This window comes from Pseudomonas agarici (genome assembly GCF_001543125.1).
Classification (GTDB): domain Bacteria; phylum Pseudomonadota; class Gammaproteobacteria; order Pseudomonadales; family Pseudomonadaceae; genus Aquipseudomonas; species Aquipseudomonas agarici.
The window spans coordinates 3,084,068-3,141,738 of the sequence record NZ_CP014135.1 but is presented as its reverse complement, the minus strand read 5'-3'; the positions used below and the strand labels follow the sequence as shown (position 1 = coordinate 3,141,738).

Annotated in this window: 49 protein-coding genes and 4 pseudogenes (2 of these 53 running past the window's edge); 6 read left to right on the top strand and 47 right to left on the bottom strand. The window is 55.2% G+C overall.

Annotated features, from left to right (window positions below; all coding sequences use genetic code 11):
* The 24 genes and pseudogenes from AWM79_RS13710 to AWM79_RS13595 form a co-directional block, all read right to left on the bottom strand.
* On the bottom strand, nt 1–156 hold the 5' portion of the coding sequence (locus AWM79_RS13710; protein WP_017132278.1) for an ABC transporter ATP-binding protein. It extends 810 nt beyond the left edge of the window; the window shows 156 of its 966 coding nt (coding positions 1–156); the start codon lies at nt 154–156; the stop codon falls past the left edge of the window.
* Nucleotides 153–1,004: an ABC transporter permease gene (locus AWM79_RS13705; protein ID WP_060783076.1), complete on the bottom strand. Its 852-nt coding sequence runs from the start codon at nt 1,002–1,004 to the stop codon at nt 153–155. The genes AWM79_RS13710 and AWM79_RS13705 overlap by 4 nt, the downstream gene beginning before the upstream one ends.
* Before the next feature lies 1 nt (nt 1,005).
* Entirely contained in the window at nt 1,006–2,034 is a 1,029-nt protein-coding gene (locus AWM79_RS13700) for an ABC transporter permease (RefSeq protein ID WP_026013208.1), read from the bottom strand.
* On the bottom strand, nt 2,031–3,626 hold the full coding sequence (locus AWM79_RS13695) for an ABC transporter substrate-binding protein (protein ID WP_017132275.1): 1,596 nt from the start codon (nt 3,624–3,626) through the stop codon (nt 2,031–2,033). Before AWM79_RS13695 ends, AWM79_RS13700 begins: the two co-directional genes overlap by 4 nt.
* A 35-nt stretch (nt 3,627–3,661) precedes the next feature.
* Nucleotides 3,662–4,447: a 2OG-Fe(II)-dependent halogenase WelO5 family protein gene (locus AWM79_RS13690; protein ID WP_017132274.1), complete on the bottom strand. Its 786-nt coding sequence runs from the start codon at nt 4,445–4,447 to the stop codon at nt 3,662–3,664.
* Nucleotides 4,448–4,489: 42 nt separating this feature from the next.
* Nucleotides 4,490–5,737, bottom strand: a complete 1,248-nt coding sequence (locus AWM79_RS13685) for an MFS transporter (protein ID WP_060783075.1) — start codon at nt 5,735–5,737, stop codon at nt 4,490–4,492.
* Nucleotides 5,734–6,981, bottom strand: coding sequence for an ATP-grasp domain-containing protein (locus AWM79_RS13680; protein WP_060783074.1), 1,248 nt, complete (start codon nt 6,979–6,981; stop codon nt 5,734–5,736). Before AWM79_RS13680 ends, AWM79_RS13685 begins: the two co-directional genes overlap by 4 nt.
* Before the next feature lie 86 nt (nt 6,982–7,067).
* The gene (locus AWM79_RS13675; RefSeq protein WP_017132270.1) at nt 7,068–7,841 is read right to left on the bottom strand and encodes an iron-containing redox enzyme family protein; all 774 of its coding nucleotides are present in this window, start codon (nt 7,839–7,841) and stop codon (nt 7,068–7,070) included.
* A gap of 48 nt (nt 7,842–7,889) precedes the next feature.
* Nucleotides 7,890–8,303, bottom strand: a complete 414-nt coding sequence (locus tag AWM79_RS13670; RefSeq protein WP_060783073.1) for a DUF2000 domain-containing protein — start codon at nt 8,301–8,303, stop codon at nt 7,890–7,892.
* Between the two features lie 164 nt (nt 8,304–8,467).
* A pseudogene (locus AWM79_RS13665) lies at nt 8,468–8,725 on the bottom strand (transposase); the annotation flags it as partial.
* Between the two features lie 28 nt (nt 8,726–8,753).
* The gene (locus tag AWM79_RS13660; protein ID WP_017132267.1) at nt 8,754–10,292 is read right to left on the bottom strand and encodes an IS3 family transposase; all 1,539 of its coding nucleotides are present in this window, start codon (nt 10,290–10,292) and stop codon (nt 8,754–8,756) included.
* 78 nt (nt 10,293–10,370) lie between these two features.
* Entirely contained in the window at nt 10,371–10,679 is a 309-nt protein-coding gene (locus AWM79_RS13655; RefSeq protein WP_017132266.1) for a hypothetical protein, read from the bottom strand.
* Nucleotides 10,680–10,699: 20 nt separating this feature from the next.
* Nucleotides 10,700–11,239 (bottom strand): hypothetical protein, encoded by a 540-nt coding sequence (locus tag AWM79_RS13650; RefSeq protein ID WP_017132265.1) that lies wholly within the window; start codon nt 11,237–11,239, stop codon nt 10,700–10,702.
* A 356-nt stretch (nt 11,240–11,595) separates the two neighbouring features.
* Nucleotides 11,596–12,675: pseudogene (locus AWM79_RS13645) on the bottom strand (RHS repeat domain-containing protein); the annotation flags it as partial.
* A 320-nt stretch (nt 12,676–12,995) separates the two neighbouring features.
* Complete coding sequence (locus tag AWM79_RS13640; protein WP_060783071.1) at nt 12,996–13,535, bottom strand: imm11 family protein; 540 nt, start codon at nt 13,533–13,535, stop codon at nt 12,996–12,998.
* 3 nt (nt 13,536–13,538) lie between these two features.
* Nucleotides 13,539–16,328 (bottom strand): annotated as a pseudogene (locus AWM79_RS13635) (RHS repeat-associated core domain-containing protein); the annotation flags it as partial.
* A 212-nt stretch (nt 16,329–16,540) separates the two neighbouring features.
* Complete coding sequence (locus tag AWM79_RS13630; RefSeq protein ID WP_017132262.1) at nt 16,541–16,984, bottom strand: DUF6386 family protein; 444 nt, start codon at nt 16,982–16,984, stop codon at nt 16,541–16,543.
* Nucleotides 16,985–17,073: 89 nt separating this feature from the next.
* A complete protein-coding gene (locus AWM79_RS13625) occupies nt 17,074–17,673 on the bottom strand; it encodes a hypothetical protein (protein WP_060783070.1) in 600 nt (199 codons plus the stop codon).
* Between the two features lie 2 nt (nt 17,674–17,675).
* Complete coding sequence (locus AWM79_RS13620) at nt 17,676–21,875, bottom strand: RHS repeat-associated core domain-containing protein (RefSeq protein WP_060783069.1); 4,200 nt, start codon at nt 21,873–21,875, stop codon at nt 17,676–17,678.
* 5 nt (nt 21,876–21,880) lie between these two features.
* Entirely contained in the window at nt 21,881–22,348 is a 468-nt protein-coding gene (locus AWM79_RS13615) for a DcrB-related protein (RefSeq protein WP_017132259.1), read from the bottom strand.
* Nucleotides 22,349–22,386: 38 nt separating this feature from the next.
* On the bottom strand, nt 22,387–22,971 hold the full coding sequence (locus AWM79_RS13610; RefSeq protein ID WP_060783068.1) for a hypothetical protein: 585 nt from the start codon (nt 22,969–22,971) through the stop codon (nt 22,387–22,389).
* A gap of 12 nt (nt 22,972–22,983) precedes the next feature.
* Nucleotides 22,984–24,840, bottom strand: coding sequence for a type VI secretion system Vgr family protein (locus AWM79_RS13605; RefSeq protein WP_060783067.1), 1,857 nt, complete (start codon nt 24,838–24,840; stop codon nt 22,984–22,986).
* A 34-nt stretch (nt 24,841–24,874) separates the two neighbouring features.
* Nucleotides 24,875–25,579 (bottom strand): hypothetical protein, encoded by a 705-nt coding sequence (locus AWM79_RS13600; RefSeq protein ID WP_060783066.1) that lies wholly within the window; start codon nt 25,577–25,579, stop codon nt 24,875–24,877.
* A gap of 2 nt (nt 25,580–25,581) precedes the next feature.
* Complete coding sequence (locus tag AWM79_RS13595) at nt 25,582–26,601, bottom strand: hypothetical protein (protein WP_244159557.1); 1,020 nt, start codon at nt 26,599–26,601, stop codon at nt 25,582–25,584.
* Between the two features lie 553 nt (nt 26,602–27,154).
* Here AWM79_RS13595 and AWM79_RS13590 point away from each other — a divergent pair.
* A complete protein-coding gene (locus tag AWM79_RS13590) occupies nt 27,155–28,651 on the top strand; it encodes a Fic family protein (RefSeq protein ID WP_060783987.1) in 1,497 nt (498 codons plus the stop codon).
* 284 nt (nt 28,652–28,935) lie between these two features.
* Here the strand turns inward: AWM79_RS13590 and glmS are convergent, their stop codons facing one another.
* The 22 genes from glmS to rpmH all read right to left on the bottom strand — a co-directional run bounded on the left by glmS (nt 28,936) and on the right by rpmH (nt 49,631).
* Entirely contained in the window at nt 28,936–30,771 is a 1,836-nt protein-coding gene (glmS, locus tag AWM79_RS13585; protein ID WP_060783064.1) for a glutamine--fructose-6-phosphate transaminase (isomerizing), read from the bottom strand.
* Between the two features lie 10 nt (nt 30,772–30,781).
* Nucleotides 30,782–31,549 carry a DeoR/GlpR family DNA-binding transcription regulator gene (locus AWM79_RS13580; protein ID WP_017132252.1) on the bottom strand — a complete coding sequence of 256 codons (768 nt, stop codon included), beginning with the start codon at nt 31,547–31,549 and terminating at the stop codon, nt 30,782–30,784.
* Nucleotides 31,550–31,646: 97 nt separating this feature from the next.
* Nucleotides 31,647–33,014 (bottom strand): bifunctional UDP-N-acetylglucosamine diphosphorylase/glucosamine-1-phosphate N-acetyltransferase GlmU, encoded by a 1,368-nt coding sequence (gene glmU, locus AWM79_RS13575; protein WP_026013206.1) that lies wholly within the window; start codon nt 33,012–33,014, stop codon nt 31,647–31,649.
* Nucleotides 33,015–33,128: 114 nt separating this feature from the next.
* Nucleotides 33,129–33,554, bottom strand: coding sequence for a F0F1 ATP synthase subunit epsilon (locus tag AWM79_RS13570; RefSeq protein WP_017132250.1), 426 nt, complete (start codon nt 33,552–33,554; stop codon nt 33,129–33,131).
* Nucleotides 33,555–33,599: 45 nt separating this feature from the next.
* Nucleotides 33,600–34,976: a F0F1 ATP synthase subunit beta gene (atpD, locus tag AWM79_RS13565; RefSeq protein WP_017132249.1), complete on the bottom strand. Its 1,377-nt coding sequence runs from the start codon at nt 34,974–34,976 to the stop codon at nt 33,600–33,602.
* A gap of 27 nt (nt 34,977–35,003) precedes the next feature.
* Nucleotides 35,004–35,864, bottom strand: coding sequence for a F0F1 ATP synthase subunit gamma (gene atpG / locus AWM79_RS13560; RefSeq protein ID WP_017132248.1), 861 nt, complete (start codon nt 35,862–35,864; stop codon nt 35,004–35,006).
* Nucleotides 35,865–35,914: 50 nt separating this feature from the next.
* Nucleotides 35,915–37,459 (bottom strand): F0F1 ATP synthase subunit alpha, encoded by a 1,545-nt coding sequence (gene atpA, locus AWM79_RS13555; protein ID WP_017132247.1) that lies wholly within the window; start codon nt 37,457–37,459, stop codon nt 35,915–35,917.
* Nucleotides 37,460–37,480: 21 nt separating this feature from the next.
* Nucleotides 37,481–38,017, bottom strand: a complete 537-nt coding sequence (locus tag AWM79_RS13550; protein ID WP_060783063.1) for a F0F1 ATP synthase subunit delta — start codon at nt 38,015–38,017, stop codon at nt 37,481–37,483.
* 12 nt (nt 38,018–38,029) lie between these two features.
* Nucleotides 38,030–38,500, bottom strand: a complete 471-nt coding sequence (locus tag AWM79_RS13545; protein ID WP_017132245.1) for a F0F1 ATP synthase subunit B — start codon at nt 38,498–38,500, stop codon at nt 38,030–38,032.
* A 57-nt stretch (nt 38,501–38,557) separates the two neighbouring features.
* A complete protein-coding gene (gene atpE, locus AWM79_RS13540) occupies nt 38,558–38,815 on the bottom strand; it encodes a F0F1 ATP synthase subunit C (RefSeq protein ID WP_002555987.1) in 258 nt (85 codons plus the stop codon).
* A gap of 133 nt (nt 38,816–38,948) precedes the next feature.
* A complete protein-coding gene (gene atpB, locus AWM79_RS13535; protein ID WP_017132244.1) occupies nt 38,949–39,818 on the bottom strand; it encodes a F0F1 ATP synthase subunit A in 870 nt (289 codons plus the stop codon).
* A gap of 16 nt (nt 39,819–39,834) precedes the next feature.
* Entirely contained in the window at nt 39,835–40,242 is a 408-nt protein-coding gene (locus AWM79_RS13530; protein WP_017132243.1) for a F0F1 ATP synthase subunit I, read from the bottom strand.
* Between the two features lie 148 nt (nt 40,243–40,390).
* Nucleotides 40,391–41,263, bottom strand: a complete 873-nt coding sequence (locus AWM79_RS13525; protein ID WP_017132242.1) for a ParB/RepB/Spo0J family partition protein — start codon at nt 41,261–41,263, stop codon at nt 40,391–40,393.
* A gap of 9 nt (nt 41,264–41,272) precedes the next feature.
* A complete protein-coding gene (locus AWM79_RS13520) occupies nt 41,273–42,067 on the bottom strand; it encodes a ParA family protein (protein ID WP_060783062.1) in 795 nt (264 codons plus the stop codon).
* Nucleotides 42,068–42,085: 18 nt separating this feature from the next.
* Nucleotides 42,086–42,730 (bottom strand): 16S rRNA (guanine(527)-N(7))-methyltransferase RsmG, encoded by a 645-nt coding sequence (rsmG, locus tag AWM79_RS13515; protein WP_017132240.1) that lies wholly within the window; start codon nt 42,728–42,730, stop codon nt 42,086–42,088.
* Nucleotides 42,727–44,619 (bottom strand): tRNA uridine-5-carboxymethylaminomethyl(34) synthesis enzyme MnmG, encoded by a 1,893-nt coding sequence (gene mnmG / locus AWM79_RS13510; RefSeq protein ID WP_017132239.1) that lies wholly within the window; start codon nt 44,617–44,619, stop codon nt 42,727–42,729. The genes rsmG and mnmG overlap by 4 nt, the downstream gene beginning before the upstream one ends.
* Nucleotides 44,620–45,157: 538 nt before the next feature.
* On the bottom strand, nt 45,158–45,604 hold the full coding sequence (locus AWM79_RS13505; protein WP_017132238.1) for an MEKHLA domain-containing protein: 447 nt from the start codon (nt 45,602–45,604) through the stop codon (nt 45,158–45,160).
* A gap of 107 nt (nt 45,605–45,711) precedes the next feature.
* The gene (gene mnmE, locus AWM79_RS13500) at nt 45,712–47,082 is read right to left on the bottom strand and encodes a tRNA uridine-5-carboxymethylaminomethyl(34) synthesis GTPase MnmE (RefSeq protein WP_017132237.1); all 1,371 of its coding nucleotides are present in this window, start codon (nt 47,080–47,082) and stop codon (nt 45,712–45,714) included.
* A gap of 76 nt (nt 47,083–47,158) precedes the next feature.
* Nucleotides 47,159–48,838 (bottom strand): membrane protein insertase YidC, encoded by a 1,680-nt coding sequence (gene yidC, locus AWM79_RS13495; RefSeq protein WP_017132236.1) that lies wholly within the window; start codon nt 48,836–48,838, stop codon nt 47,159–47,161.
* Between the two features lie 2 nt (nt 48,839–48,840).
* On the bottom strand, nt 48,841–49,086 hold the full coding sequence (gene yidD / locus AWM79_RS13490) for a membrane protein insertion efficiency factor YidD (RefSeq protein ID WP_039792602.1): 246 nt from the start codon (nt 49,084–49,086) through the stop codon (nt 48,841–48,843).
* The gene (rnpA, locus tag AWM79_RS13485) at nt 49,079–49,480 is read right to left on the bottom strand and encodes a ribonuclease P protein component (protein WP_017132235.1); all 402 of its coding nucleotides are present in this window, start codon (nt 49,478–49,480) and stop codon (nt 49,079–49,081) included. Before rnpA ends, yidD begins: the two co-directional genes overlap by 8 nt.
* Before the next feature lie 16 nt (nt 49,481–49,496).
* Nucleotides 49,497–49,631 carry a 50S ribosomal protein L34 gene (gene rpmH, locus AWM79_RS25400; RefSeq protein WP_003213577.1) on the bottom strand — a complete coding sequence of 45 codons (135 nt, stop codon included), beginning with the start codon at nt 49,629–49,631 and terminating at the stop codon, nt 49,497–49,499.
* A gap of 564 nt (nt 49,632–50,195) precedes the next feature.
* Here rpmH and dnaA point away from each other — a divergent pair.
* From dnaA to AWM79_RS24400, 5 genes and pseudogenes are all read left to right on the top strand, one after another.
* Complete coding sequence (dnaA, locus tag AWM79_RS13480; RefSeq protein ID WP_026013205.1) at nt 50,196–51,713, top strand: chromosomal replication initiator protein DnaA; 1,518 nt, start codon at nt 50,196–50,198, stop codon at nt 51,711–51,713.
* A 38-nt stretch (nt 51,714–51,751) separates the two neighbouring features.
* On the top strand, nt 51,752–52,855 hold the full coding sequence (gene dnaN / locus AWM79_RS13475; protein ID WP_017132233.1) for a DNA polymerase III subunit beta: 1,104 nt from the start codon (nt 51,752–51,754) through the stop codon (nt 52,853–52,855).
* A gap of 38 nt (nt 52,856–52,893) precedes the next feature.
* The gene (gene recF / locus AWM79_RS13470) at nt 52,894–53,997 is read left to right on the top strand and encodes a DNA replication/repair protein RecF (protein ID WP_060783061.1); all 1,104 of its coding nucleotides are present in this window, start codon (nt 52,894–52,896) and stop codon (nt 53,995–53,997) included.
* A 4-nt stretch (nt 53,998–54,001) separates the two neighbouring features.
* On the top strand, nt 54,002–56,419 hold the full coding sequence (gyrB, locus tag AWM79_RS13465; protein WP_017132231.1) for a DNA topoisomerase (ATP-hydrolyzing) subunit B: 2,418 nt from the start codon (nt 54,002–54,004) through the stop codon (nt 56,417–56,419).
* A gap of 160 nt (nt 56,420–56,579) precedes the next feature.
* Nucleotides 56,580–57,336, top strand: a pseudogene (locus AWM79_RS24400) (transposase family protein); the annotation flags it as partial.
* 35 nt (nt 57,337–57,371) lie between these two features.
* Here the strand turns inward: AWM79_RS24400 and AWM79_RS13455 are convergent.
* A protein-coding gene (locus AWM79_RS13455) for a LysR family transcriptional regulator (RefSeq protein ID WP_060783060.1) crosses the window boundary here: on the bottom strand, nt 57,372–57,671 show its 3' portion. 588 nt of this gene lie beyond the right edge of the window; 300 of the gene's 888 nt are visible here — the last part of the coding sequence; the start codon falls outside the window, past its right edge; its stop codon occupies nt 57,372–57,374.

Genomic DNA, 57,671 nt, shown 5'->3' with positions numbered 1-57,671 from the left:
TAGTGCGAGATTGGTCAGGCTTTTGCCGCATCCGGACTCACCTACAATGCCCAGGGTCTCGCCTGCGGCGACGGTGAAACTGAGATCGCGAACCACGTTGCGCATCTGACCTGCCAGTGGCAGGCGAATGCAAAGCTTCTCCACCGAAACGATCATCGTCTGCCCCCCAACCGAGGATCAAGGAGATCCTGCAATGCATCGCCAAGCAGGTTGAAACTGATCACAGTCAGGAAGATACACAGCCCAGGGAATAACATTAGTTGAGGTTCGGAAGCAATGAAGGCGCGCGAGTCGGCCAACATTGCGCCCCACTCTGCGGTGGGCGGCTGTGCACCAAGCCCCAGGAAACCGAGGGCGGCAATCTCCAAGATCGCGTCGCTGAACCCCAGTGAGGCCTGGACGATTATCGCCCCCCAACAGTTGGGCAACACCTCACTCCAGATAATTCGTTGCGTCGATGCGCCACAAGTTCGTGCGGCCGAGATGTACTGCTTCTGCATTTCCGCAAGCGCTACCGCACGAACGATCCTTACGAAACGAGGCATGGAGACAAGGGCCACGGCGAACATCGCATTAACTAGCCCAGGTCCAAGTACCGCAACTATTACGATTGCTAGCAAGATGCTAGGCAACGACATAATCACATCGACGAGGCGCGTAATAGCCCGATCAACCGCACCGCCAAAGCAGGCGGCGTAGAGACCAAGCAGCGCACCGACAGTGCAGGAAATAAATACCACCACTACGCCGATAGCCAACGAACTGCGCGCACCATAGACCAGCCGTGCAAGCTGATCGCGCCCCAGGTCGTCGGTACCTAGAACGCCGCCATTGCCGCCCAGCCAGTTCGGGGCTGAAAGTAGGTCGTCGCTCATCTCATAGGGTTCTAGCCCAAACAGAACCGGACCGAACAGGCAGAACGCAATAATCATTAAGATCGTCAGCAGACCAAGGGATCCAGAACTATTTAGAGAAAAGGGAAACAATGGCAAGACATTGCGCATCTCAGCTCCTCATTTTCGGATTGGCCATGCGATAGAGCCGGTCAACTGCCCGGTTTGTCACGATCACTAACACCCCTATTAACAGGATGCAGCCTTGGATTACTGGATAATCACGGGCGTTAACGCTACTGACAACGTAGTTGCCGATACCTGGCCACCCGAAGATAGACTCGGTAAGAATGGCGCCCGCTATGGCAGCACTGACGAAGAACAGACCGCCTACTGTGATGATCGGCAGCAAAGCATTCTTCAACGCATGCTTCCAGATAACCTGCCGCTCGGCCAATCCCTTGGCGCGCGCGGTTCGGATATAGTCTTCGCCGAGAACGTAAAGCATGCTGCTGCGAGTGATCCTAGCGAACACCGCCAACGGTACCGCCGCCATGGTTAAAGACGGCAAAATGAGGTGATGCAACGCGCTGAAGAACGCAGCCAGGCCATAGGCCCGAAAAACATCGGGGAATACAGTGTCGATTAACAGGAAGCCGCTCCTAACGGGAACCTCATACTCGATTCCAAGACGACCGGATACAGGGGTCCAGCCTAGCAAGACTGAAACCAATAGGATGAGCACCAAGCCCAGCCAGAAAATCGGCATCGAATAGCCGACCAGAGAAACCATTGTTACCAATCGATCAAACCAAGTGTCGTGCTTGACAGCGGCGAGTACTCCCGCTGGCACACCGACTATGAGAGCAACCGCTATCGCTGCGAAACCCAGTTCCATAGTCGCTGGCCACCTCGATAAGATTTCGGAAAGCACCGTGCGACCGCTGACCACGGATGTGCCCAAGTCGCCAAGCAACGCGTTCCCCATGAAGTGCAAATACTGCAGCGGCAGCGCCTCATCGAGTCCGAGGCGCTCGACCATCTGTCTGTACTGAGCTTGGTCTGCGCCGCGTTCGCCAATCATCAGTAGGACCGGATCACCGGGCGCAAAGCGGATCACGAAGAAAGCGATTAGGCTGATGCCGAATAGAGTGGGTAACACTCCGAATAGCCCTTGGGCACGAGCCATCCACCACCTCATTGATCACGCAACGACAGCAGGGAGAAGTAATCCATGTCAAATGGATTCATCTTATATCCTGCCAGCTTCGGACTTAGCACCCTGTACACCTTCGAGTGTGCGATAGGGATTACCGGTACGTCCTGGCTCAATAGTCCTAACGCCCGCTGATAGAGGCTAGCGCGCAACACTTGGTCCGACTCGACACGTGCCTGGCTGATCAACCGATCAAACTCTGCTGAGCAGTAGCGCGAGTTGTTTGAACCGCGGGTGACCGAATCACAACTTAACAGGGTATAGAGGAAGTTGTCGGGATCGCCATTATCTCCGGACCAGCCTAACTGGACCATCTGGTGCTCACCGCGTTTCACCTTGTCCAGATAGGTACCCCAATCGAAGGTCGCAAGCTCCACCCGGATACCCACACGGGCTAGGTCTGCCTGCATCATCTCTCCCATTTTGCGCCCATTAGGATTGTAAGGACGGCTAACGGGCAAGGTCCATAGCGTGGTCTTGAACCCATCGGGATAGCCAGCTTCGGCCAATAGCTTACGCGCCAAAGCGGAATCATAATTATAAGTGGAGACGTTGCGGGTATATGACCATAGGCTGGACGGATAGGGATTAATAGCAACTTCACCGGTCCCTTGATAAACAGCATTGATGTAGTTCTGTTTATTCAGCGCATGGGCAATTGCACGCCTCACCTTTACATCGTTAAACGGCGCCTTTTCTACATTCATCGCCAGGTAGCCGACATTCATTCCCTCAGCCTCATCGAGAACTAGGCGTTTGTCCTTGCGTATTGCGTCAAGGTCGGCCGGTGCCGGCGAAACAGCGATTTGACAGTCACCAGTCTTCATCTTCTGAAGACGAACACTAGGATCGGGAGTGATCGCAAACACCAGATTTTCGATCTTAGCTGGCACTCCCCAATAGCCAGGGTGCGAGGCGAAACGCAGGACACTGTCCTTCTGGTAACTACGATAAAGATAAGGACCTGTGCCGATCGGCAACTGGTCTATCTTATCAGGTGTACCGTGCGCCATTAACTGCTCACCGTACTCAGCAGAGAGAATCGACATGAATGGCATAGCCATGTCTGCCAGGAAAGGCGCCTCCGGCTGGTTAAGAACAATTCGTAGACGATGCTCGTCAAGCTTTTCAACCCGAGCAATCAACTTATCCATACCCATGCCCTGAAAGTACTGATAACTTCCGCCGCCAACGCGGTGGTAGGGATGGCTGGAGTCGAATTGGCGGTTGATCGAGAAAAGCACGTCGTCTGCCGTCAGCTCCCGCGTCGGCGTGAAATAATCCGTCTTCTGAAACTTAACCCCGCGGCGCAGGGTGAATTCATAGACCTTGCGATCCTCGGAAATGGTCCAGCTTTCCGCTAGCGAGGGGACGACATTGGTAGTGCCAGATTCGAAATCGACGAGACGATCGTAGATAGTGGTAGCAGTCGCGTTGCGCGCTGTACCAGACAGAGTGCGCTGCGGGTTTAGTGCCTCTGGACTGCCCTCAGAACAGTAAACCAGCGTCTGCGCGGCTAGCGCTGGCAGTGAAAGCAATCCTGCTATACCGAGGGCCATACGCCTGAATAATCTCATTTTCTTGCCTCCATTACTCGAACCGTAAGAAGCCTTCACGACCACAACCCCAATGAACCATCTGCCTTTATGCCGATGAAGGATGTCTGTGAGACACGATGACCACCACTGCTGTTGCCTAGGATTTCGTGGAAGTTCTGGGTGTTGAAAATAATCAGGTCGCCCACTGTAGGTATAAGGCTTATGCGGTCCTTGCCCTCCAGCACCTCGTAAGGAAAGTAGTAGTCCCCAGCAACCTTCATCGGCTCGTTCTGAGACGTATGAATGGTGTCGTAAATGACGAGCTCGCCTCCGCTGTCCAACTGCGAATAATAGAGATTCCAGGTCATCTGCCGGCTAATCTCAGTCACCGCCCAAGGCTTTAGTATGTGAGTAGGGGCATGATCGACGTGAAGTTTCCCGTGCCCGCGAAAGCTACGGAAAGCACCAGCAAAGTAGCGACCGAAACCGGGCTCTTCGAATATCGCAGCCGGGCGGCCACTTCTTTGAGTGAGCGTCTCGGTGACCATCTTGACCGGATCAATGCTCAGTTTCTCGTAGATGTTGTCGATCACCAATTGGGCTTGTTGCTTTTTTCCAAAATAGACGTCTTTCTGATCGTTCGCCCACTGGTTATGGCAAAGCCCAATGTGATTAACGGGAATCTCTTTAAGGTGGTCGTAGGTGTCAAAACTTAAGGCCACAAGACTCCTCGCGACTTCCTTGCACAATTCAACGGGTAGAAATTCTTTGACAATGATTCCTGGGATCTTAAAATCGAGAAGAAGGTTCATGTTCTCCTCATTCAGCTCGCACAACTCAGACGTAATCCAGTTACCCATTTTTGACGTTCCTTCTTGGTTGTTCGGTTAGAACATTCTGTATTAGTCCTGGACAGGAACAGCTGCAACACTCTGTTCTGGTCGCAGTAAAAGTACGACACACGATAAATAAGCGAACATCAGCAACGCGATGAGGTAAAAATAATTATTACCGAAGAAATCCAATACCAAGCCAAGCAGCGTCGAAAGGAGACTGGCAAACAAGCAACCTAAAGCGAATGAGATGCCGAAGACAGAACCCAGTCGGCTGGCAGGGGCGAAGGCTACGGTACCGGCATAGCCCATCATCCAGAGAAATTCGAAGACCACGATCATCAACGAAAAGCATACTGCGCTAAGTAACGGAGTAGGTGCGCTAACAACGCCGATGTATAACGCAGCAGCGAGCGCTGAGCAGCCTACTGCCAACATCCTAGAGTTGTAAAAAGAGCACTCAAAGAGCCTGAACCTTTTACAAAATAGACTGAATGACCACGAGCCGATTACAATGCCGATGCTTGCCAGCACGTACGATACGGATACTGCTGATACATCAAATCCAAAACGAGACACAGGGAAAATCGGCTGCAGTACGCTGTAGGTACCCTGGAAGAAAGTTGCTGTCAAAGGCATCAATGCAGCGCAAAGGAGTAGACGAGGATCATTGGACAGAGCTTGACGATACTCCCGAAAACGAGCGGCCAAAGAACTATTAGAAACAGCATCTGCCCTGACTAGTTCGGATATTGAGCGAGTTAGCCATATAAGCCCGGCGGAAAGCACGAAAGTAAACGCATCGATCAGCACAACTATTTTGAGGTCGATATAGCTAGCGAAAAAAACTCCCGCCATTGCCGCTAGACCGATGCCTACATGATAGCTGGACTGCAGAAAGGACGCATAGTGAGTTGCCTTTTCTTTAGGAAAAAAAACTCGCGTTGCGATAGTTTTGTTGATGCGGTTAATTTGGTCTACCACGCCACGGATCAGCAGAACCAACACAATAGCCAAATAGTTTTGCCCATCAGCGATGAAAAATATTGGGAGTGTCAGCGCGGCTGATAGCAGATCGAGGAGATACCAGCGTACCCGTGGATCAAGCCCGTGCTCCCAATCACTCCGGAAGAGCACTACCAGGAAGGCAGGCAGCCATTGCAGCGACACGAATAGCGAGGTCAACAGGGCTGAACCAGTCTGTTTATAGACGGCCAGCGCTAAGACGATGTGCAACAGTACCGAACCAGCCGAAGACAATGTAAACGCCGCGCTGCCTAGTAGCAGATTGAGGCGCCCCCGATTGAGCCCGATCATGCCGTTTCCTGCTGTTTTATGGCGGTGCGCTGAGAGGCGAAGTCGATCACTTGGGCCGCGTTGCTCTTGGCCTCTTGCTGATCACGGCCGACGCACATGACCTGCAAGATCCAGCTGTAGTTGGAATGCGTACCGTCGATGCTGTCACCCACCTCATGGTGCAGCCAGACCTCGCGTACAGATGGGAAATTGTGTTTTATCGACTCAACCGAAGGCAGGCTAGCTATCACACCCTCTAATTCACTGACTAGGCATTTCCAAGCCGCGCCTTGGTGCGGCTCATAAAGTGGGCGCTGAGATATCAGACTACCTAAACAGAGTTCGATGCAGTCGCCAACGATTGAGTGGCCGCTGGCTAAGTCCAGCATGATGGAGTGTCCGCTGCCGCCGACTCGAGTGTTCACTTCGACCAAATGGGGGCCGTCGGCGGTGACTATAATCTCGATGTGACTCGGCCCGAAGTTATAACCGATTGCGTCCAGCGCCGAGCACGCTTTAGATTGAATCTCGCGCAAATTTTCGTTAAGTAAAGGGAAGGATGCACCTATCTCAACGCTGCCGTGCACGACATCACGGTCAGATATGCCAACTAATTGATGCTCGCCCGCTGACGTCGTAAGCATCTCCACACTCACCAAGTCACCAGAAAGAAACTCCTCGCCAACAAAGGCCGTGGAAATCCAGTCTTCGGAAATCGTGCTAAGTCGAGCGACTACTGACTCAATATCGGACTTACTGGCGCATAATATCGCGCCAATGCTGGAGTGCCCTTGTACCGGCTTTAGGAAGCAGGGAAATGTCATGGACTCACCAAGCAAGCGTAACTCTTCGACTGTTTCGATACGCACTGCCTTGACGCTATCCACACCTCTCTCTTGCAGAACTTGGCGAAATCGGTGCTTGTCCTGCGCTATAGCAATAGCTTCTGGATCGGCCCCGCGAAGACCAAGATGTGCGCACAACTTGGCTGTGACTGCAGTACGTATCTCTGCAAAGGTCAACAAAGCATCAATTTGGCCTATCTGTTTCTCAATAGCAGCGCGTACTTGTTCGAAGTCGTTGGAGTCGTCTACTGAGACTATCGCATCCGCCAAATCAAGCTTGTATAGAACAGACGCAGGGAACCACTTCCGAAAGCGCTCGACACTATCCGTCACTAATACAGAGCGGTAGCCCGCCTCGTTGCAGTAGCGAATAGCATCCAATCCGCTGAAGTTTGTTTCGATGAAAACGACGGTCTTCATATTGGAGATCTCCGGCGTGAGAGCGGTCAATCAACCGGATTAAGTATCCGGTTGATTGATGCATTACAGCGGGTGTAGGGACGAGGTCAGGCGCAGGAACGCGAATTCGCTTCGAGATTTACCAAGCACGCGCACTGATCCCAGAAACGATGCCAGAAATCGATGCCTTGGTCGAAAGACACGCGAAACTCTTCGCGAGCTCTTTCGGTCTTGCAAAAGCGCAGGAAGTTCGCAATAGAGTGACGGATGTGCTCCGCCTCATCGGCACGGTGTATCTTGAAAAACGGCGTAGCGGCCAACGCTAACTCGCTCGCCTCGTCATAGCAAAGGCTCTGAAACAAAGCCTCAATATTCTCTTCTGCGAAGATCTCAAAACTCAGCAGAAGACCGACAATTCCGTACTGGCTCTTTGTGCCAACCAGCGTCTCGTCCAATACCTTGAGAATCTCCTTGATCGAAGATGGAGACGAACTTGACGCGAGCCTTATGCCTGCCTTATCTAAGGCTTCCAAGAACAACTTCGAATGAATATAGTTCTTGTCATTACCACCCAGCTCATCATAGGCGATCTGGATCAGATGATGCTGCCGCTCAGGGTCGTCAGTCTGCGCCACCGCTTTAGTGATAAAGGTCGGCACATATCGAGTGAAATCGTACCAAGCGGCAGCCATTGTCTCTGCCGCCATAAGCGAGCGATGGACATTCAATATCGCTTGAATATTGGTAAACACATTGCGCTTTTCTGCTTCTGTCATGAAGTACTTGGTCCAGAAAATCACTTCCGGATGATCATGCGCATAGGTGCTCTCCGGAATTAAGTAACGCGGATGGGCCACTATATCATTATGGTTCTCATTCATATTGCATCTCCGTTGCAGATAGTAGGCTGATGACGTAGAGCATTTAGCTCAGCGTAGAAGGCCCAGGTTGCCAGTAAGTTTTGTTACCAACTTCTTGTTACCGATGATCCCAAGTCCTTGGTACTGAATTGCGTCATCTGGCCCATGTGCTAGGACTTCGGTATACTCCTCGTAAGAGCGAGTTGTACGAGTTGCACTGATGAGATCAACGACCATTAGCTCCGGCTCTAACTCGCGCAGCTGTTCCCGCATTTCCTTGAGTAGCTCTGGCGAGCCTTTTAGGATCGGCAATGCGATCGTAGTGATGCCACCGTGTACATGTCCCTGCCAGTCAATAAGGCTTCCGCCCACCATCTGCGGGTAAAGCTTTCCAAAGCTGGCAGCGATAACTGCGGCAGTATTAGCGATGACCCCAAGTGGCAACGTTTCGTCGATGATAATGACGCACTTTTTATCGAGCATGCATTTTCCTCACGAAATCGTATCGATTTTTATCGTCGGGATCGTATTTGAGCCGCCGACAGTTCAGAACTCTACAGGGGAAAGCGCCGCAGATTAATGGGGTATTATTTAAAGATACTTTTGATTTTTACTTATACGTACATGTACCAATGAGCCGGGCGGATCCTGGATTTTTGGGCAATCCGGGTTTCCAGCTCCCGGATTTTCTGCTGCTCGGGCGTCAGGGCTTTGCTCTGAGGGGTTACGCCATTACGTTCCTGCTGAAGCTGATGGACCCAGCGACGCAGCGCAGACTCGACAACGCCCAGCGAGCGGGAGGCGTCAATGTGGCTATAGCCTTGATCGAGCACGAGACCTGCGGCCTCGCGGTTGAATTCAGCGAAAAAGGTACGGCTGTTATCGCTGATGCAGAATTGACCCATCGGGGATGCAGACAAAAACTTGGACTAGTTATGCCGCGAAGCCCAGGCTCTCATGATACTCAACGGGACTGAGAGCGCCGAGGGAAATCTTAATGCGTTTCTCGTTGTACCAGCGGATGTATGAGTCAAGGGCTTGAATGAACTGCTCGATGCTCGTTGACTGCCAGTTGCGAGGATAGAACAGCTCCGTTTTCAGCCGGCCGAAGAAGCCTTCACAAGCCGCGTTATCAGGTGAGCAGCCCTTGCGCGACATCGACCGAATCAGCTTCGCATCAGCGATGCGAGATAACCAGCCGGGCCAGCGGTAGTGCGCGCCACGATCGGAGTGAACCACAGGCCGTTTATCGATGCCGGCCACCGTTTCGACAGCGGCATCCAGCATCGTGTTCACGAGCTCGGCGTCGGGACGCGTGCCGATCGACCAACTGATAACCTTCCCATCGAAGCAGTCGATGACTGGAGACAGGTACACCTTGCCGGCCGGGATCTGGAACTCCGAGATGTCAGTCAGCCATTTCTCATTCGGAGCAACAGCTGTGAAGTCCCGGTTGACGAGATCTTCCGGCGCGGGACTGATCTCCCCGAGGTAGGAACCGTATCGACGCCGTTTTGGCTTGGCGACGACCAGGCACTCCTGCTTCATCAAACGCTGCACCACCTTCTCTGACAAACGCACGCGCTGCCGGCTCAGCGAAGCCCTCATCCGTCGGTAGCCATAGCAGCGATGATTGCGCTCGAAGATGTCTGCCATGGCACGACGCACTTCGGTGTATTTTTCCGCCACCTGCATTCGGGCTCGATGGTAGAAATAGGAACTTCGGGCCAAGCCCAGCGCTTCAAGCAACTCTGACAAGGAGTATGTCTGCCTCAGGGCATCAGCCAGCAATGTCTTCTCCCGGTTGGTCAGTATCTGCTGGTGGATGCCCGTATCTTTTTTTATGAGTTCATTCGCCTTCATCAACAGGTCGTGTTCAAGCTGCAGACGGCGCACGTCGAGCCTGAGAGATTCGAGTTGTCGTTCCAACTCTTCTCGCTCCGATGACGATGGGGCGTCTAGTCGGCGTTTCATGGATGCAGATACCTCTGGGCCGAGTAGCTGGTTTTTCCAGTTGTACAAGGTCGGCCTACATACGCCTAGTTTTTCAGCCAGGGCTTTCGCACTTTCTTTTCGCGTGCACAGCGCGATGACCGCTGCATGCTTCATCGCTGGCGGGCGGGCCAACCCGTCAGATCGGCCAACGACACGCGTATGCAACTCGGGGTGCAATTCGTAAATCCAGGCACGCAACGAATCCCGTGCCGGGTAGCCCAGCGCCGTGACGGTAGCGGCGATGCTGCGACCGTGTTCGAGATAGTACTCGACAGCCTTTTCCCTTTGGGCCAATGAGTACTTCGACTTCGAGGTCTTGTAGCCACGCGCCAGGTCGAGGCATCGCTCATACTCTGCATGCCAGCTCTTTAAAGAGTTCTTCGTCGGGTAGCCCAGCTGACGAATCGTCACCCCGATGCGTTTACCCACTTTTATGTAGAGTTCGACCGCTCGGATGCGGTCTTCGTATGAATACATGAACTACCTCCAGGTAGTCCAAGTTTTCCGCCGCATCCCCAGCTTAGCTATTTAATCAAAAATACACAACTCACCCGACTACCAATCACCACGCCACTCCTCAGCAAACTCACTTTCTCGAGTCAAACCTACCAATTCGCCCAGTCGATAAATAACATCCAACAATGACTCCCGCTCCACTGTTTCAATGTCTTCCTCGAAAGAGTTTAGCCTGACTATGCAGCGTTTAAACATGGGGAGTGCGCCTTTGCCGAAGCTTGAGCATGGCAAAGCTTCAAGATTTCGTACCAACTCCGATATTACCGGCCTAATCCTCTTCAGGACCTCCTCGTCCCCATCCAGCAGATCTAGCTGTCGATGTAAAGCAGCTGCGTCTATAGCGTCCATGGGAAATCTCCTTGAAATGCTCAACGTGACGGTTGCGGCGGTTTGATATCAGAAAACAGAAACACCTTGGTCTCATCCCAGTTAACACCAGTTTCATAATAAACCTTTAATCTGTTTAAAACTCTTTCAGGGCTTCCAGCCATCCCACATGACTCATAGTCATAAATTAACTGTAAATCCTTATCTATTGTTAGCGAGGACTGCACCGTCTCAGCACCAATATTAGTATATCCATCAGCAAGGTCAATCAAGTTGGCTCCATTATTGCCGGACGCACCAAAAACCGGAGACAACATCCGCCTTCTTATTGGACGACTGTTAACTACAACATCACTAGACATCTGCCCCGAAAATATACCTTTGAGGTTTTTTGTAGATACAAAAATACAAAAAATTATTTTCTCTTTGTTTAAATCTACCTCGCCCCAATTTTCATTACTTCTGAACACATCAAAGAACTCCATCAGATAATTTATTCTCATCTGCGCAAGCGTGAACAAATTGTCGCCGACCTTAACACTGAGAACCTGGTTCTCTTCCCACTTTAAACTTTTCAACATGCTACTCCTTTGGTACCACTAGATTTAGCCCCACCTGCTCTATTCTCATCAGCCGCGGCAAGGTATCTATCTCTATTGGGATTGTTCTTGCCTACTGGGTTCTGCTTATTCGAAGTGCCTTCCAAGCCATTCTTATCTTCAAATATCCGTTGTTCTAGGCCACGAGCAGTATCTTTTCCAGACTGCCCATCCCCAACGAAGATTGGAACCGGGTCATAATCAAAATGTGCAGTGCTGGAATATATATATTCCAATACATCTTGAGCAGCATGTCCTAAACCTGGCTTGCTCGCATAGCCGATGTAAGGCTTACCATTTTTTATCCCCTCGTAGGTAATGTGGGTAGCGTTCGCAGGATTACCGGCCCACCCTAGTGGATCGAGCCACCCCAAAGGATTTACGGCATATTGGTACAGGTTGGCACCGCCGAGAATACTTATCGGATCCTGCGTAATAAACCGCCCAACCTGCGGATCGTAATACCGAAAAGTATTGTAGTGCAGCCCCGTTTCGTCGTCGAAGTACTGCCCCTGAAACCTCAGGTTCTGCTCAACCTCGTTCACCGCCAGCGTTTCGATGGAACCCCACGCCTTGTACGTCGCCTGCCAGACGATCTGGCCCTCGACATCGGTCATTTCCAACGGCGTACCAATCTGGTCAGTATGGAAGTAGTAAAGCTTCTGCTCTTCCCCTTCGCTTTGATCAACGCGGGCCAACGGCGCATAGCTGCCCGGCTCGTAGATGTACAGGCTGCTTTGTTGCGGGCTTTCCTCGCGCAGCATCCTCAGGCCTTGCCAGAGGAAATTCTTGTGCTCGGTTTTGCCGTCTTTTATTGAGGTCTTGCCGATCCGTCGACCAAGGCCGTCGTAGCGATACGTGCCGATACTTTCAAGCTTGCTGTTAACCAGCGTCTCGGCTTTGACCAGGCGGTTTTCGCAGTCGTAACTGAAGGTCTGCAGGGTGGTCAGGCCGATGCGTTTCTCGATCAGGTTGCCCCATGGGTCGTAGCTGTATTCCTGATCGCGCCATTGCTTGATGCGGTTGTCTTTGACGTGGTCGAACTGGCTGGTGTTGAAGTTCAAACGGTTGGCTGCGGCGTCGTAGCGAAATTCTTCGCTGTCGACGAGTTGGCCGGTGTCGCGGCTGTGCAGTTGGCCGTTGGCTTCATATTCATATTTGATTTCGCCGCGCAGTTTGTCGAGGGTGCGGGTCAGTTCGCCGGCCGGGTCGTATTGGTAGCGGCGATGGATCGGGTTGTAGGCGTGTTCCACCAGCAGGCTGGTGTTGATGCCGGGGTTGTGCACTCCGGAGAGTTTGTCCATCTGCAGGTTGGAGGCGAACTGCCACGTCTTGCGGTCCATGGCGTCGTAACCAAAACAACTGGTGAGCTTGCCCTGGGTGCGATAGACCTCGCGGTGCAGGTCGTCGCGTTCCATGTCGCTGATTAACTGCCCGTCGAGGTTCAACTGGTGCAGGTGACCGCTGCAGTAATACAGGTGATTGAGGTGCTGGCCTGTAGGCAGCGTCAGCGTGGTCAGGTTGCTGAGCGGATCGTAGTCGCAGGCCTGGGCGCGGTTCGTTAAGCTCCGCGGCTATAAATTGCTCGCATACCGAGCAAAGACAAAATGGCAAGGTGGTTGAGCCAAAAATTGGCAACCACCGCACCCTCTAAATTATTAAAGAACGCTGGCTTACGTTAATGCTGCCAGTATTAAGGATTGGCTGATGCGAAAAATCTTAAGCGCCTCCAACATCCTTAAATACCACACTCCACCTCCCGAAACTTGAGTCCTTTGAGTCCTTTGGATTCAACAGAATCTTTAAACAACTGATTAACAAACAAGCTCTGCGGGCTTTCAGCGATACGAAATATAGCTTCAGTGCAATCTGCAGAGAGTTTCAGAACCGGTTTGTAAACAACGTATCCGTTTGGCCCCTTATCGTAATCAGATTTTTCGTAGTCAAAAGCATTTTTCAAAACTGTTGACACGAAAATTGCAACATCATCAGTACGAGGGCTAGATATTCTCAAGCACGGAAGGTCCTGTAAAAAAATCAGTTCATCATAAGCCCTCTTCGACAAAATCAGAACGGGCCTAAAATACGTATAAAAATCTGACGAGGCTTTCTTTTTTTTATCATCAGAATTGTATACAACAGAATACAATTCGCTTTCAGGATCTAAGCTAGCTTCTCTAAAAGCAAGTTCCGTGGCAAATTCCTGCAAGCTTTCAACTTGCTCGCCATCAACCAAAGTTTTGTATTTGTCATCTTGAGTTATAGTATAGATTTTCATATCTCACCCAAATAGCCCGGACCATTGGGCGTCACGAAGACTGGCCAGCAATGTACTCCGAACTTTATCAATAGTTTTCAATACCATCGGTTTCCCACCAGCCTTGTCGGCGTTTACTATCAGCTCGTTCACACTTTCAAAGTATGAGTTTGGATGCTTACCGTTGTGCAATATACCGGGAAGAGCAGGATCAATATTATTTCGATTGGGTAAGAAAACCCCGTTAACTGCATCATCCACATTGATATCATGCTTCGCTAGTACCTTCCTTGCAGGGTTTGCGAGTTTAGATGTATCCCCGACTATATGGTGAGCGGCTGAATTTGCGGGACGAGGGGTTCCGGCTTTTGTCATATTACTGCTTAAAGCCTTTGAACAGAGGCCTAGTGGGTCGACCCAACCGACAGCACTAGGAGCATATCTATAAAGATTATCCCCGCCCGCCAATCCAATCGGATCCTGCGTAATAAACCGCCCAACCTGCGGATCGTAATACCGAAACGTATTGTAGTGCAGCCCCGTTTCGTCGTCGAAATACTGCCCCTGGAACCGCAGGTTCTGCTCAACCTCGTTCACCGCCAGCGTTTCGATTGAACCCCACGCCTTGTACGTCGCCTGCCAGACGATCTGGCCCTCGACGTCGGTCATTTCCAACGGCGTACCAATCTGGTCGGTGTGGAAGTAGTAGAGCTTTTGCTCCTGGCCTTCGCTTTGATCAACGCGGGCTAACGGCGCATAGCTGCCGGGTTCGTAGATGTACAGGCTGCTTTGTTGTGGGCTTTCCTCGCGGAGCATCCTCAGGCCCTGCCAGAGGAAGTTTTTGTGCTGGGTGTTGCCGTCGACTGTTGAGGTCTTGCCGACCCGTCGACCCAAGCTGTCGTAGCGATACGTGCCGACACTTCCAAGCTTGCTGTTAACCAGCGTCTCCGCTTTGACGAGGCGGTTTTCACAGTCGTAGCTGAAGGTCTGCAGCGTGGTCAGGCCGATGCGCTTTTCGACCAGATTGCCCCACGCATCGTAGCTGTATTCCTGATCGCGCCACTGTTTGATGCGGTTGTCTTTGACGTGGTCGAACTGACTGGTGCTGAAGTTCAGGCGGTTGGCCGCAGCGTCGTAGCGGAACTCTTCGCTGTCGACCAGTTGGCCGGTGTCGCGGCTGTGCAACTGGCCGTTGGCTTCGTATTCGTATTTAATTTCGCCGCGCAGTTTGTCGAGGGTGCGGGTCAGTTCGCCGGCCGGGTCGTATTGATAACGGCGGTGGATCGGGTTGTAGGCGTGCTCGACCAACAGACTGGTGTTAATGCCGGTGTTGTGCACCCCGGACAGTTTGTCGGCAGGCAGGTTGGAGGCGAACTGCCAAGCCTTGCGGCCCATGGCGTCGTAGCCAAAACAACTGGTGAGCTTGCCCTGGGTGCGATAGACCTCGCGGTGCAGGTCGTCGCGTTCCATGTCACTGATCAACTGGCCGTCGAGGTTCAGTTGGTGCAGGTGGCCGCTGCCGTAGTACAGGTGATTCAGGTGCTGGCCTGTAGGCAGCGTCAGTGTGGCCAGGTTGCTGAGCGGATCGTATTCGTAGGCCAGGGCGCCCTGGGCCGTCGTCTCTTTGATCAGGCGGCCCAGGAGGTCGTATTCGAAGTTGAGTGTTTCTTCGCTGATGCCAAGAGTCTTGCCGATTGAGCTCGGCAAACGCTCGATGCTGAGCAGCCGATCAGCCTCGTCATAAGCGTAATCCTGACGGGCGTCGCTGTTGACCTTGGCCAGCAGGCGGCCGATGGTGTCGCGTTCAAATTCCGTCGTGCGTTTTGGCCGTTCGGCCCGTTCGCCGTAGCCGGTTTCCTCAACCTGGGTCAGATGACCGCCCACGTTGTAGGCGAAACGTCGGGTCAGGTTGTCGATGCGTTGTTCTTCGATCAACCGATCCGAAGCGTCGTAGCTGAACCGGTAGGCGGCGTTGTTTTCGTTGACCAGTGCGGTCAGGCGAATGGCCTTGTCGTATTCGTAGCTGATCCGCTGCCCTTTCGCATCCTGACGGCTGGCGGGCAAGCCTCTTGCGGTTCTCAACAGCCGGGTGGTCTGGCCTTTGCCGTCGGTGTGCGTCAGCACTTGGCCGAGGGCGTTGTAGGTAAAGCTCTCCGCCGTGCCGTCCGGATGGTCGATGCGCAGCACTTCGCCGTCGGGTTTGCGCTCAAGCCTCGTGGTTTGATTCAGGGCATCGGTGACGGCCACCAGATGGTGGCGCTCGTCGTAGCGGTAATACGTGCTTTTGCCCGAGCAGTCCTGAAAGCGCTCGACCTGAGCCAGGGTGTTCCACCACAGGTACTTGGACTTGTAGTCGGCATCGATGATGGTGTGGGGCAGGCCGTCGTCGCTGTTGAGGTATTCGGTTTTTTGGCCGAGGGCATCGATTTCGGCGATGAGGTTGCCCTTGTCGTCGTACTGAACCTTCCAGACGCTGCCGTCGGGATAGGTCACCTGTGTCACCAGCGTGGTGAGGTGATGATGCTTGTAGCTGATCTTGCGCCCGAGTGGGTCAGTCTCTTCGATCAGGCGTGCGTATTCGTCGTATTTCAGCGTCAGCCTGTTGCCGTCCGGCAGCGTGATGCCGGTCATGTTGCCGTTGTCGTCGAGATCGATGACGTAATGCTCACCGCCAAAATCGCGGCTTGAGGTCACGCGATGATCTTCGTTGTAATGGACCTCCAGCTCGCGGCCCAGCACGTCCGTGGTCCAGGTGGTGCGGGCCTTCAGGTCGTAACGGAAATGGTAATGCTCGCCGTCGCTGGTCCAGTGCTCGTCGCCGAAGTAGAAGAAGATGTTGTCCAGTTCTATAGAAGGTAGTGCTAAGTCAGATTACCTTAACCTCCTGGAATGGCGACTAGGGAAACCTGCTCTAGATATAAAATGGCAGGTAGCTGAGACAAGGTTGGCAGCAACCTGCAAGCTTATTTTTAAAGAGCTACTTTTGTTAAACCTATTAGAGGGAAAAACTTGCTAGCACACCTAAATTATAACTTTATTGCCTCTGTTAGAGAATTCTTCCTAGTATCAGACCTCTCAAACGAGAACTCTACCGCATCGTTGGTTTTCTTGTACTTAACCTGATAAGTTCCTGGCTCAAAATCCAGCATTGCTCCTTGAATTGCATCTGAGCCATCAGGCTGTAAATCTCCTCCGGTCGTATCCTCACCGGCGCCGATAAAAACTTGGCCTGACGGAAAATAAATATTTAGCAGGCCATCTTCCCCATTCAAGCTGTCGGATATCCTGATATTAAACTTTCCATCCTCCCCCAACCCGAAGAAAGCAATATTCCCCTCATTCACTTCGTAAATTTCATCTTCTACAATACTCCACCAGTCTGAAGTGTCGGAAATCCTATGCTTGATTGCTTGCAGATCAAAAACTGCGATAGTCGCGGTATCAGTAACAACAGAAAACCCTGCAATCATCAGCACACCTCGACTTATAAAGCTACAATAAAACTCGCGCAGCTTAATTTGATACGACCATTAATATTAAAGTCAACCCGACAGCATCCTTAAGGGTATATATCGACGTCCTTCCCTTCCGCCGTAAAAAAAAGCCTATCTACTGCCCCATCGAAATCATACTCAGCCTTTATTATCACGCCTGCCAAGCTGTTACTTGCCAACGTAACAATTTCACGCACTTTATTGGTACTCAAACTGTATCTATACGCCCAATATTCCATATCAGCATCAACGCGACAACCCCGTAACACCTCACCCCCGACCAGCTCAATAGCTTTTAGCCAAGTTATTTCACCATATTTGTTTTTACGAAGCGAATAAACTCTGTCGTCAGAAAATCTAAACAGTTCAACCTCATGCAAAGTAGCATTCGCATTATAGACCTCAATTTTTAACACCCTACTATCTAACAGGTAATTCTTAGTGGCATTTTTTTTATTTTTCGGCTCATTACTTGAAGTCTTAGCGGGCTTAACCCCTGACATTTCAAGCTCAAGCGGCACAATAGTAAATGAAGGCCCGCTCGCCCATAATACTTGATCGGGCTGAAGTTCATCCATAAAACCAATTAGAAAATCTTCATCTTGAATTTTTTGTAGCAGTTCATTTTTCAGATCTTTTAGATCTTTTAGATCAGAACAAACCATAATCACAACACCTTAAAATTAATGCCTTCAGCCAAAGATTTCTTGATATCCCCCAAACTACTCAAGAAATCACTTCTTGTGTTTTGCTCCGACAACGTATCAAACACATGTTGCTTATACACATTACTATGAACGCCTGCTCCCTTATGGGGGGTGGCAGTCGTGCCAGGGACTCTCGCCGCTTCAGTATTAGGCAACCAGATCCCGTTACGCTTGTCATTAATATCGATGTCAAGCTCTTTCATCTTGTCACGAAGAGCTATCATTCTCGGATCTTTCGAGTTAGACATAATAATGTGATGAGCATCGTACTGCCCACCTCCGACAGGGCTTTGACCCAGATTCCCCCGCAGCACCTTAGCGTCAGAGCCACAAGAGAGTCCTAAGGGATCAATCCACCCAATGGAGCTTGGTGCATACCTATAAAGATTATCCCCACCCGCCAACCCAATCGGATCCTGCGTAATAAACCGCCCAACCTGCGGATCGTAATACCTGAACGTATTGTAGTGCAGCCCCGTTTCGTCGTCGAAATACTGCCCCTGGAACCGCAGGTTCTGCTCAACCTCGTTCACCGCCAGCGTTTCGATGGAACCCCACGCCTTGTACGTCGCTTGCCAGACGATCTGGCCCTCGACGTCGGTCATTTCCAACGGCGTACCAATCTGGTCAGTATGGAAGTAGTAAAGCTTCTGCTGTTCCCCTTCGCTTTGATCAACGCGGGCCAACGGTGCGTAGCTACCGGGCTCATAAATGTACAAGCTGCTCTGCCCCGGCGTCTGTTCGCGCAGCATCCGCAGGCCTTGCCAGAGGAAGTTTTTGTGCTGGGCCTGACCGTTAACGGTTGAGGTCTTACCAACCCGTCGGCCAAGGCTGTCGTAGCGATACGTGCCAGTGCTTTCTAGCCTGCTGTTAACCATCGTTTCAGCTTTGACGAGGCGGTTTTCGCAGTCGTAGCTGAAGGTCTGCAACGTGGTCAGGCCGATACGCTTTTCAACCAGATTGCCCCACGGGTCATAGCTGTATTCCTGATCGCGCCATTGCTTGATGCGATTGTCTTTGACGTGGTCGAACTGGCTGGTGCTGAAGTTCAGGCGGTTGGCCGCGGCGTCGTAGCGGAACTCTTCGCTGTCGACGAGTTGGCCGGTGTCGCGGCTGTGGAGCTGGCCGTTGGCTTCGTATTCGTATTTGATTTCGCCGCGCAGTTTGTCGAGGGTGCGGGTCAGTTCGCCGGCCGGGTCGTATTGATAACGGCGGTGGATCGGGTTGTAGGCGTGCTCGACCAACAGACTGGTGTTGATGCCGGTGTTGTGCACCTGTGAAAGCTTGTCGGCGGGCAGATTGGAGGCGAACTGCCACGCCTTACGGCCCATGGCGTCGTAGCCAAAACAACTGGTGAGTTTGCCCTGGGTGCGGTAGACCTCGCGGTGCAGGTCGTCGCGTTCCATGTCGCTGATCAACTGGCCGTCGAGGTTCAGTTGGTGCAGGTGGCCGCTCCCGTAATAGAGGTGATTCAGGTGCTGGCCTGTAGGAAGCGTCAGCGTGGTCAGGTTGCTGAGCGGATCGTATTCGTAGGCCAGGGCGCCCTGGGGCGTGGTCTCTTGGATCAGGCGGCCGAGGATGTCGTATTCGAAGTCGAGTGTTTCTTCGCTGACGCCAAGCGTCTTGCCGATGGCACTCGGCAGGCGATGAATGCTGAGTAACCGGTCTGCCTCGTCGTAAACATAATCCTGACGGGCGTCGCTGTTGACCTTGGCCAGCAGACGGCCGATGGTGTCGCGTTCAAATTCCGTCGTGCGCTGTGGCCGTTCGGCCCGTTCGCCGTAGCCGGTTTCCTCAACCTGAGTCAGATGCCCGCCGAGGTTGTAGGCGAAACGTCGGGTCAGGTTGTCGATGCGTTTTTCTTCGATCAATCGATCGGAAGCGTCGTAGCTGAATCGGTAGGCAGCGTTGTTTTCGTTGACCAGCGCGGTCAGGCGAATGGCCTTGTCGTATTCGTAGCTGATCCGCTGCCCTTTCGCATCCTGACGGCTGGCGGGCAGGCCTCTCGCGGTTCTTAGCAGACGCGTGGTCTGGCCTTTGCCGTCGGTATGCGTCAGTACCTGGCCGAGAGCGTTGTAGGTAAAGCTCTCCGCCGTGCCGTCCGGATGGTCGATGCGCAGCACTTCGCCGTCGGGTTTGCGTTCAAGCCTCGTGGTTTGATTCAGGGCATCGGTGACGGCCACCAGATGGTGGCGCTCGTCGTAGCGGTAATACGTGCTTTTGCCCGAGCAGTCCTGAAAGCGCTCGACCTGGGCGAGGGTGTTCCACCATAGGTATTTCGACTTTTGCGTCGCGTCGATGATGGTGTGGGGCAGGCCGTCGTCGCTGTTGAGGTACTCGGTCTTGTGGCCGAGGGCATCGATTTCGGCGAGCAGATTGCCCTTGTCGTCGTACTGAACCTTCCAGACGCTGCCGTCGGGATAGGTTACCTGTGTCACCAGCGTGGTGAGGTGATGATGCTTGTAGCTGATCTTGCGGCCGAGCGGATCGGTCTCTTCGATCAGGCGTGCGTATTCATCGTATTTCAGCGTCAGCGTGTTGCCGTCCGGCAGCGTGATGCCGGTCATGTTGCCGTTGTCGTCGAGATCGATGACGTAATGCTCACCGCCGAAGTCTCGGCTTGAGGTCACGCGATGATCTTCGTTGTAGTGGATCTCCAGCTCGCGGCCCAGCACGTCCGTGGTCCAGGTGGTGCGGGCTTTCAGGTCATAGCGGAAATGGTAATGCTCGCCGTCGCTGGTCCAGTGTTCGACCACACGGGGCTGACCGTCGAGGGTTTCCCAGCGGTAATGACAGCTCAAGCCCAGCGCATTGCTGTGGCTGGCCATCATGCCTTCGGCGTAGCTGAAACGGCGCATAGAGTCGCCGTTGCGGTTAATCACTTCGATCAGTTGGCCGTTATCGTCGTAGCGGTACTGGACTAGGGTTTCAACGGCTTCGTTGTCCACTACCCGTCGGACGTCAGTCAGGCGACCCAGCGGATGCTCGTAATGCAGATGCACGCGCACGCCGCCCGTGGCACTGATATCGGTCAGGGTGCCTTCGACGGTGCGGGTGAAATGCAGATAGTGCCCGAGGGCGTTTTCAATGCGTTGCAGCGGGACATTGGCGTTATCGTCCGGCACTTCGCCGAAGTAGAAGAAGATGTTGTCCAGCGTTTGCAGGAGGTAGTGGCCGCCTTCCGTGCAAACCAGATACACCTGCTCATGGGGGTTATAAATACGCTCGCCCGGTTGCACGTCCACAAACGGGATGGTGCGACCCTGATTGTCAGTGAGGTAAACAAACTTGCCGCTGCGGCGCAGGCTTTGTTCCCAAGGCAGTACCCAACCCTGACCCAGCACACTATCGACGGTCAGGTCGCTGGCGTAAAAGCGCGACCAGTCAATCGGCATCAGGCCGGAGAGGCTGAAATCGGTTTCGTCCGGGATGACTTTACGCCCCGTGGTGGTGTCCACGGGATTGCCCGCAAGACCACCAACCGCTCGATCAATCGCAGGCCCAACGACGTAGCGGCTGGCCACTTCACCCGCGACGAACCCGGCAGTGAATTTCATGACGCAGGGCATGATGGCTTTCATGCCAGCCTGAGTCCCAGCCTTGATCAGTTGGGCAATACCACCGGCAGCACCGGCCACGGCCATGAGGATGTCGACGGTCGTGCGCAACCACCCCGGAATCTCGTCATCTACCGGAAGATAGCGATGCGTCCCGCCGGCAATGAAAACGTTGCCAGAGCCACTGGAAATGGTTGCGCCGCACGTGAGTTTGTCGCCCTTGCGCGCTGCAGCGGTACCGTTGATGAAAACGTTGGTGGAACCTTCCGCAACCTTTACCGGGCCAGGGTGCTTGTCGCACGCGCCGATGCTCTGCTCAACATGAGCAGCCTTTCGGCTGTTGACGAAAACGTTTGGCGAAGCGGTGACGATGGTGCCGGAGGGAGAAGAGAAACTACTCCCTATCGCCTCCCCTGCCGCAACGAGCAGACTACCCCCGACGCCTGCCGCAAGACCTGCCAATAAAGCTACGCCAAAGCCGCACGTGAACGTTGCGATGGCAACTGCTGCGACAAGGGCAATACCCAGCGCGGCGCCGATCAGGAACCCGCCCAGTGCACTCGTGTGCGCTATCTCGTCACCAAACCTTGCGGCTTCGAACATGAGTGTTACTCCTGTCCGCTGGAGTCAGTCTTGGTGCCACCGGATTGGCGAGGCTGGAAGCTGGCAAGCAGATCCATCCAATTCTGATTTTGTTCGCTGCTGAAGTCGGCTTGAGCAGTGGTCGAGAAAATGAGCGCCCGCCCTGACTCGATCAAAAACGCAGCCTGACGCTGATAGAAAGGACGGCCGTCGGTCATGTAGTAAGCATCAATCTGCACGCCATCTATAGGCGCAGCGGACGACAACGAGACTGCTTTCTTGCCAAGCAGCGTGTAGCCGCGCAGCTTTGAAGCGAGCATTTTGATCTGGCGTTCAACGTAGGTTTTGAGAACCTCGCCCGGCAACAGCGTGTCTCGGGAAATGGTGATGCTCAATGGCGCAGGAATGCTCGCACCTAGCACAAACATGTTTACGGTCCGGTCTTGAAACCCTTCCGGCAGCGCGATACTTCCTTCCTGCAACTCGTAGTCCATTGGAGATGAATTCCTTAAATCAATGAATAGATGATCGCTCAGCGGGCTGCGACGCCATCGAGCATGCTGTCGAAATCGATCAGCCAATGGCTCAGGCTGGGTTTGGTGGGATCAATCACGCACGAGATGCTCAGCCATTGCAGGTCTTCGCTCCCATCAACAGGGACTACGGCCCCTACCAAGCGTCCGTGCCGTTCGCCATGGCCGATTTTGAAATGGAAATCCAGCGACTTCGCTGCGCTGCCAGCCACAAGGTAGTCACGCTGGCGGATGGCCCGCATGTCCGGATAAAGCTTGCGAAACGTTTGTACTGACTCTTCGAATAACTCCGGCAGCGCCAGCCCCTGTCGAACATCCCGACGCTTGATGGTCAGAATGATCGGTTCGCCTTCATGCTCGATGGTGGTCTGGATGTCGCGGAAGTCGAAGCCCGAAGGGAACGCCAGATTGAAGCCGCCGAAGGTAAAGCTGCTCGGTGTATTTTGCAGCGCAATAACGGGGTCAGGCTCTGGCTCCGGCTCGGGTTTAGGCGCAGCGGCTGCTGCAGCCAGCGCCATGCGCTCAGCCTCTTCCCGCGCTAGACGCTTCTCTGAAATACGATCGTAAATACTGGTTCTAGTCATCTGCCCGCTACCTCAGTCATTGACTCTGACCGGCGCACCGGTGATTTGAGTCGTGCCTGTGCTCACTGTGGTAATGGCGTTGCCCCTGATCTCAATGCCATCCGGCGTGAGGGTGATGCTGCTTTCCCCCACTTGGAGAATGATGTGTTGCTTGGCATTGACCTGGATGAACTGGTTATCCACCTGAATCGTCAGAGAGCCTTCCTGAACATTCATCACGGTGTCTTTCCTGATGATCTCGGTTTGCGTGCCATCGACGGTCATCATGCGGTTGTTGCCGACTTTATGGGTCTCGTCGAGCTCAATCTCGGTGTCCATGTTGCGCTCGGCATGCATGATGAGTTGCTCAGCGCCGGCCTTATCTTCGAAGCGGAAGAAGTTCGCCGTACCGCCGTCGCCCTTCATCGACCTGGTCAAGAAACCACTCTGAGTCTTGTTCGCCGGAAGCGACCATGGCGGGGTATTCTGGCTGTTGTAGAGGCTGCCCATGATCAGCGGACGGTCAGGGTTGCCGTCGAGGAATACCACTACGACTTCGTCGCCGACACGGGGTATCTGAATACTGCCGAAGCCGCCACTTGCACCGGACTGGGCGACGCGGACCCAGCAAGAGCTTTTGTCGTCGAACTGGCCGGTGCGATCCCAGTGAAACTGCACTTTCACGCGGCCCATTTCATCGGTATAGATTTCTTCTCCGGGGGGGCCAACGATGATGGCGGTTTGTGGGCCGTTGATTGAAGGTTTGCGAGTTGCTAACTGAGGTCGATAAGCAATTTTTTTGCGAACACATACAAATTTGTTGAAGTAACCAGCCTGATCACCAGTCAAGTAGTTGTTACTGCCTACATGATCAACCGATATAATTAAGAACTGCCGGTTTTCAGCTGTTCCAGCATCGTGTTCGTAGTGCTGGGTCAGCTCGAAAGTATAGCCAGGTTTCATTACGCGACAGTTGCTATCACCATAAAATGTTTTACCCAATAACTCCAAGGCCTCAATCCGGTTACGGACCATTGCCTCACCATCCTCATAGTTTCCGTGAGTATACTGCCCTGGAAAATCGTATATCTCAAAACTGTCGATGTTTCCCTGCTGATTCATACTCTGCATGGTGACTGGCAGTGCATTATTTGGCTGGCGGTAATCAAAGGTACGCACGGAAACTTTGCCAGACTGCAGTTGGCGGGTCGCACTCCACTGGGTAATCGAGTCAGCTGTCTCGGTCACTGAGGCAGTATGAAAACGAATTTGAGGCTGCTCCGCCAAAGGCACTAATGTGCTTGAGTCATCAACCACAATCATCACGTGCGAGTCGGCAGTGTGTTCGAAATAGTAAAACAAACCCTCGTTTTCAAGCAGTCTCTGCACAAAGTTAAAGTCACTTTCGCGGTACTGGGTGACATAACTATGATTTCTTAATGGCTTGCTCAAGCGAAATTCAAATTTCGGAAATGCTCCGTAGCTGCCAAATACCTCAGCTACTACATCTTGAACTGTTTTATCTTGAAATATTCGCGTGTCAAATCGACAGGTCAGCATCCATAACCACGGCCCAAGTACCGCACTGTAGCGAGAAAGCCCTCCATCGCTACCTTGGGTACTGAAGCGGTTCACGTAGCCGTTGATATAGCGTTTAGAACCATCGGCAAGTTCGATTTCCACGGTCGCGGGGCGGCCAATGAGTGACTTTAGCTTCACATCGGAACGCTGGCTGAGCATCGCCAAATCTAGCTCGAAAAGTCGGGAGAGGCCTTCTGAACCAGAAAAATGCTCCAGCAGCATGTCCTCCTCGCCGCCGGACGCAAATGTATTCAGCTTGAAAAGCCTTTTATTCTGCGGGCTCAGCATAGAAAGAAGGTCCGTCAACATTGTGCACTCCTTGAAAACTGGCTACTGGCAAAACTCATCGGTCTACCTTGGTAGCGAAAATGCGGCCAATCCAAGACGTCGCACGCCTTGAACGAAGCTCTTCCACATTCATGAATGTGTATTCTTGATGTTCCCGCGCCTCTTGATCCTTCAGAGTACGTAGGGAAGAAATACTGGTGCGATGGTAAAAAAACATAAAAAGAGCAATAACTATAAATAAAAAGACAAGCAGTAGCGCTGGCGATCTATAAGCGTGAAAAACTGGGTAAATCAGTATTCCCAAGCCGCCCCCAACAGCGCCAAGTGCCCAACGATTCTCCTGATTAGGCTCCACGACTTCGACGCGCTGCGAACGTACGACCAGAGAGCTTCTAGGGTTTCGCCATACACATAATAAAAAATAAACAATCATGCAGACAGCTAGCGGCATACAGCTGATCAGTATCGACATGCCAAGCCCCAACTTAAACTGCTTGTAAGTCGCGACCAACGCCATTAAAAACGCGAACCCAGGCGCAACACCCAAATTCGTAAACAGCCGAAGGCTGGCATATTTACTAAACCTTTCAGTCCGGTACGCGCAATCAACGCACCAGAAAGTTACCCAAATCACAAATGCCGCGGCGGGAATCGTTAACACACTCGGTACTACACCCGCCGAAAACACAGCCAGCATGGTGAACAAAAACCAAGCTCCCCATATGCTGGCTAAGTATCGATGCGGTTCGACATTGAACATTATTAGCCTTTTCCCGTCAGCAAATTACCGAAAGAGGTACCCCACCCGGTTACTTCGTCGCTCATAACAATCTGTATTGTGAGACCCACACCTAATCCAATCGCGATTATTACTACCGCAGGCGCACTTACGGTCGCACCAATCACTACTCCACTTGCAAAAACCAGAGCGTTGGTGGGCTGGCTATAAGCGGTTTTCTCTAAAAAATCCCTACCACTTGTGGAGCTGTGCATATCCATAGCCAGTTGTGGACCGAACGCCAGAAGCGGGCCGGCGGCGTTACCGACAAGTACCTTCCCAACCCCCCGCTGACCATACAATCCGCCGTCGACATGCGCAGTCGACCTTAACGTTTTGGCTGCGTTGTATGCTGGGATATGAATCTCATTGCCTGCGACTTTACCGCCCACCCGATAGATACTGGCTTTGGCCGTCGCGGGTATTTCAAAGTATAAGTTACCGCCTACTCGAATAAGCTTGATCCTGCCACGAAAAGCGCGATGAGCAGAGACACTTCCTGACTTTCCACGGGAGGCCGCCCATTTTTTAAGCTGCGTCTTTGTCGACTTACTAAGATCAAGTAGGTTTTCAACCTTGGTTGCTTTCGAACCTGCATGGAGAATACCTCCCACACTCGCGAGCGTGCCTGGCAGGTTAGCCGTAGAAAATAGCAGAGGGCCCACGACCGGAATTTTTTCCGCCTTCTCCTTGAGTTCCAAAAACTGTTTTGCTGCGACGTTGGGGGCTTTTTTTAGCTTACCAAGCAGGGAAATCAGCGTCGTACAGTAGTCTTCGGTTTCTTCAGGAGTCAGCTCAGCTTCTGGAGAGCTGAGCTCTTTGATGAGAAATTCCGCAGCACTCAGATCGTCAGTGGCATAAGTGCCTGCGATGTCCAAGGATGAGGGGAAGGCCCTAGCGGCAACAACACTTGGCCATGGTAATGACCCTTCGCCCAACAATCCTTGCTGGGAACCTGTACCCATGGGATCTGCAGCTGTACATGGATAGAGTCCATTACTCACGACCAACCTCCCTTTATAAGCTGGCTCGATTGCCAAGTGACGCCCAGCGATGGCGGTAACACAATGCCATCCAATATCACGAAAGCGTCGAGAAACCAGGATGCCTTGGCGACTGAGCAGAAACGCAGCATGGAGCTGCTTAGAACTTACGCCGAGCAATACTATTTTCCGACGCAGCGTCAATCCTGCGTTTCGCGCTCCGAGAGCACTGCTAAAAGCCCTGAAATTTCGTAGCACCAAAACTACAGCAATCGCCTTTGCTAAAGTCCGGCTTAAAGCCAATCGGGATTGCTGCACCTGTCAGAACCGGGTCAGACATGCATAAAGCGTGAAAGTGCCATCAGTGTTTCAAAAAAGAGAAACTGGCCGTAATACAGCCAACAGAACAACACACGATGACCACTACACACAGATTCCCAGCGCGCCGAAAATCAGAAAGCCCAAAAATAGCGGTTACGCGCCCATTTTCGGTTAATATTTTCTGAGTGTTCGGCGCGTATTTTAAGAAAATCTTGGCTCGGTTAAAAAAATCTAGCCAATGATAGGGGAAAAAATGGGAAATCTAGTGGGTTACGCCCATTTGATCAATGCGATGGGGCTGAAGGCTATCGGGGTAAAGAAGCCCGCACTCGTTCAACCCGTCACCCGCATTGAGCGGATCAACGGCGCGCTTGCAGTGCCGCAAGCGGTTGCACCGGAGGCTGGGGATTTTCTCGCCCACATCATCTTTGCGCTCAAACATGAGGGCGTCAATCTCTCTATTTTGGCGCAGGCTCTGCCTCGCATTGAAGGTCAACTCCTTGTCGAGGCCATAACCCAATCCCCCAGCAGTGGCTATCTGCGCAAAGTCTGCTTCCTCTGGGAAGTCTACTCCGGCGCTTTACTGGACTACACGGACAAGCCTCGGGGCCCCGGCGTCCTCCTTTTTGATCCAGAGCGGTACATCACTGGCCCATCGGTGCGAAACAACCGATGGCGCGTGGACTTCAATGGGCTGGGGACACTCCAATATTGCGCGACGGTAGAGCGCACGCCCGAGATCCAAGCCCTGCTTGAATACGACATTCTAGGGCGTTCGAAAGAGTTCATTGCTTCCTTGCCTAAGGAAATGATGGATCGCGCCATCAACTGGGCGTACCTGAGCGAGACAGATTCCTCATTTGCGATTGAAAAGGAAGCACCAAGCCAGCAGAAGTCAGAGCGTTTCGTTCAGTTGCTGCGCCAGGCACATGACCGCCAGCTGCTTACTGAAGACTACTTGGTCTCTCTGCAAAACAATGTAATTTCCCAACCGCTTGAATGGGCGGTGGCCTTCCGGCATAAACAAAACCACCTGACCAACTCCTTTCGAGGAGCGGCAGGGGTCACCTATATCCCACCACCACCAGACCTTTGCCGGGATCTGATGTTCGAACTCATGGCCTTCGCAAACCGTGCACCGTTGGAGCTTGACCCGCTGGTGGCCGCCGGCATTGCCTCATTCGGATTCGTGTTCTTGCATCCCTTCATGGATGGGAATGGCCGACTGTCGCGCTTCTTAATACACCAGGCATTGTGCTGCAGCGGTGCGCTGGAGAACGGTTTGTTACTCCCTGTCTCCGTTGCCATGAAGCGAGAGGAGCAACGCTACCTTGAAGCTTTGCAGAGCTTCTCGAAACCCGCCCGGCAATTCTGGGACGTTCGTTGGATCGATGCCGACAACATGTCGCTTAACTTCACCGGCGACCCTAGCCTCTATCGCTACTGGGATGCGACTGAATGTGTGGCCTTCACGCTGGAAATGGCCAAGCGGGCATTGGAAATCGAACTGAGGGAAGAAACCGAGTATCTGCAACGATACGACACGTTGCTCAAGGTGGTTAATGACAACTACGACGTGCGCGGCAGCCTCTTGAGCAAGCTGATAATGCAGTGCTTAGACCAGAATGGGGTCGTATCAAAGGGCCGGCGCAAGCAATACAACGGGTATATCCAAGAGGAGGTTTTCGACTTCCTGGAAGGTCACGCCCAGGCCCTTCTGGCTGAAGCCTACGCAGAGCCCGACGACTAATAGTCTAGCGACTGGGGCGGTTGAATGACCGGTGGCAGATCCCTTGGGTGAAGCCATGTCCATCTCAGTCCCGCCATCTCCACTAGCTATTAGGCGGCCCAACCTTTCAAGCTCCTCAGCTTTGAAAAGGCCCAAAGCGTGCGGTCGTTCACCCACGTGGCCATCACTGGAATACCTCAAGTCTGTAACAGGCGCGGATCAAAGCAATCAGCAGCCTGCGACAGACTCCATTTATTCCCGACAGACTTTATTTCATAGCTCAACACCATCAACTTAAACCACCATCACTCCACCGTCACCGATTTCGCCAGGTTGCGCGGCTGGTCGACATCGGTGCCCTTGAGTACTGCCACGTAATACGACAGCAATTGCAGCGGAAGGGTGTAGAGGATTGGTGCCAGGGTGTCATGGATATGCGGCAAGGTGATGACGTGTGTCCCCTCGCCATTGCTCATCCCGGCCTTCTCGTCGGCGAAGACGATCAACTCGCCACCGCGGGCGCGAACTTCCTGTAAGTTGGATTTGAGTTTTTCCAACAACTCGTTGTTCGGCGCCACGGTGACGATCGGCATGTCGTTGTCGACCAGCGCCAGTGGACCGTGCTTGAGTTCACCCGCCGGGTAGGCTTCGGCATGGATATAGGAAATCTCCTTGAGCTTGAGCGAGCCCTCCATCGCCACCGGGTATTGCGCGCCACGACCGAGGAACAGGGTGTGGTGCTTGTCGGCGAACAGTTCGGCGATTTTCTCGATCTTGGCATCCATCGCCAGGGTTTCGCCCAGGCGGGTCGGCAGGCGCCGCAGTTCTTCCACCAATTCCGCTTCGACACCCGGTGCCAGGGTGCCGCGTACCTGGCCTAGCGCCAGGGTCAGCAGCAGCAAGCCGACCAGTTGGGTGGTGAAGGCCTTGGTCGAGGCCACGCCAATCTCGCGACCAGCCTGGGTGAGCAGGGTCAGGTCCGACTCGCGTACCAGCGAGCTGATGCTGACATTACAGATCGCCAAGCTGGCGAGGAAACCCAGCTCTTTCGCATTGCGCAAGGCCGCCAAGGTATCGGCGGTCTCGCCGGACTGGGAAACGGAGACAAACAGCGTATCCGGCTGCACCACCACCTTGCGATAGCGGAATTCGCTGGCAACTTCGACCTGGCACGGAATACCCGCCAGGCCTTCCAACCAGTAACGGGCAACCATGCCGGCGTGGTAGCTGGTGCCACAGGCGACGATCTGCACGTTGCGTACCTTGGCGAACAGTTCGGCGGCCTGGGGGCCGAAGGCCTGGACCAGCACCTGGTTCTGGCTCAGGCGCCCTTCCAGAGTACGTTGCACCACAGCCGGCTGTTCGTGGATTTCCTTGAGCATGAAGTGGCGGAACGCGCCCTTGTCTGCAGCTTCGGCGCCGTCGCGATACTGCACTGCCTCGCGCTCGACGGCCTGTCCATCGACATCCCAGATCTGCACGCTGTCACGGCGGATCTCGGCGATATCGCCTTCTTCCAAATACATGAAGCGGTCGGTTACCTGGCGCAGGGCGAGTTGGTCAGAGGCGAGAAAGTTTTCCCCCAGGCCGAGTCCGATTACCAGTGGGCTGCCGCTGCGCGCGGCCAGCAAGCGATCAGGCTGCTGCGCATTGATCACCGCCAAGCCATAGGCACCGTGCAGTTCCTTGACCGTGGCCTTCAGTGCCGTGGTCAGGTCGCCGAGGTCTTTGAGTTTGTGGCTGAGCAGGTGGGCGATCACTTCGGTGTCGGTGTCCGAGGTGAAGACGTAGCCCAGGCCCTTGAGTTGTTCACGCAGGGCTCCGTGGTTCTCGATGATGCCGTTGTGTACCACGGCAAGATCCGAGCCGGAGAAATGCGGGTGGGCGTTACGCTCGCACGGGGCGCCATGGGTGGCCCAGCGAGTGTGAGCGATCCCTAGGCGACCGGCCAGCGGTTGACCGGCCAAGGCCTGGTCCAGCTCACTGACCTTGCCGGTACGCCGGGCACGCTCCAGTTTGCCGTTATGGGTGAAGACGGCGACACCGGCGCTGTCATAGCCACGGTATTCCAGACGCTTCAGGCCTTCGACCAGGATGGCCGTGATATTACGTTCAGCAACCGCACCGACAATTCCACACATGCTCTCTCTCCTAGCTGACAGCCGCGCAAATCAAATGTATCCCGCGGGCCTGAATCTGTTCGCGTGCCTCCAGCGGCAAGCGTTCATCAGTAATAAGGGTATGGACGCTGCTCCAGGGCAGTTCCAGGTTGGGTATGCGCCGGCCGATCTTGTCAGCCTCGACCATCACCACCACTTCTCGAGCAACCTGAGCCATGACCCGGCTCAAGCCGAGCAACTCGTTGAAGGTGGTGGTACCGCGTTGCAGATCGATGCCGTCAGCACCGATAAATAGCTGGTCAAAGTCGTAGGAACGCAGCACCTGTTCGGCGACCTGGCCCTGGAACGACTCGGAATGCGGGTCCCAGGTGCCGCCGGTCATCAACAACACGGGCTCGTGTTCCAGCTCGCTCAAGGCGCGGGCAACATGCAGGGAATTGGTCATCACCACCAGGCCGGGCTGCCGGCCCAGTTCAGGAATCATCGCGGCGGTGGTGCTGCCGCTGTCGATGATGATCCGTGCGTGTTCGCGTAGGCACCCGACTGCGGCCCGAGCAATCGCTTGCTTGTGCTTCGAAACCGACTGGCCGGGATCGCCGACCAGTTCATGGGGCATACTGATCGCACCGCCATAGCGGCGCAGTAGCAAACCATTGCTTTCGAGGGCAGCCAGATCCTTGCGCACCGTAACCTCGGAAGTTTCGAAGCGCCTGGCCAGTTCGTCCACGCTCACTTCGCCTTGCTCATTGAGCAAGGCGAGGATGCCGTGGCGACGTTGAGGGGTGTTGCGTTTCGACATGACGGCTTAAGTTTCGATTCGAAAGATAATAAATGCAATCAAAACCTGAAATCGAAACTTCGTCAAGCGAAGCTTTGCCAAAAAAGCTGTGGATAACTCAGCTTTTGTTGATCTTCACTGGCCGTTGCCAGCCGTCGATATTGCGCTGACGCGCACGGGCCACGGCCAGTTGCCCTTCACCAACGCTCTGATTGATGGTCGAGCCCGCCGCCGTGCTGGCGCCGTTGGAGATATCCACAGGCGCTACCAGGGAGTTGTTGGAGCCGATAAAGACGTCTTCACCCAACACCGTCTGGTGCTTGTTGGCCCCGTCATAGTTGCAGGTGATGGTGCCAGCGCCGATATTGGTCCGTGCGCCAATCCGCGCATCGCCCAGGTAGGTGAGGTGACCCGCCTTGGCATCGTCGGCCAGGTGCGCGTTCTTCAACTCGACGAAGTTACCCACATGGGCTCGGGCTCCGAGCACACTGCCAGGGCGCAGGCGGGCAAACGGACCGGCATCGCTGCCTTCGCCCAAAATCGCACCGTCGAGGTGGCTGTTGGCTTTGACCGTCACGCCTCTGCGCAGCGTGGTGTCCTTGATCACACAGTTGGGACCGATCACCACATCGTCCTCGATTACCACGCGACCTTCGAGGATCACGTTGATGTCGATCAGGATATCGCGACCCACGCTGACTTCGCCGCGCACATCGAAGCGCGCCGGGTCACGCAGGGTCACGCCCTGAGCCATCAGACGCAACGCCGCGCGTTTCTGGTAGTGACGCTCGAGCTCGGCCAGTTGTTTACGGTCGTTGGCGCCCTGCACTTCCATGGCGTCGTAAGGTTGCTCGGTTTCCACTACCAGACCATCGCCGACCGCCATCGCGATCACGTCGGTCAGGTAGTACTCACCCTGAGCGTTGTGGTTCGACAGGCGGCTCATCCAGCCGCCGAGACGTTGGGACGGTAACGCGAGGATGCCGGTATTGCCTTCGGTGATCGCCCGCTGCGCCTCATTGGTATCCTTCTGCTCGACGATCGCACAGGCCTTGCCCTGGGCGTTGCGCACGATACGGCCATAACCGGTGGGGTCCGCCAGTTCGACAGTCAACAGCGCCACTTGGTCAGGCGTGGCGTGCTGCAGCAGGCGTTGCAGGGTGTCCACTTCGATCAACGGGACGTCGCCGTAGAGCACCAACACCGTGTCTCCGGTGATAAAGGGCACAGCCTGGGCCACCGCGTGGCCGGTTCCCAGTTGCTTGTCCTGCAACACGAAGTTCAGGTCATCGGCCGCCAGCCGTTCGCGCACCTGGTCAGCGCCATGGCCGATGACCACGTGAATGCGTTGTGGATTCAGTTGCCGGGCGCTGTGGATAACATGCCCCAGCATCGAATGGCCAGCTACGGGGTGAAGAACCTTCGGTAATGCCGAACGCATGCGGGTGCCTTGACCTGCGGCGAGGATAACGATTTCGAGAGACATGACTGGCTACCAATCCTAGGTGGTCAGCGGCTGCGACCAGGTGATGAACATCGGAAAAGAAAAAAGGGTAGCCGAGGCTACCCTTTTTAATCAATCACACAAACAAGCGGCGGCTTAACCACCAAACTTCTTGCGGATCTGCTGGACGGTGCGCAGCTGGGCTGCGGCCTCGGCCAGACGTGCAGCGGCGGAACCGTAGTCGAAGTCCGCGCCTTTTTCATTCAGGGCCTTCTCGGCAGCCTTGACGGCTTCCTGAGCGGAGGCTTCGTCCAGGTCGGCAGCACGTTGCACGGTGTCGGCAAGAACCTTGACCATGTTCGGCTGAACCTCGAGGAACCCACCGGAGATGTAGAACACCTCAGCTTCCCCGCCCTGCTTGATCAAGCGGATCGGGCCCGGCTTGAGATGGGTGATCAGCGGCGCGTGGCCCAGGGCAATACCCAGGTCACCGAGCGCACCGTGTGCAATCACCATCTCGACCAGGCCAGAGAAGATTTCTCCTTCCGCACTGACGATATCGCAATGGACTGTCATAGCCATCTGATTGCCTCAACCTAAATTAGCGCCCGTTGCCGGGCGCCGGGATTACAGTTTCTTGGCTTTCTCGATCGCTTCTTCGATGCCGCCAACCATGTAGAACGCTTGTTCTGGCAGGTGGTCGTAGTCACCGTTGAGGATGCCTTTGAAGCCAGCAATGGTGTCCTTCAGGGAAACGTATTTACCCGAGGCACCGGTGAAGACTTCAGCCACGAAGAACGGCTGCGACAGGAAACGCTGGATCTTACGAGCGCGGGATACCAACTGCTTGTCGGTTTCCGACAGCTCGTCCATACCCAGGATCGCGATGATGTCCTTCAGTTCCTTGTAACGCTGCAGTACGTACTGGACGCCGCGAGCAGTGTCGTAGTGGTCCTGGCCGATCACGTTCGGGTCCAGCTGGCGCGAAGTCGAGTCCAGTGGATCGACCGCCGGGTAGATACCCAGGGAGGCGATGTCACGGGACAATACGACGGTGGCGTCCAAGTGGGCGAAGGTGGTCGCTGGCGACGGGTCGGTCAAGTCATCCGCCGGTACGTATACCGCCTGGATCGAGGTGATCGAACCTTCCTTGGTCGAAGTGATGCGCTCTTGCAGCACGCCCATCTCTTCAGCCAGGGTCGGCTGGTAACCTACCGCCGACGGCATACGGCCCAGCAGTGCGGATACTTCGGTACCGGCCAGGGTGTAACGGTAGATGTTGTCGACGAACAGCAGAACGTCGTTACCTTCGTCACGGAACTTCTCGGCCATGGTCAGGCCGGTCAGGGCGACGCGCAGACGGTTTCCCGGCGGCTCGTTCATCTGGCCGTAGACCAGTGCCACTTTGTCCAGAACGTTGGAGTCCTTCATCTCGTGGTAGAAGTCGTTACCCTCACGAGTACGCTCACCCACACCGGCGAACACCGAATAACCGCTGTGCTCGATGGCGATGTTACGGATCAGTTCCATCATGTTAACGGTCTTGCCGACACCGGCACCACCGAACAGACCGACTTTACCGCCCTTGGCGAACGGGCAGACCAGATCGATAACCTTGATGCCGGTTTCCAGCAGGTCGTTGCCGCCCGCCTGCTCGGCGAACGACGGCGCCGCACGGTGGATACCCCAACGCTCGTCGGTGTCGATCGGACCGGCTTCGTCGATCGGGTTGCCGAGGACGTCCATGATCCGGCCCAGGGTCGCTTTACCGACCGGTACGGAGATGGCGGCCTTGGTGTCGACAACGCCCAGACCGCGCTTCAAGCCTTCGGTGGAACCCATCGCAATGGTACGCACCACGCCGTCGCCCAACTGCTGTTGGACTTCCAGGGTAGTTTCCGCGCCTTGTACTTTCAGCGCGTTGTAGATGCTCGGTACGCTGTCGCGTGGGAATTCCACGTCGATAACGGCGCCGATGATTTGAACGATACGTCCGCTACTCATAGCTGGATCCTCTGAATATTTGAACCGTTAAACCGCGGCAGCGCCGCCGACGATTTCCGAGATCTCTTGGGTGATCGCAGCCTGACGCGCCTTGTTGTAGATCAGTTGCAAATCGCTGATCAAATCACCGGCGTTGTCGGTAGCGTTCTTCATCGCGATCATCCGCGCAGCTTGTTCGGCCGCGTTGTTCTCGACCACCGCCTGGTACACCTGCGACTCCACGTAGCGCACCATCAGGCTGTCAAGCAGCTCTTTGGCGTCCGGTTCGTAGAGATAGTCCCAGTGGTGCTTGAGTTCTTGATCCGGGGTTGCCACCAGTGGAATCAACTGCTCCACGGTAGGCTGCTGGGTCATGGTGTTGATGAACTTGTTGGACACCACGGACAGACGATCAATACGGCCATCCAAGTAGGCATCCAGCATCACCTTGACGCTGCCGATCAGGTCATTGATCGACGGCTCTTCACCCAGGTGGCTGATAGCGGCAACGACGTTACCGCCGAAGTTGCGGAAAAACGCCGCCCCCTTGCTACCCACCACACACAGATCAATCTCGACGCCGTTTTCGCGGTTTACCGCCATGTCCTTGACCAGGGCCTTGAACAGGTTGGTGTTCAAGCCACCGCACAAACCACGGTCACTGCTTACCACGACGTAACCGACACGCTTGATTTCGCGGTCGATCATGAACGGGTGGCGGTATTCCGGGTTGGCGTTGGCCAGATGCCCAATTACCTGGCGGATACGCTCCGCATAAGGACGGCTAGCCGCCATGCGCATTTGTGCCTTGCGCATTTTGCTGACCGCCACTTTTTCCATGGCGCTGGTAATTTTTTGCGTGCTTTTGATGCTCGCAATCTTACTGCGAATCTCTTTTGCGCCTGCCATGTAACACCTATCAGGTTAGCAAGCGGGAGCCTTGCGGCTCCCGCTGCGGCTTACCAGGTTTGGGTGGCCTTGAACTTCTCGATACCGGCTTTCATGCCAGCGTCGATTTCGTCATTGAAGTCACCCTTCACGTTGATCTTGGCCATCAAATCGGCGTGATCGCGGTTGAAGTAAGCAATCAGCGCTTGTTCAAAGCTGCCGACCTTGGCGATTTCGATGTCAGTCAGGAACCCACGCTCAGCGGCATACAGCGACAGCGCCATGTCAGCGATCGACATTGGTGCGTATTGCTTCTGCTTCATCAGCTCGGTAACGCGCTGACCATGCTCAAGTTGCTTGCGGGTCGCTTCGTCCAGGTCAGAAGCGAACTGGGCGAATGCCGCCAGTTCACGGTACTGGGCCAGGGCGGTACGGATACCACCGGACAGCTTCTTGATGATCTTGGTCTGGGCGGCGCCCCCTACACGGGATACCGAAACACCGGCGTTCACAGCAGGACGGATCCCGGAGTTGAACATGGCCGATTCCAGGAAGATCTGACCGTCGGTGATGGAAATCACGTTGGTCGGAACGAACGCGGAAACGTCGCCAGCCTGGGTTTCGATGATCGGCAGAGCGGTCAGGGAACCGGTTTTGCCAGTCACCGCGCCATTGGTGAACTTCTCGACGTACTCTTCCGAGACGCGGGATGCACGCTCCAGCAGACGGGAGTGGAGATAGAACACGTCGCCTGGGTAGGCTTCACGGCCTGGTGGACGGCGCAGCAGCAGGGAAATCTGGCGGTAGGCCACTGCTTGCTTGGACAGATCGTCATAAACGATCAGCGCGTCTTCACCGCGGTCGCGGAAGAACTCGCCCATGGTGCAACCGGAGTACGGTGCCAGGAACTGCAGCGCGGGAGATTCGGAAGCACTGGCGGCCACGATGATGGTGTTGGCCAGGGCGCCGTTTTCTTCCAGCTTGCGAACCACGTTGGCGATGGTCGATTGCTTCTGACCGATCGCTACGTAAACGCAGAAGATGCCGCTGTCTTTCTGGTTGATGATCGCGTCGATCGCCAAAGCGGTCTTACCGATCTGACGGTCACCGATGATCAGCTCACGCTGGCCACGGCCCACCGGGATCATCGCATCGACAGCCTTGTAGCCGGTCTGTACAGGCTGGTCTACCGACTTACGCCAGATCACGCCTGGAGCCACTTTCTCGACCGCGTCGGTCTCGGTGTTGTTCAGCGGACCTTTGCCGTCAACCGGGTTACCCAGTGCGTCGACAACGCGACCCAGCAGTTCCTTACCCACCGGAACTTCGAGAATGCGGCCGGTACACTTGGCACTCATGCCTTCAGCCAGACTGGTGTACGCGCCTAATACCACGGCACCTACGGAGTCTTGCTCAAGGTTGAGGGCCATACCGTAGACGCCGCCCGGAAACTCGATCATCTCGCCGTACATGACGTCGGCTAGACCGTGAATCCGCACGATACCGTCAGATACGCTGACGACAGTGCCTTCGTTACGGGCTTGGGAGGTCACATCGAGTTTGTCGATGCGGCCCTTGATAATTTCACTTATTTCGGAAGGATTGAGTTGCTGCATTGCTCTGCTGCCCCTTCAAACTCAAGATTTCAATGCTTCGGCCAATTTCGCGAGTTTGCCGCGAACTGAGCCATCGATAACCAGGTCGCCGGCGCGAATGACAACACCCCCGATAAGGGATGAGTCTTCCGCAACTTGCAGGCGCACTTCCCGGTCGAGTCGTGCACTGAGAACCTTGGCGAGTTTGTCTTGCTGTTCTTGGTTCAATGCAAAAGCACTGGTGACTTCCACGTCTACCGATTTCTCTTGCTCGGCCTTGTACAGGTCGAACAGAGCGGCAATCTCCGGCAACAGCGGGAGACGGTCGTTTTCGGCAACGACATGGATGAAATTCTGTGCCTTGGCATCGAACTTGTCGCCACACACGTCAATAAACGTGGTGGCCTTGTTTGCGCTCGTCAGTCGCGGGGCCTTGAGCACGCGCCGCATGGTGTCGTCTTGCGACACCTTAGCGGCCAGGCCGAGCATGGCTGACCAATGGGCCAGTTGCTGGTGGGCCTGAGCGTGCTCGAAGGCCGCCTTAGCGTAAGGTCGGGCCAACGTGGTCAGTTCTGCCATGATCGCCCTCGCTTAAATTTCAGCAGCCAGTTTGTTAACCAGCTCCGCGTGCGCGTTTTGATCGATTGTGGCACCCAGGATCTTCTCGGCACCGCCAACGGCCAGGCTACCCAGTTGGGCGCGCAGCACGTCTTTGACGCTGTTCAGTTCCTGCTCGATCTCGGCATGAGCCGAAGCCTTCACGCGTTCAGCTTCGACGCGGGCTTTATCAACAGCCTCTTCGACGATCTGGTTACCGCGTTTCTTCGCTTGCTCAATGATCTCGGCTGCCTGTGCTTTTGCTTCGCGCAGTTGATGACCCGCTTTCTCTTGGGCCAACTCCAGGTCGCGAGCTGCACGGCTGGCAGCGTCCAATCCATCCGCGATCTTCTTCTGACGTTCGTGCAAAGCCGCGATGACCGGAGGCCACACGAACTTCATGCAAAACAGTACAAAAATGAAGAACGCAACGGACTGGCCAATCAGGGTTGCATTAATGTTCACGCCAACACCTCGCTCGTTCGTTGTCCATCACACCAATCAACTCGAAAACTCGAGTGATCAGCCAGCGAGTTGACCAACGAAGGGGTTCGCGAAGGTGAAGAACAGAGCGATACCAACGCCGATCATGGTGACGGCGTCGAGCAGGCCGGCCACGATGAACATCTTGACTTGCAGCATTGGTACCATTTCTGGCTGACGCGCCGCGCCTTCCAGGAATTTGCCGCCCAGCAGGCCAAAGCCAATGGCGGTACCCAGTGCGCCCAGGCCGATCAACAGTGCAACAGCGATAGCGGTTAGACCAACTACAGTTTCCATCTTTCCTCCCGACTTTTACGTCGTATGGTTTAGGTTTTTTAGATTTTAAAGCGGTAAAACAAATCGTTTCAGAGCCTTGGAAGGCCACCTTCCCGTTTTATCGGGAAGGACACCAGACCAGTCGAGACTGGTCTTAATGGTTTTCTTCGTGCGCCATCGACAGGTAGACGATAGTCAGCATCATGAAGATGAACGCCTGCAGGGTGATGATCAGAATGTGGAAAACGGCCCACGCCCACTGCAGTACGACACCCAGGCCGCTCAGCCAGAGCAGACCACTGCCGAACATCACTGCAATCAGGATGAATACCAGCTCACCGGCGTACATGTTGCCGAACAGTCGCAGGGCCAGGGAGATCGGCTTGGCGACCAGGGTCACGAACTCCAGCAGGAAGTTCACCGGGATCAACAACGCTTGAACGAAGATGTTCTTGCTGCCGAACGGATGCAGGGTCAGTTCGCCGATGAAGCCGCCGATGCCCTTGACCTTGATGCTGTAGAAAATGATCAACGCGAACACCGACAGGGCCATGCCCAGGGTAGCGTTAGGGTCCGTGGTGGAAACCGCACGGAATGGAATGTGATGATCGCCGGAAATCAGGATCGCCAACTGAGGAATCCAGTCGACCGGTACCAGGTCAACGGCGTTCATCAGGAACACCCAGACGAAGATGGTCAGTGCCAGCGGCGCAATCACCGGGCTGCGACCGTGGAAACTGTCTTTCACGCTGCCGTCGACGAATTCGACCAATACCTCAACGAAGTTCTGCAAAGCGCCTGGCTGACCGGAAGTTGCCTTCTTTGCCGCCATGCGGAAAATCAGGACGAAGATCAGACCCAATGCGACAGACCAACCCAAGGTGTCCAGGTGGAATGCCCAGAAGCCCATTGCCTTGGCTTCTGCTGCGGAATGGGCAAAGCCCCAGCCGCCGTTAGGTAGCTGACCGAAGGTCAGGTTCTGCAAGTGGTGCTGGATATAGCCCGAAGCGGATTCTGCTGCCATGGTTGCCTCAAACGCCCTAAGGTCTCGAAAGTCTTGTTTTCATTAGCAGGGGAGCCAACCAACTGACCGACTGGGTCAGCACGAAGACACCGAAGACTGCTATCGGCGCCAGTGGCTTCACTCCTGCGAACGTCAGTGCAAACAGCACTGCCGTCAAAATCAACTTGCCCGCCTCGCCGGCATAAAAAGACCGGACGATGGACTGGGCTGCTCGGGCGCCGGAAAACCGAAAGGCCCTGTGAGCAAAATACATGTTGGGTAGCGAGGCTATCAGGCCTCCACAGAGTCCCGAGTATCCGGCAACGCCACCGTACCATTGCCAAAGCACCAACGCGGCCACCAGCAATATGACCCATTGAGCCAATAAAACCGGGAATACCGCCAAGCGATGGAACGGCAACCTGTTTGGCCTGCGGATTTCCACCACTCACGCTCCTCAAAGGTCGGCTGCCGGAAATCAATAACTTGGCATAAATTGTGCCGACAAAATGCGCGCAGAGTATAGGGGCGGTTCGGCCCCTATTCAACTGCCGGGTAGTGATTTCCGCCTGCGCGCTACATGAGGAAATGTTTCAACGAATATGGGCAAGTACCCCTTGTAGTTCATCCAAGGAGTTATAGCGAATCACCAACTGGCCTTTTCCTTTCTGCCCGTGACGAATCTGCACCGCAGACCCCAGCCGCTCGGCGAGGCGCTGTTCGAGACGACTGATGTCCGGGTCCGCCTTAGGCGGTTCGACCGGGGCTGGTTTGCCACTCAGCCACTGACGAACCAGTGCTTCGGTCTGGCGCACGGTAAGGCCACGTGCGACAACATGTCGCGCCCCTTCGACCTGCCGCTCATCCGGCAAACCAAGCAAGGCACGAGCATGACCCATTTCCAGATCGCCGTGGGACAACATGGTCTTGATGACTTCCGGCAATGCGATCAAGCGCAGCAGGTTGGCTACGGTCACGCGGGACTTGCCCACCGCCTCGGCGACCTGTTGCTGGGTCAGTTGGAATTCCTGCTGCAGTCGCTGCAGGGCCACGGCTTCCTCGATCGGGTTGAGGTCTTCACGCTGGATGTTCTCGATCAGCGCCATGGCAATGGCGGTTTCATCCGTTACATCGCGAACCATGGCCGGAATGGTTTCCTGCCCGGCCTGCTGGCTGGCGCGCCAGCGACGTTCGCCGGCGATGATTTCGAAACGCCCGTTGCCGATCGGACGGACCACGATCGGTTGCATCACGCCCTGGGCCTTGATCGAGTTCGCCAGCTCTTCCAGCGCCTGCGGGTCCATGTCGCGGCGCGGCTGGTATTTGCCGCGCTGAATCAAGTCCAGCGGCAGGTGTTGCAGTTCGCGTTCGTCGGCCTGGACAGCTTGCTCTTCCAGCGAGCTGACAGTCGGACCGCTGAGCAATGCATCCAGCCCACGTCCTAGACCTCGTTTCTTGACGGCCATGGGATTTCCTTAAGTTGCCGGAGCGGCGGCGCGTGAATTTTTACGTTGCCGACGAACCATCTCGCTCGCCAGAGCCAGGTAAGCCACGGCACCACGGGATTGTTTGTCGTATGCCAGAGCCGGCATACCGTAGCTCGGGGCTTCGGCCAGACGGATGTTGCGCGGAATCACGGTGTCGTACAGTTGATCACCGAAATGTTCCTGGAGCTGTGCGGAAACATCGTTCATCAAACTCAGACGAGGGTCGTACATGGTCCGCAGCAGCCCCTCAACCTTCAGCTCCGGGTTGAGCAGTTCAGCGATGCGCTTGATGTTATCCACAAGGTCGCTGAGCCCTTCGAGGGCAAAATATTCACACTGCATGGGAATAATCACCCCATCAGCGGCCACCAAAGCGTTGAGGGTCAGCATCGACAGCGACGGCGGGCAGTCAATCAGGATGAAGTCGTAGTTCTCGCGGATCGGCGCCAGGGCGCTGCGCAGCCGGCTTTCCTTCATCTGCATTTCCAGCAGCACCACCTCGGCCGCTGTCAGGTCACGGTTGGCTGGCAGCAGTTGATAACCGCCGTGTTCGGAGAAATGCATGGCCTGCGCCAGATCGCATTCACCGATCAGCACATCGTAGATGGAGTTTTCCAGACCGTGTTTATCCACACCGCTACCCATGGTGGCGTTGCCCTGTGGATCGAGATCGATCAACAGCACCCGACGCTTGGTGGCGACCAGGGATGCAGCGAGGTTGATGCAGGTGGTGGTCTTGCCCACACCACCTTTCTGGTTCGCTATCGCGAATACCTTAGCCATTCTTGCTTGTGTTCCCAATCATGCCCTGCGGCGCAGTATCAGCAGATGACGTTGACCTTGGCAACCGGGTACGGCCAAAGCGTGTTCGCTATCGAGCTGGAAGTCTGCCGGTAATGCTACCAGCTCGTCCGCCGGATGGACGCCCTTCATTGCCAGCCAGCGTGTATCAGTGTCGCCGAGATGGCGAGTCCAGTTGCTGAAGTTCTCCATGCTGCTGAACGCCCGGGAAATAATCCCGTTGAATGGCTGCTGCGGCTGGAAGGCTTCGACGCGACTGTGGATAACTTGCAGGTTATCCAGTTTGAGTTCGAGTTTGACCTGGGTCAGGAAGCGGGTCTTCTTGCCGTTGCTGTCCAGGCAGCTCACTTGCGACTCCGGAAACAGGATCGCCAGCGGCACACCCGGCATCCCGCCGCCGCTGCCGACATCGAGCCAGCGCCCCGAGTCGACGAAGGACATCACGCTCAGGCTGTCGAGCAGGTGCCGTGAAACCATTTCGTCCGGGTCGCGCACAGCGGTCAGATTGTAGGCCTTGTTCCATTTGATCAACAGAGCCAGATAACCGAGCAACTGCTCATGCTGAGCGGCGGTCAGGTGGACGCCAAGCTGACCAGCACCTGTGGATAACTCTTCGGCGTGTTGCGAGGTGACCTGTGAGTTCAAGCGCTTTGCTCCAACTGACGGCCCGCACCGCGTTTTTTTAAGTGAATCATCAGCAGGGAAATCGCCGCTGGCGTGACGCCAGGAATCCTCGAAGCCTGGCCCAAGGTCTCGGGCCGGATTGCGCCGAGCTTGCCCTGGATCTCTTTCGACAGGCCAGAGATGTTCGAATAATCGATATCCACAGGCAGCTGGGTGTCTTCGCTGGCCCGTAGCCGGGCGATTTCATCCTGCTGGCGGTCGATGTAGCCGGCGTACTTGGTCTTGATCTCAACCTGCTCGGCGACCTGTGGATCTTCCGCGCCCTGCCCGGTCACTTCGACCAGGCCCGCGTAGTCGATTTCCGGACGGCTCAGCAGATTGAGCAAATTGTATTCGTGGGTCAGCGGCGTACCGAATTTCTCGGCGATTGCATCGCCCTGCTCAGTGCCCGGGCGCACCCAAGTGCTTTTCAGGCGCTGTTCTTCCAGCTCGATGCTTTCGCGTTTTGTGCAAAAAGCCGCCCAGCGCGCATCATCCACCAGACCCAGCTCGCGACCTTTTTCGGTCAGCCGCAGGTCGGCGTTGTCTTCACGCAGGATCAGCCGGTATTCGGCGCGGGAGGTGAACATCCGGTACGGTTCCTGGGTACCGAGGGTGATCAGATCATCGACCAGTACCCCGATGTAGGCCTCGTCCCGACGCGGGCACCAGCTGTCCTTGCCCTGGGCCCGCAGCGCAGCGTTGGCGCCAGCCAGCAAACCCTGGGCGCCGGCCTCTTCGTAACCGGTGGTGCCGTTGATCTGTCCGGCAAAGAACAGACCGCCGATCACCTTGGTTTCCAAGCTGTACTTCAGGTCACGCGGGTCGAAGTAGTCGTACTCGATGGCGTAGCCCGGACGAACGATGTGGGCGTTTTCCATGCCGCGGATCGACTGGACGATCTGCAACTGCACGTCGAATGGCAGGGAGGTGGATATCCCGTTCGGGTACAACTCGTGGGTGGTCAGGCCCTCCGGTTCGATAAAGACCTGATGGCTTTGCTTGTCGGCAAAGCGGTGGATCTTGTCTTCGATCGACGGGCAGTAGCGCGGACCGATGCCTTCGATCACCCCGGAATACATCGGCGAACGATCGAGGTTGGCGGCAATGATCTCGTGGGTGCGGGCGTTGGTGTGGGTAATCCAGCAACTGACCTGACGTGGATGCTGCTCTTTCGAGCCCATGAACGACATCACTGGAATCGGCATGTCACCGGGTTGTTCGCTCATCACCGAGAAATCCACGGAACGACCATCGATCCGTGGCGGGGTGCCGGTTTTCAGGCGACCGACCCGCAACGGCAGTTCCCGCAAGCGATGGGCCAGGGCAATCGACGGCGGATCGCCGGCGCGGCCACCCGAATAGTTCTGCATCCCGATGTGGATAAGTCCACCGAGGAAGGTGCCGGTGGTCAACACCACGGATTCGGCGAAGAAACGCAGACCCATCTGGGTCACAACCCCCCTGACCTGATCCTGCTCGACAATCAGATCGTCGGCGGCCTGCTGAAATATCCACAGGTTCGGCTGGTGTTCCAGGATTTCACGAACAGCGGCCTTGTACAGCAGGCGGTCGGCCTGTGCCCGAGTTGCGCGCACAGCCGGGCCTTTACGGCTGTTGAGGACACGAAACTGGATGCCACCTTTATCGGTGGCGATGGCCATCGCGCCACCAAGGGCATCGATTTCCTTGACCAAATGGCTTTTACCAATACCACCAATGGCAGGGTTGCAACTCATTGCACCGAGGGTTTCCACGTTATGCGTCAGCAACAGGGTTCTTGCGCCCATGCGTGCTGATGCTAGTGCTGCCTCGGTACCGGCATGACCGCCGCCGATGACGATCACCTCAAAACGGGAAGGGAAATCCACCACGCACCTCGTGCCTGCTGCCAGGTAGGTAAATAAAAATTCGGGCTGAATGAACAAGTATAGGGAATTTGCCTTTCCTAAAGAACCCTTTGCACAAAATTTAACCAGCTGTGGATAATCATGGGTAATAGAAATTAAAATAAAGAAATTTATTAAAGCTTTGTTTTTATGTTTATTCTTAGTGCGCGGCTATTCTGTGGATAAAGCTCTACAAGCCTTGTTTTATGGTGTGTACAGAGATTCATAAGTCTGTGGTCATGTGCCATGGAGGGCTTGGGATAACCAGTATAAGCCTGTGGATTAAAGTGCTGTTTATCCACAAGCGGGTTCATCCTCAGTTTTCAGGCCCGGTTATCAACTGAGCTGAAGGTCGGTTATTCACAGGGCTTAATCCACAGAAAAACGCTTTCCTGGCGAATCACAGGCACGCAGAAACCTTCCGCGAGCCGGAATTCGTCAGGAAATGGAAGGATCTGTGCGGCAGAAGAAGAGGAAATGCCGGATCAGGCCCGGCATCCCTGTGAGATAGCAAGTGAAATCAGATGTCGTCCCAACTGTGAAATACGGCGGCCTGGCCGTGAATCACGCCTTCGCCATCCTGTAATTGCCAGACAAGGCCGTTGCGGATCCAGAAACGCCTGCCCGTCCTGGAAATACGAATCCCGGTGTAGCCGCTGGCATAACCCTGATGGTGGACACGATCCAGCAACGACTGGCGTTCCGCACGGTTCGGCGCCTCGGCCGATAGCCGCGACGGCAACAACGTGAATTGAGCCCAGTCATAGTCGAAGCATTGCTGTGCAGCTCGATTGGCATAGATGAAACGTGGATCGGCATCGGTGTTGTGGGAGAGCACGCAAAAGGGCGCCTGCTCATACAGCCAGGCCGCATCACTGCCCTGAGGCACCAGTGACTGACCGACAAGCCGTTGATAACTGCCGGTCAGAAGCTCGAAGAAGGTTGAATCAATAGCTAACGAACTCATCATTTTCCCGTGACGTCAGTAGGTAAGGTTGAACAATACCCTCTCTGACCTGCCATGTTCCTGATGCGTTCACGGGAACTGTGGATAACCAGACCGAATCCGCCCAGTCATTTGCCGATACAAAAACTCGAAAAAATTCTCCCCAACAGGTCATCGGAACTGAATGCGCCGGTGATTTCCCCGAGAAATTGCTGTGCCTGACGCAAATCTTCGGCCAACAGCTCCCCGGCACCGGCCAAGGTCAACTGCGCATGACCGTGTTCAAGGGCTGAACTGGCGTAACGCAGCGCCTCCAGATGCCGGCGGCGAGCGCTGAAGCTGCTTTCCGCTGTCTGTTCATAACCCATGCAGGCCTTGAGGTGGTCGCGCAGCAGCTCCAGGCCGTCGCCACCGGTCTTGGCGCTCAGGCTAAGGGTGACATGACCGTCTGCGCTGGTTTCCAGGGCAATATTTTCCCCCGTCAGGTCAGCCTTATTGCGGATCAGCGTCACTTTCGCCGGATCCGGCCGTTGTTCGAGAAACTCCGGCCACAATGCAAAAGGATCCACAGCCTCAGGCGCGCTGGCGTCCACCACCAACAGCACCCGGTCGGCCTCGCTGATGGCCTTGAGGGCTCGCTCCACGCCGATCTTTTCTACCTGGTCGTCGGTATCGCGCAACCCGGCCGTGTCGACCACGTGCAGCGGCATGCCATCGATGTGGATATGTTCACGAAGGACATCCCGGGTCGTCCCGGCGATCTCAGTGACAATCGCCGCCTCGCGGCCGGCCAGGGCATTGAGCAAGCTCGATTTGCCGGCATTCGGCCGACCGGCGATCACTACGGTCATGCCATCGCGCAACAGCGCACCTTGCCCGGCCTCGCGTATTACTGTGGATAACTCGTCACGCACCGCATCAAGCATCGCCAACACATGGCCGTCAGCGAGGAAGTCGATCTCCTCCTCGGGAAAATCGATGGCCGCTTCCACATAGATCCGCAGGTTGATCAATTGTTCGGTGAGGTTATGCACACGCTGAGAGAACGCGCCCTGCAGTGAACGTAGGGCATTGCGCGCAGCCTGAGCCGAACTGGCTTCGATCAGGTCGGCAATCGCTTCGGCCTGGGCCAGGTCGAGTTTGTCATTGAGGAAGGCTCGTTCGCTGAATTCTCCGGGGCGCGCCAGCCGGCAGCCCAGTTGCAGACAGCGCTGTAACAGCATGTCGAGGACAATCGGACCGCCGTGACCCTGTAATTCCAGGACATCTTCGCCGGTGAACGAATTCGGTCCCGGAAAATACAACGCGAGGCCTTCATCGAGCGCCTCGCCGGCGTCCCCGCGCAATGGACCGTAGTGAGCAAAACGCGGTTTCAGTTCGCGACCGCTGATGGCCAGCGCCGCACTCCGCGCCAAAGGCCCGGAAATACGGACGATGCCGACACCACCGCGCCCCTGGGCGGTGGCAACGGCGACGATGGTTTCCCGAGGGACGTTCATGGAGTGGGCCTCAAAAAGTGGCAGATAGCAAAACGCCCCACTAGGGGGCGTCTTGAGTGGTTATCCACAGAGTAAGTTACGCGGCGGCTTTCTGGGTAGCGGCTTCGATCTTACGTGTGATGTACCACTGTTGAGCGATCGACAGGCAGTTGTTCACCACCCAATACAGCACCAGACCGGCAGGGAACCACAGGAAGAAGAAGGTGAAGATGATCGGCATCAGCTTCATCACCTTGGCCTGCATCGGATCCGGCGGAGTCGGGTTCAAACGCTGCTGGATGAACATGGTTGCACCCATGATGATCGGCAGGATGAAGAACGGATCCTTGATCGACAGGTCAGTAATCCACAGGATGAACGGCGCCTGGCGCATCTCCACGCTTTCCAGAAGCACCCAATACAACGAGAGGAAAACTGGCATCTGCACGAGGATCGGCAAGCAACCGCCCAGTGGATTGATCTTCTCTTTTTTGTACAGCTCCATCATGGCCTGCGACATTTTCTGCCGATCGTCGCCATGTTGTTCTTTCAGCGCCGCCAGTTTTGGGGCAACGGCGCGCATACGAGCCATCGACTTGTAGCTGGCAGCCGACAAGGGGAAGAAAAGCCCTTTGATCAGCATGGTCAGGACGATGATCGAGAAGCCCCAATTGCCAAGCAGGCTGTGGATATGTTGCAGCAACCAGAAGATCGGCTGGGCAATGAACCACAGGATGCCGTAGTCGACCGTCAGTTCCAGACCTGGGGACAACTCCTTCAATACGGCCTGGCTCTTGGGACCTGCATAGAGGATCGCGCTGGTTTCGACTTTCTGACCTGGAGCGACAGTCAGCGAAGGACCGGTGTAGCCAATAATATAGTTACCCAGGCTGTCCTTGCGGGTGGTCACGACATTGCTGTCGCCCTTGGCGGGAACCCAGGCGGTCACAAAATAGTGTTGCAACCAGGCAACCCAGCCACCTTGAACGGTTTCTTTCAGTGAACCCTTGTCGATATCTTTCATCGACACTTTCTTGTACGGCTCGGAACTTGTCCACAGGGCGGCGCCCAGGTAAGTCGCAGTACCGGTAGCGGTGCTGGAAGAAGGATCCGCACTGGCGTCACGTTTCAACTGGGCGAACATCGCACCTGACCAAGGCTGTGCGCTTTCGTTGTCGATCAGGTAGGAAACGGTCACGTCATACAGGCCGCGCTTCAGACTGAAACGCTTGATGTAGTTGACCCCGTTTTCGCTGAACTTAAGGTCGACGACCAATTTGTCCTGACCGTCAGCCAGTTGATAACTCTTCTGTTCGGAAGAGTACAACGGGCGGCCACTGGAGCTGGAGTCCGGACCGTTGGTACCGATCAGGCCACTTTGTGCCAGATAAGTGCGCTCTCCACCGTTATCGAAGAGCTGGAACGGGATTTCCGGATGATCCTGGCGACGTGGATAAAGCGGCAACTTCAGTTGCGCAACATCCCCACCTTTTGGATCGATAGCCAGGTCGAGCACATCCGTCTTGATATGGATGAGGTCTTTGCTGGCGGCCACCGGTGCTTCAACAGCAACACTGGTGTCATTGGCAGCTCGTGGAATGTCATCACTGGCGGCGGCATTGCCGACGGTTGCCGTATCCGGCAAGCCAGAAACGGTGGTGCTGGCAACATTCTGAGTCGGCAGGGCAGCCTGACCGTAGTCCTGGTTCCATTTGAGAACCATGACATAGGACACGATTGCCAGGGCGACGATCAGGATCGTGCGTTTGATATCCATGATTACTCGGCCATCGAAGAAGAACGGGAGGTAGGAATAGGTGGAACCGGGTCATAACCACCGGCATTCCACGGATGACAGCGACCTAAACGACGAAAGGTCAGCCAGCCACCGCGCAGGAGTCCATGAGTTTCGATGGCTTCGTACGCGTAGCAGGAACAACTGGGGTAGAAACGACAGTGGCTGGCCATCAGTGGACTGATGGCATAGCGGTAAAACTGGATAGGAACGAGCGCCAGTTTACGCATTTGGGCTGTCTACCCCTGCAGGCTCGGTTTTTACCGCGGTCGCCGACGCGTTACGAGCCAGGCGCTTCCACAGTTTGCCGACATGCTGAATCAATTCGAGGTTTTCTACGTCTCCCAAACCTTTGCGCGCGACGATAACAATGTCCCAGCCAATCAGTGAATCCTGGTGCAGACGGAACGATTCGCGCAGCAGACGTTTGAGGCGATTACGCTCAACGGAGAGCTTCACGCTCTTTTTACCAATAACCAGCCCCAAACGGGGATGATCAAGGTCATTGTTGCGCGCAAGGAGCAGGAGGTTTTTCCCCGGAACCTTGCCGGTAGGGGAGTCAAAGACTGACTTGAAATGTCGTGGCGTAAGCAGACGCTTTTCCCGACTGAAGTCCTGACTCACCACCCGTGCCGGATTATCAAACTGCCAGACGAGCGCGGCCTTTGGCGCGACGACGCGACAGGACGGCGCGACCGTTCTTGGTTGCCATGCGAGCACGGAAACCGTGGGTGCGAGCGCGTTTGATAGTGCTGGGTTGGAAAGTACGTTTCATGGCGTTGCTACCTGGTTCGTCACAACGGGCCGGAATGGCCCCCGTTTTAAGAGACCGGGGATTCTAGAGAAAGCAAGCCTCTAGGTCAATTTCCAACCAGCTTTTACTTCTTCATAGGTATTGGCCTCTGCGCTTGATCAGCTCCGGAGCTAGCTATAGAAATAAAGAAGGGAATTATTTAAAGCTTTTCTGTAAAGCTTATAGAAGCTTAAGAGGTCAGTATCTGTGGATAAGTACCTGGAGGGCTCTAGATACCTGCTGTACAGAGAATGACAACACGGTGGGGAAACGGTGTCGAGCCTGTGCTGTGCTGTCGGAAAAGCTGTGTGTGGAACGCCATGTTATCCACAAGCGAGTTACCCACAGACTTTCGATCCTACTTGTGCAACGACCTCAAGGGTAGTTATCCACAGAGCTTATGCACATACCATTTGTCGCTTTGTTCACAGATAAGACCTTGATTCTTTGGGGTCTCCCTGCAATCGACATGTGGATAAGTGCTGTGCCTGCCGGTACAATGGCTGCTTGTTTTTGCCTCACCGGCTTTCAACTTAGGGGATATCCGTGTCAGTGGAACTTTGGCAGCAGTGCGTGGAACTTCTGCGTGATGAGCTGCCTGCCCAGCAATTCAACACCTGGATCCGCCCACTACAGGTCGAAGCCGAGGGCGACGAGTTGCGTGTCTATGCACCGAACCGTTTTGTGCTCGATTGGGTAAATGAAAAGTACCTGGGACGTTTGCTTGAACTGTTGGGCGAGCACGGCAATGGCCTGGCGCCTGCCCTTTCCTTATTGATAGGCAGCAGGCGCAGCTCCGCTCCGCGTGCCGCCCCGAATGCGCCGCTGGCCGCCGCGGCCTCTCAGGCCATGGCGGCCAGTGCCGTTGCGGCACCGACACCCGTAGCCGCGCCAACACAAGTTGCTTCGACCCAGAAGCAGGTGGTCGAGGTCAACGAAGAGCCCTCCCGCGATAGTTTTGATCCGATGGCCGGTGCCAGCTCGCAGCAGGCTCCTGTGCGTTCGGAGCAACGGACCGTCCAGGTCGAGGGGGCACTCAAGCACACCAGCTACTTGAACCGCACCTTCACCTTCGAGAATTTTGTCGAGGGTAAGTCTAACCAGTTGGCCCGTGCAGCAGCCTGGCAGGTAGCGGACAATCCCAAACACGGTTACAACCCGCTGTTCCTGTATGGCGGCGTCGGCCTGGGTAAGACCCACTTGATGCACGCCGTGGGTAACCATCTATTAAAGAAGAATCCGAACGCCAAGGTGGTTTACCTGCACTCGGAGCGCTTCGTCGCAGACATGGTCAAGGCGCTGCAGCTCAATGCCATCAACGAATTCAAGCGCTTCTACCGGTCGGTGGATGCTCTGCTGATCGATGACATTCAATTTTTCGCTCGCAAGGAACGCTCCCAGGAGGAGTTTTTCCACACCTTCAATGCCTTGCTCGAGGGCGGTCAACAGGTGATTCTCACCAGTGACCGTTATCCCAAGGAAATCGAAGGTCTGGAAGAACGCCTGAAATCGCGCTTCGGCTGGGGCCTGACAGTAGCGGTCGAACCGCCGGAGCTGGAAACCCGGGTGGCGATCCTGATGAAGAAGGCCGACCAGGCTAAGGTCGAGTTACCTCACGATGCGGCGTTCTTCATCGCTCAGCGTATTCGTTCCAACGTCCGTGAGCTTGAGGGTGCCCTGAAACGGGTGATCGCTCACTCGCACTTCATGGGCCGTGACATCACCATCGAGCTGATTCGCGAATCGCTGAAGGACCTGTTGGCGTTGCAGGACAAGCTGGTGTCTGTGGATAACATCCAACGCACCGTGGCCGAGTACTACAAGATCAAGATCTCCGACCTGCTGTCCAAGCGCCGTTCGCGTTCGGTGGCACGTCCGCGTCAAGTCGCGATGGCCCTCTCCAAGGAACTGACCAACCACAGCTTGCCTGAAATTGGTGATGTCTTTGGCGGACGCGACCATACTACGGTCTTGCACGCATGCCGCAAGATCAACGAGCTTAAGGAATCCGACGCGGACATTCGCGAGGACTACAAGAACCTGCTGCGCACACTGACCACTTGAGAACCGCAGCGCAGCTTACTAAGGCAAGGGACTAGACCATGCATTTCACCATTCAACGCGAAGCCCTGTTGAAACCCCTGCAACTGGTCGCAGGCGTCGTTGAGCGCCGCCAGACCTTGCCGGTGCTCTCCAATGTGCTGCTGGTTGTCGAAGGCCAGCAACTGTCGCTGACCGGTACCGACTTGGAAGTCGAGCTGGTCGGTCGCGTCCAGCTCGAGGAGCCCGCCGAGTCGGGAGAAATCACCGTGCCGGCGCGTAAGCTGATGGATATTTGTAAAAGCCTGCCGAACGATGCCCTGATCGATATCAAGCTCGACGAGCAGAAGCTGGTGGTGAAGGCCGGCCGCAGTCGCTTCACGCTGTCAACCTTGCCGGCCAATGACTTCCCGACTGTGGAGGAAGGCCCCGGTTCGTTGACCTGCAGCCTGGATCAAAGCAAGTTGCGGCGTCTGATCGAGCGCACCAGTTTTGCGATGGCCCAGCAGGACGTTCGCTACTACCTCAACGGCATGCTGCTCGAAGTCTCCGCTGGGGTGATCCGTGCCGTGGCCACCGACGGCCATCGCCTGGCGATGTGCTCGATGCAAGCCGACATCGGTCAACCCGACCGTCATCAGGTGATCGTGCCGCGCAAAGGCATTCTCGAACTGGCCCGCTTGCTGACCGAACCGGAAGGCAACGTCAGCATCGTGCTGGGGCAACACCACATCCGTGCCACTACGGGTGAGTTCACTTTCACCTCGAAGCTGGTCGATGGCAAGTTTCCGGACTACGAGCGTGTCCTGCCCAAAGGCGGTGATAAGCTGGTACTGGGCGATCGTCAGGCGTTGCGCGAAGCCTTCAGCCGTACTGCGATCCTGTCTAACGAGAAGTACCGCGGTATCCGTCTGCAACTGGCCAGCGGTCAGTTGAAGATCCAGGCTAACAACCCTGAGCAGGAGGAAGCGGAAGAGGAAGTAGCAGTCGACTACGACGGTGGCTCCCTGGAGATCGGCTTCAATGTGAGCTACCTGCTTGACGTGCTGGGTGTGATGACCACCGAGCAGGTTCGCCTGATCCTGTCCGACTCCAACAGCAGTGCGCTGGTACAAGAGTCAGACAACGACGACTCGGCCTACGTCGTCATGCCGATGCGTCTGTAACAGTGCCTCGCCTGTCCATGTTCAGCGCCTCACGCTAGATGTCCCTCAGCCGTGTTTCGGTCACCGCGGTGCGCAACCTGCACCCGGTGACGTTCTCTCCCTCTGCACGTATCAATATCATGTACGGTGCCAATGGCAGCGGAAAAACCAGTGTGCTGGAAGCTATCCATTTGTTGGGGCTGGCCCGCTCATTCCGCAGTACTCGCCTGTTGCCGGTGATCCAATACGAGCAACTCGCCTGCACAGTATTTGGCCAGGTCGAATTGGCCGAGGGTGGCCATAGCGCATTGGGAATATCCCGCGATCGCCAGGGTGAATTCCAGATTCGCATCGATGGCCAGAATGCCAAGAGCGCTGCACAACTGGCGGAGATCCTGCCGCTGCAGTTGATCAACCCGGATAGTTTTCGCCTGCTGGAAGGCGCGCCTAAAATTCGTCGGCAGTTTCTCGACTGGGGAGTGTTCCACGTGGAACCACGTTTCATGTCGACCTGGCAGCGCCTGCAGAAGGCCCTGCGGCAGCGGAACTCGTGGCTGCGGCATGGTACACTTGACGCCGCTTCGCAAGCAGCCTGGGACCGAGAGTTGTGCCTGGCCAGCGCCGAAATCGATGAATACCGCCGCGCTTATATCAAAGCCTTGAAACCAGTCTTTGAGCAGACCTTAAGTGAACTAGTCGAACTCGAAGGCTTAACGCTTAGCTATTACCGTGGGTGGGACAAGGACAAAGAGCTGAGTGCCGTGCTCGCCTCTTCCCTACATCGAGACCAGCAAATGGGGCATACCCAGGCTGGACCACAACGAGCTGATTTGCGCCTCCGATTGGGCGCACATAATGCCGCGGATATCTTGTCGCGGGGTCAGCAGAAATTAGTGGTCTGTGCATTGCGTATCGCTCAGGGGCATCTGGTCAGTCAGGCCCGGCGCGGCCAATGTATTTATCTGGTGGATGACTTGCCGTCCGAACTGGACGAGCAGCACCGCCGTGCGCTGTGTCGCTTGCTTGAAGACTTACGCTGCCAGGTATTTATCACCTGTGTAGATCATGAATTATTGAGGGAGGGCTGGCAGACGGAAACGCCAGTCGCTTTGTTCCACGTGGAACAAGGCTGTATCACCCAGACCCACGACCATCGGGAGTGAAGGCATGAGCGAAGAAAATACGTACGACTCGACCAGCATCAAAGTGCTGAAAGGTTTGGATGCCGTGCGCAAACGTCCCGGTATGTACATTGGCGACACCGATGATGGCAGCGGTCTGCACCACATGGTGTTCGAGGTGGTCGATAACTCCATCGACGAGGCTCTGGCCGGTCATTGCGACGACATCAGCATTATCATCCACCCGGATGAGTCCATCACCGTGCGCGACAATGGTCGCGGCATTCCGGTCGATGTACACAAGGAAGAAGGCGTATCCGCAGCGGAGGTCATCATGACCGTACTGCACGCTGGCGGTAAGTTCGACGATAACTCCTATAAAGTATCCGGTGGCCTACATGGCGTAGGTGTGTCGGTGGTAAACGCACTGTCCGAACTGTTGGTACTGACCGTGCGTCGCAGCGGAAAAATCTGGGAACAGACTTACGTTCATGGCGTACCTCAGGAACCGATGAGAATCGTCGGCGAGAGCGAAACTACCGGCACCCAGATTCACTTCAAGGCTTCCGGAGAAACCTTCAAGAATATCCATTTTAGTTGGGACATCCTGGCCAAGCGGATTCGCGAACTGTCTTTCCTCAACTCCGGCGTCGGCATCGTCCTCAAGGACGAACGCAGTGGCAAGGAAGAGTTGTTCAAGTATGAAGGCGGTCTACGTGCGTTCGTTGAATACCTGAACACCAACAAGACGGCGGTCAACCAGGTGTTCCATTTCAACATCCAACGTGAAGACGGCATCGGCGTAGAGATTGCCTTGCAGTGGAACGACAGTTTCAACGAAAACCTGTTGTGCTTCACCAACAACATCCCGCAGCGCGACGGCGGTACTCACCTGGTGGGTTTCCGTTCTGCGCTGACCCGTAACCTGAACAACTACATCGAACAGGAAGGCTTGGCGAAGAAGCACAAGGTCGCCACCACCGGTGATGATGCCCGTGAAGGCCTGACTGCAATCATTTCGGTGAAAGTACCGGACCCGAAATTCAGTTCCCAGACCAAGGACAAGTTGGTTTCTTCCGAAGTGAAGACCGCAGTCGAGCAGGAAATGGGCAAGTATTTCTCCGATTTTCTACTGGAGAACCCGAACGAAGCCAAGCTGGTGGTCGGCAAGATGATCGATGCCGCGCGTGCCCGTGAAGCGGCGCGTAAAGCGCGTGAGATGACTCGGCGCAAAGGTGCGCTGGATATCGCCGGCTTGCCGGGCAAACTGGCGGATTGCCAGGAAAAAGACCCTGCCCTGTCCGAACTGTACCTGGTGGAAGGTGACTCTGCTGGCGGTTCCGCCAAGCAGGGTCGCAACCGTCGCACCCAGGCGATCCTGCCGTTGAAGGGTAAGATCCTCAACGTTGAGAAAGCCCGTTTCGACAAGATGATCTCTTCCCAGGAAGTCGGCACACTGATCACCGCACTGGGCTGCGGCATCGGTCGCGATGAGTACAATATCGACAAGCTGCGTTATCACAACATCATCATCATGACCGATGCTGACGTCGACGGTTCGCACATCCGTACCCTGCTGCTGACCTTCTTCTTCCGCCAATTGCCGGAGTTGATTGAGCGCGGCTACATCTACATCGCCCAGCCACCGCTGTACAAGGTGAAGAAAGGCAAGCAGGAGCAGTACATCAAGGACGATGACGCCATGGAAGAGTACATGACGCAGTCGGCCCTGGAAGATGCGAGCCTGCACCTGAACGAAGACGCACCGGGGATTTCCGGTGAGGCGCTGGAGCGTCTGGTGAACGACTTCCGCATGGTGATGAAGACCCTCAAGCGCCTGTCACGCCTGTATCCACAGGAGCTGACCGAGCACTTCATCTATCTGCCGGCTGTGAGCCTGGAGCAATTGGGTGATCATGCGGCGATGCAGGAATGGCTGACCAAATATGAGGTCCGCCTGCGCCTGAACGAGAAGTCCGGCCTGGTCTACAAGGCCAGCCTGCGGGAAGATCGTGAGCGTAACGTCTGGCTGCCGGAAGTCGAACTGATCTCCCACGGCCTGTCGAACTACATCACCTTCAACCGCGACTTCTTTGGCAGCAACGACTACAAGACCGTAGTGACCCTGGGCGCGCAATTGAGCAGCTTGCTCGACGAAGGTGCCTACATTCAACGTGGTGAACGCAAGAAAGCCGTGACCGAGTTCAAGGAAGCCCTGGACTGGTTGATGGCCGAAAGCACCAAGCGCCACACGATCCAGCGCTATAAGGGACTGGGTGAAATGAACCCTGACCAGCTCTGGGAAACCACCATGGACCCGGCGGTCCGTCGCATGTTGAAAGTGACAATCGAAGACGCCATCGGCGCCGACCAGATCTTCAACACCTTGATGGGCGACGCGGTTGAGCCACGCCGAGACTTTATCGAGAGCAATGCATTGGCGGTGTCGAACCTGGATTTTTGATTGGGTTAGAGTGCAAAACGAAAAAAGGCCAATGCTTTGTCTGCATTGGCCTTTTTTTGTGCTGTGTGTCCCGTCCTGAATAGGGTTTATACCTTCTGATCTGTTTTTCAGGAGGGCGTAATGGAATCGGCAAAAAAGGCGTAGTCAGCGAGACTACACGCTGACTTTTAAATTGTCGGTCGTCGACCAGGTTGAAAAAGGTGAGCTGAGTTATAAAGAGGCTCAGGAGCGCTACGGGATTCAAGGCAAAACGACCGTTTTGACATGGTTACGCAAGCACGGTCGGCAAGATTGGAGCCCCGGCACATATATTGGCTCGCGGAGGATGGGGTCTATGCCCGAAAAAAACCGACCATTAACGCCAGAGCAACGCATCAAAGAGCTTGAAGAGCAGTTGGCGCTGTCCAATCAGAAAGCGCAGTTTCTCGAGGCGACCGTGGACGTCTTGAAGCATGACTACGGTCTCTCTGTCGTAAAAAAGCGTCCCGGCAAGTCCTCGCGCAAAAAACGAATCCAAAACCTGAGCATCAGCAGGGCTTGTCAGTTCATGGGGATAAGTCGACAGGCTTACTACAAACGCAATCGCGCCGATGCTGCTCGTCTGATTTTGGATGAGAAGGTTGCCGATTTCGTTCAGCAAAAGCGCCTGCGGCAGCCGCGGCTGGGTACCCGAAAGCTGTATTACTTGCTGCAGTGCCAGCCGCAGCATGAGCTACAAGTGGGTCGAGATCGCCTGTTTGCGATTCTGCGTGAACGACGTTTATTGGTAGCTCGCAAGCGGGCGTATCACAAGACAACCGACAGTCATCATCGTGACGGATGCTTTTTCGCGAAAGATTGTGGGCTATCACGTTCATGAAAGCCTGCACACCGAGTCGGTCGCGCAGGCGCTGCGCCGGGCGGTGAGCCAGCGTCAAATTATGCAAAGCTCTTCGGCAAGGGCGACTGAGCATCACTCTGCCAATAAAATCTCCTGCTCTTTCGCACATAGCTCCAACAAAAAATCCCACACTACCCTCAACCTGACGGACTTGTGCAGTTCCCTGCGAGTGCTCATCCAGTAGCTGCGTTGGATCGTCTCTTGGGGCAGTATCCGCACCAGTTGCGGATCATCCTTGGCCATGTAGTTGGGTAGCACCGCGATGCCCAAGCCAGCTCGTGCCGCGATCTGTTGGGCGATCACACTGGTGCTGCGCAAGGTTACGTTCGGCGAACGGCAGAAGTGGTCGAGAAACAACAGTTCCTGGCTGAA

What these genes read in the sequence shown, in the direction of transcription:
- AWM79_RS13700 (WP_026013208.1), bottom strand. Translation starts at nt 2,034, where the DNA reads ATGAGGTGGTGGATGGCTCGTGCCCAAGGGCTATTCGGAGTGTTACCC.
- AWM79_RS13705 (WP_060783076.1), bottom strand. Translation starts at nt 1,004, where the DNA reads ATGCGCAATGTCTTGCCATTGTTTCCCTTTTCTCTAAATAGTTCTGGA.
- AWM79_RS13615 (WP_017132259.1), bottom strand. Translation starts at nt 22,348, where the DNA reads ATGGACTACGAGTTGCAGGAAGGAAGTATCGCGCTGCCGGAAGGGTTT.
- AWM79_RS13505 (WP_017132238.1), bottom strand. Translation starts at nt 45,604, where the DNA reads ATGAGTTCGTTAGCTATTGATTCAACCTTCTTCGAGCTTCTGACCGGC.
- dnaN (WP_017132233.1), top strand. Translation starts at nt 51,752, where the DNA reads ATGCATTTCACCATTCAACGCGAAGCCCTGTTGAAACCCCTGCAACTG.
- AWM79_RS13680 (WP_060783074.1), bottom strand. Translation starts at nt 6,981, where the DNA reads ATGAAGACCGTCGTTTTCATCGAAACAAACTTCAGCGGATTGGATGCT.
- yidC (WP_017132236.1), bottom strand. Translation starts at nt 48,838, where the DNA reads ATGGATATCAAACGCACGATCCTGATCGTCGCCCTGGCAATCGTGTCC.
- atpD (WP_017132249.1), bottom strand. Translation starts at nt 34,976, where the DNA reads ATGAGTAGCGGACGTATCGTTCAAATCATCGGCGCCGTTATCGACGTG.
- AWM79_RS13550 (WP_060783063.1), bottom strand. Translation starts at nt 38,017, where the DNA reads ATGGCAGAACTGACCACGTTGGCCCGACCTTACGCTAAGGCGGCCTTC.
- AWM79_RS13625 (WP_060783070.1), bottom strand. Translation starts at nt 17,673, where the DNA reads ATGGTTTGTTCTGATCTAAAAGATCTAAAAGATCTGAAAAATGAACTG.
- AWM79_RS13630 (WP_017132262.1), bottom strand. Translation starts at nt 16,984, where the DNA reads ATGATTGCAGGGTTTTCTGTTGTTACTGATACCGCGACTATCGCAGTT.
- AWM79_RS13695 (WP_017132275.1), bottom strand. Translation starts at nt 3,626, where the DNA reads ATGAGATTATTCAGGCGTATGGCCCTCGGTATAGCAGGATTGCTTTCA.
- AWM79_RS13655 (WP_017132266.1), bottom strand. Translation starts at nt 10,679, where the DNA reads ATGGACGCTATAGACGCAGCTGCTTTACATCGACAGCTAGATCTGCTG.
- gyrB (WP_017132231.1), top strand. Translation starts at nt 54,002, where the DNA reads ATGAGCGAAGAAAATACGTACGACTCGACCAGCATCAAAGTGCTGAAA.
- AWM79_RS13610 (WP_060783068.1), bottom strand. Translation starts at nt 22,971, where the DNA reads ATGACTAGAACCAGTATTTACGATCGTATTTCAGAGAAGCGTCTAGCG.
- atpA (WP_017132247.1), bottom strand. Translation starts at nt 37,459, where the DNA reads ATGCAGCAACTCAATCCTTCCGAAATAAGTGAAATTATCAAGGGCCGC.
- AWM79_RS13620 (WP_060783069.1), bottom strand. Translation starts at nt 21,875, where the DNA reads ATGTTCGAAGCCGCAAGGTTTGGTGACGAGATAGCGCACACGAGTGCA.
- glmS (WP_060783064.1), bottom strand. Translation starts at nt 30,771, where the DNA reads ATGTGTGGAATTGTCGGTGCGGTTGCTGAACGTAATATCACGGCCATC.
- AWM79_RS13600 (WP_060783066.1), bottom strand. Translation starts at nt 25,579, where the DNA reads ATGTTCAATGTCGAACCGCATCGATACTTAGCCAGCATATGGGGAGCT.
- AWM79_RS13590 (WP_060783987.1), top strand. Translation starts at nt 27,155, where the DNA reads ATGGGAAATCTAGTGGGTTACGCCCATTTGATCAATGCGATGGGGCTG.
- recF (WP_060783061.1), top strand. Translation starts at nt 52,894, where the DNA reads ATGTCCCTCAGCCGTGTTTCGGTCACCGCGGTGCGCAACCTGCACCCG.
- AWM79_RS13605 (WP_060783067.1), bottom strand. Translation starts at nt 24,840, where the DNA reads ATGTTGACGGACCTTCTTTCTATGCTGAGCCCGCAGAATAAAAGGCTT.
- AWM79_RS13685 (WP_060783075.1), bottom strand. Translation starts at nt 5,737, where the DNA reads ATGATCGGGCTCAATCGGGGGCGCCTCAATCTGCTACTAGGCAGCGCG.
- AWM79_RS13640 (WP_060783071.1), bottom strand. Translation starts at nt 13,535, where the DNA reads ATGAAAATCTATACTATAACTCAAGATGACAAATACAAAACTTTGGTT.
- glmU (WP_026013206.1), bottom strand. Translation starts at nt 33,014, where the DNA reads ATGTCTCTCGAAATCGTTATCCTCGCCGCAGGTCAAGGCACCCGCATG.
- AWM79_RS13670 (WP_060783073.1), bottom strand. Translation starts at nt 8,303, where the DNA reads ATGCTCGATAAAAAGTGCGTCATTATCATCGACGAAACGTTGCCACTT.
- yidD (WP_039792602.1), bottom strand. Translation starts at nt 49,086, where the DNA reads ATGCGTAAACTGGCGCTCGTTCCTATCCAGTTTTACCGCTATGCCATC.
- AWM79_RS13580 (WP_017132252.1), bottom strand. Translation starts at nt 31,549, where the DNA reads ATGTCGAAACGCAACACCCCTCAACGTCGCCACGGCATCCTCGCCTTG.
- AWM79_RS13570 (WP_017132250.1), bottom strand. Translation starts at nt 33,554, where the DNA reads ATGGCTATGACAGTCCATTGCGATATCGTCAGTGCGGAAGGAGAAATC.
- atpG (WP_017132248.1), bottom strand. Translation starts at nt 35,864, where the DNA reads ATGGCAGGCGCAAAAGAGATTCGCAGTAAGATTGCGAGCATCAAAAGC.
- AWM79_RS13690 (WP_017132274.1), bottom strand. Translation starts at nt 4,447, where the DNA reads ATGGGTAACTGGATTACGTCTGAGTTGTGCGAGCTGAATGAGGAGAAC.
- AWM79_RS13675 (WP_017132270.1), bottom strand. Translation starts at nt 7,841, where the DNA reads ATGAATGAGAACCATAATGATATAGTGGCCCATCCGCGTTACTTAATT.
- AWM79_RS13660 (WP_017132267.1), bottom strand. Translation starts at nt 10,292, where the DNA reads ATGTATTCATACGAAGACCGCATCCGAGCGGTCGAACTCTACATAAAA.
- mnmE (WP_017132237.1), bottom strand. Translation starts at nt 47,082, where the DNA reads ATGAACGTCCCTCGGGAAACCATCGTCGCCGTTGCCACCGCCCAGGGG.
- AWM79_RS13650 (WP_017132265.1), bottom strand. Translation starts at nt 11,239, where the DNA reads ATGTTGAAAAGTTTAAAGTGGGAAGAGAACCAGGTTCTCAGTGTTAAG.
- AWM79_RS13525 (WP_017132242.1), bottom strand. Translation starts at nt 41,263, where the DNA reads ATGGCCGTCAAGAAACGAGGTCTAGGACGTGGGCTGGATGCATTGCTC.
- atpB (WP_017132244.1), bottom strand. Translation starts at nt 39,818, where the DNA reads ATGGCAGCAGAATCCGCTTCGGGCTATATCCAGCACCACTTGCAGAAC.
- rpmH (WP_003213577.1), bottom strand. Translation starts at nt 49,631, where the DNA reads ATGAAACGTACTTTCCAACCCAGCACTATCAAACGCGCTCGCACCCAC.
- AWM79_RS13520 (WP_060783062.1), bottom strand. Translation starts at nt 42,067, where the DNA reads ATGGCTAAGGTATTCGCGATAGCGAACCAGAAAGGTGGTGTGGGCAAG.
- atpE (WP_002555987.1), bottom strand. Translation starts at nt 38,815, where the DNA reads ATGGAAACTGTAGTTGGTCTAACCGCTATCGCTGTTGCACTGTTGATC.